Here is a 56,058-nt window from a genome sequence, read left to right as displayed (position 1 = left end):
CCCCGTGGCGACGACGGATTCACCCTCATGGCCGGCCTCGTGACGCCGCACAGCCGCGGCACTCTCCGACTCACCGGCGCAACGCTCGCGGACCTGCCGGCCATCGACCTGGCGGCGCTGGAGGACGACCGTGACGTGGCCTCACTGGCCGCATCCGTGCGGCAGTGCCGTCGGATCGGAGCACGCCCCGCCCTCGGTGAGGAGTGGGGCGCCGTCGAGGTGTACCCGGGCCCCGAGGTCTCCGACTCCGGAGTGGAGGACTGGGTGCGCCGCACCGCGATCACCTACCACCACCAGGTCGGCACCTGCCGCATGGGCACGGATGCGCAGGCCGTGGTCGATCCGCAACTGCGCGTGCGCGGCATCGCAGGGCTGCGAGTGATCGATGCTTCGGTCATGCCGACCGTGCCCACCGGCAACACCAACGCCCCCGCCGCGATGATCGGCGAACGTGGAGCCCGCTTCGTGCTCGAGGGCTGAGGGACGACGGCTGAGGGACGAGCGCTGGCCCCGGACAGATCCGGTGTCGACGCCTCTTTCCTTTCAGTCGCCGTGCACCCGACGTCCGGCGAACCACGTCGAGATGACCTCGGTGCGCACGATGTCCTCGGCGGGGCCGGCGATCGCGTCACGGGCCAGCACGACGAAGTCCGCCGACTTGCCGGGGGTCAGCGAGCCGGTCTCGTCGCCGAGTCCCATCGCGGTCGCGGCGTTGATCGTGAAGACCTCCAACGCCTCCTCGGCGGTGATGGCCTGCTCGGGCCACAGGGTGCCGGGTGCGCGGCCGAGCGGATCGGCTCTCGTCACGAGACCCTGCAGACCTTCGAGGGTGTTCGGAGAATCGCTCACGGGCCAGTCCGAGCCGCCGGCGACGCGGGCTCCCGCGTCGATCAGTGCCCGGTTCGGCTGGGAATGCTCCGCGCGCTCGCCGAGAACCTCGGCCAGCGCCTGCGGGATCACACCCGGATACCAGATGAACGGCGAGATGTCGGCCGAGACGTCCAGAGCCTGCAGTCGCGGGATGTCCGACTCGGCCAGGAACTGCCCGTGCGCGATCTGGATGGGGGTGGTGAAGCCCTCGTCGCGCAGCTGCGCGGCCGCGTCGAGCACGAGACGTGCCGAGCCGTCGCCCGTGCAGTGCACCTTCGCGCCGAGACCTCGCCGCGCCACGGAGCGGAGCCACCCGATGAGCTCGTCCAGGGTCATGGTGGTCTCGCCGTGGAAGTGCGCGCCGTGCGGGGCGTCCGCGAGATACGGCTCGAGGAACGACGCCGTGCGGGCGGGCGGGACACCGTCGAGGAAGATCTTCACAAAGTCCGGGCGGTGGTGCGCGGTGCGGAACTCCTCGCCGCGGTCGAGCAGCGGCTCGCCGATCGGGTCGAAACCGAAGATCTCGTCGTTGATCAGCAACGACGACACGACCCAGGCATCGAGCTCGTCGGCACGGTCGAGCGCAGCCAAGGCTTCGAGGATCTCGACGGACACGCCCGCATCCTGGAACGTCGTGATCCCGAACGAGTTGAGGATCTCGACGCCGCGGCGCGACGCGGCCGCGTGCTGTGCGGCAGTGAGGCCGCCGCTGCGGTCGTATGCCTCCTGCACCGGGATACCCGCAGCCTCCAGCAGCACTCCTGTGGGGGTGCCGTCGTCGGGATCGAGCAGCGTGACGCCCGCCTCGGGGATGCTGTCCGCAGTGATCCCCGCGAGCTCCAGCGCCCGGCTGTTCGCCCACCGGTTGTGTCGTGAGTCCTCCATGAGGACCACCGGACGGCCCCCGGCCGCGTCATCGAGCAGCCGTCGGCTCGCGGTGTTCGCGAGCGACGGCAGCAACGTCGTGGCGACCGCTCCGCCCACGATCCACGCATCCGTCGGCAGGGTGGCCGCTTTCTCGCGCACCCGGTCGAGGATCTCGTCGAGCGTGAGCGAGGGTGCCAGCGACAGCTCGAACAGTTCGGTGCGCCCGGCGAGGGCATGGTGATTGTGCACATCGACGAAACCGGGGTACACCGCGGCGTCGCCGACCTCGAGCAGCTGCGTCCGGCGTCCGCGGAACGACTCGAGGTCAGCGCGTGACCCGACCGCGAGGATCCGGCCGTCGCGGACTGCCAAGGACTCGACGATCGGGTTCGCCCGGTCGGCGGTGCGGATCACCGATCCGGTGACGATGAGGTCGGCGACGTCGCTCATGTCAGCGGTCTCCGAAGGTCGCGGGTTCGAGATCCGGCGTGTGCAGCGTGGTGGAGAGCAGCCGACCGTGTGCACCGAAGGTGAAGTGCGTGGGCACCTCGCCGCTCTCGTCGAGGCCGAACAGCACGCCGTGCGAGCGGATCGCGTTGACGTCGCGATGATCGGCGATCGTCACCGAGGCGCACGGGATCACCTTCTCGCGCCAGGCGAACACGTAGATACCCGGCCGCACCTCCCAGACGCTGTTCTCGTCGGTGTCGGCGAGGCCGCGCTCGGGGCCGGCGAGGCACTGCCACGAGTACCAGCGCGGCGAGAGGTACACGTGCTCGTAGGCGTGCTCGGTGCTGTAGACCCATTCGACGCGGCGCCCGATGAGCGTCGTCGTCGGTGCAGCCTCGGCACCCGAGACCTCGGCGCCCTCGATCACGCCGGGGGCGAAGTGGTGCTGCACCCGGGTGCGCCCCTTCTCGGGCGCGGCGAGGATCTCGGAGATCACCGCGAGGGCACGACCGTGACGGAGGTCGAGGATCAGCGAGACGGCCTCGTTCGGCAGGTACCGGTGGTGGAACTGCACGAAATACAGGTCCGCATCGACTTCGAAGGCCTCGTAGTCGTCGGTGTCGGATGCCGCCTCGGTCGCGTCCTCTGCGCCCGGCTGGTACTCCCAGGTCACGGCGGCGTCGGTGAACCGGTGGACGATACGGGTGCCGCGGGCGTCGACGACCGTGATCTCGCGGCCGCTGAGGGCGGTGCTGTGCGGAGCCTTGTTGGCGTCGAAACCGGGGGCGAGGCCCTCCAGCGGCAGCCAGGTGGAGGTGTCGGCGGGGTTCAGCGTCGTCATGGTCTTCGTGGTTCCTTCTGTCGGTGGGGGCGGGAGGTCAGCGGTCGCTGAACTTCTCGAGGTCGGTGGCGAGGCCCTCGTACACGGCGGGCCTGGAGCGGCGGAGATAGGCGCCGTAGACGATGCCGCCGATGAGGGCGAGCACCAGCAGCAGCGGCATCAGCCGGATCGCGAGCTCTTCGGACCCCGCCACGATGTTGAAGTTCACGATCGCGAGGACCGAGATCGCGGCGATACCGAGGAACCCGATGCCGGGGGCGATGAAAGTGCTCCACCACCGCGGATCCTGGCGGCGGCGGAAGTACACGACGATCGAGATGGCCGCGAGCCCCTGCAGGATCAGCACGCTCAGGGTGCCGAAGCCGAGCATCGCCGGCACGAGGGTGAGGATCGGATCGGCGCCGGCGATCGCGAAGATGATCGCGACGATGCCCGCGAACCCGGCCTGCACGATGCCGGCGAGCTGAGGGGCACCGTTCGCGCGGGTGCGAGCGAGTGCCTGCGGGAGGATCTTCGCGCGCCCCAGCGAGTAGAGGTAGCGGGTCGCCGAGTTGTGGAACGCCAGCATCGCCGCGAAGAGGCTCACCAGGAGCAGGATCATCATCAGGGTCGTCAGCGGACCACCCAGGTACTGCTGCGAGATCGAGAAGATCAGGTCACCGGTCGGCAGATGTTCGAGGGCGGTGGCCTGCGCCTGGGCGACACCCGTCGCGCTGACGACGGCCCACGTGGTGACACCGAGGATCACGCCGATCGCGATGATCGAGGTGTAGGTGGCGCGCGGGATCGTGCGCAGCGGCTGCTTCGCCTCCTCGCTGAACAGCGCGGTCGCCTCGAAGCCGAGGAAGCCGGTCGCCGCCAGCAGCAGGCCGATGGGCAGCGACCCGGAGAACACGGCCTCGGGGCTGAAGGCCGCCAGGTCGTAGCCGGTCTGCACGAGCACGGAGATGTCGAAGACGACCAGCATGAGCACCTCGAGCACCAGGCAGACGCCCAGAACCTTCGAGCTGAAGTCGACGCCGATCCGAGCGAGGACGAAGCACACCACGATCGACAGCAGTCCCCACACCAGCCAGTTCACGTCGAGACCGGTGAGGTCGCGGATGATCGTCTGCATGAAGAAACCGCTCGTGCCGATCGTGCCGACCACAAAGAAGTTGTAGCCCAGCGTGGCGATCAGACCCGCGATCAGGCCACCGGTGCGCCCGAGGCCCTTCACCACGAAGGCGTAGAAGCCGCCGGCATTGACCAGCTGCTTCGACATCTGCGCGTAGCCGATCGCGAAGAGCAGCAGGATCCCTGCCACCAGGAAGAACGACATGGGTGTGCCGCCGCCGTTGCCGAGGGCGATGGCCAGCGAGGCCACGACCACGATGCCGGTCAACGGTGCGACCGCGGCGAGGACGAGGAAGACGATTCCGGCGACGCCGAGGGCGCCAGGACGGAGGGAGGTGTGGTTCTGCGTCGTGGACGCAGATGTCGGGTCTGCCACGTCGGCTCCTTTGCTGGTGACGGCCGTGCGGACACGGCATCGACGACGAGGGGAATCGTCGATAGAGCGAGTCTGCTCGCGCCGCCGCAGCGGCGCTTGACCCTGAGCGAAGGACGGTGGTGTCACCGTGCACAGCCGCTCGGCGAGGGTTCGCGGTGCCGATGAGGGGGTGGAGGATGACCGGGACGACACCGCCGTCCTCAGATCGCACCGCCCGGTGCCAGACGGCGTGCGGAGGACGAGATGGATCTGCAGCTGCAGGGGACGACGGCCCTCATCACGGGAGCGGCCGGCGGCATCGGCCGCGCCACCGCCCACGGGCTCGCTGCGGAGGGCGTCCGTGTCGCTCTGCTCGACAGGGACGGTGCGGCGCTGCACGACGTGGCCCGCGACTGCCCGGATGCGGTGGTCCTGGTGGCCGATGTCACGGACGAGGGCCAGGTGCAGGCCGCCGTGCACGCCGGGGTGGCGGCGCTGGGGAGGCTCGACGCGGTCGTCTGCTGCGCCGGTGTGTCCGGCCCGGTGGGGACGCCGATCGAGGAGACCAGTCTCGACATCTGGAATCGGGTGCTCGCCGTCAACGTGACGGGGTCGTTCCTGGTCCTGAAGCACGCCCTGGCGGCGCTGCGCGAAGCGGAGGCCGCCTCCGTGGTGATGCTCGCCAGTGACTCGGCCCTCGTCGCGTCGCCCGGCATGGTGCCGTACTGCACGTCGAAGGCGGCTCTGGTCCAGTTCGCTCGCGCGCTGTCCGTCGACCTCGCCGACACCCGTATCCGGGTGAACACGGTGGCCCCGTCGATCGTCGACACTCCGATGAGTCGGAGCGACCTCGGCGCTGCGGCCTTCGACGATCCGCCGTTCCCGGTGCAGAGCGCAGCGGAGGTCGCTGCCCACGTCGCGTACCTCGTGTCGCCTCGCACCAGGGCCGTCAACGGCACCAGCATCCTCAGCGACTTCGGGTACACCGCCCGTTCGGGATTCCCCGCCTGACGCGACCGCGTCGGGCAGCAACAGCGCACGCGCGCCAGAACACACAGGAGCACACATGGGAGCTGTGGTCGGATCGACCGTCTCGGGACGCGTCGTCGTCATCACCGGAGGAGGAACGGGCATCGGAGCCGCCATCGCCGAACGATACGCGGCCGAAGGTGCGCATGTCGTGGTCGTCGGGCGTCGCCCGGAGCCCCTGCATGAGGTCGAACGCGCGGTCGGGGCCCTGCCGATCATCGCGGATGCGGCCGATACCGCCTCCGCGAAGGCTGCCGTCGCCGACGTGCTCGCGCGGTTCGGGCGCATCGACGTGCTGGTCGCGAACGCGGGCGGCCACGGATTCTCGCCGGTGGGGGAGACCGACGACGAGAGCTGGGATGCGGCGATCCGCGCGAATCTCACCACGGCTTTCACGATGGCGAGGGAGGCACTGCCCGCGCTGATCGAGGCGAAGGGGCAGATCGTGATCGTGTCGTCGCTCGCGGGGCTCTTCGCCGGACCCTCCGTCGCCGGGTACACGGTCGGCAAGCACGCCCTGGTCGGGCTCACGCGCACTCTCGCGCGGGACTACGGCCGGCACGGTGTGCGCGTGAACGCCATCTGCCCCGGGTGGGTGCAGACGCCGATGGCCGACGAGGAGATGGACGAGTTCGCCACGCACGCCGGTCTCGGCTCCCGCGAGGAGGCCTACGAGAAGGTCACCGCTGACGTGCCGCTGCGCCGTCCCGCCCGACCGGCCGAGATCGCCTCGGTCGTGCGGTTCCTCGGCTCGGGGGAGTCGTCGTACATCACGGGGGCGGTGATCGTCGCCGACGGCGGCTCGCACGTGGTCGACGTGCCGACCATCGCCTTCGATCACGCCGGGATGTGATCCGGCGCGCGGTCCGCGCTCATCCGCCGAGATAGGCGCGGTGCAGGAGGCCGGGGTCGGCTCGCAGGGCATCGGATGCCCCTTGGAACGACACCCGGCCTCCCGCCACGACCACGGCTTCCTGGGCGAGATCGAGGGCGAGCTGCGTGAACTGCTCGACGAGCAGCACGCCCACCCCGGAATCGGCGATCGACTTCACGATCGGCATCAGGCGCAGGAAAACGACGGGGGCGAGGCCCAGCGACATCTCGTCGATGAGCAGGATGCGCGGCTTCGCGGCGAACGCGCGCGCGAGCACCACCATCTGCTGCTCGCCGCCCGACAGCAGGGCAGTCGGCGCATCGATGCGCTTCTCGAGCTCGGGGAACTGCGCGAGGGCGGCGTCCAGCTCTCCGGGGGTGCGTGCGGTGAGGGAGATGTTCTCGCGCACGGTCAGCGAGGGGAAGACGGCGCGTCCCTGCTCGATGTGCACGATCCCGCGGCGGGCTCTCGCGACGCGGGACAGCCGGTCCATCGGCTCGCCGTCGAGGGTCATGCCGCCGGCGGAATGCGGGGTGACGCCGGAGACCGATTCGATCAGGCTCGTCTTGCCCGCGCCGTTCGGGCCCACCAGCGCCAGCACCTCGCCTCCGGTGACCCGCAGCGAGACGTCGGAGATCACGGGACCGGCGCCACGACTGACGGTGACACCGTCCAGGACGAGTTCGCTCACTTCAACAGCTCCGTCTCTCCCATGTACGCCTTGACGACGTCGGGGTTCGCGAGGACCTCGGCCTGTGGCCCGCTGGCCAGCACGCGGCCGAAGTCCAGCACCGTGAGGGTCGGGCACACGGAGCGGACGAGATCGAGGTCGTGCTCGATGATGATGAGGGCGACGCCGTAGCGCGCAGGCAGGTCCCGCAGCCTCGCGGCGAGGGCGAGATGCTCGTCATGCGAGAGCCCCGCGGCGGGTTCGTCGAGGATCAGCAGACGGGGACGGGAGACGACGTTCGCGGCGACCTCCACGAGCCGGCGTGTGCCGACGTCGACGCTCGACAGGCGTGCACGCGCGGGTGGGCAGCCGAAGAACTCGAGCACCTCGTCGATGTCGGATGCGGCGAGCCGGCGCCGGGCCACGAACCGCACGTATGCGCCGACGGTGAGCGACGGCGGCACCCGGTCCTGCTGGAAGGTGCGGCGCAGACCGAGACGCGCGCGCCGCGTGGGGGAGAGGCCGACGAGGTCGCGGCCTCCCAGGAGCACGCGCCCCGTGTGCTTCGGGAGGAACCCGCTGATCGCGTCGACGAACGTCGACTTCCCGGCTCCGTTCGGACCGATGAGTCCCATGATCGACGCGGCGGGAACCTGGAACGAGACGTCGTCGAGGGCCTTCAGGGTGCCGAACTGCACCGTCAGGCCGTCGACGGTGAGCACCGGCGTCCCGGCGAGCGCCGCCCCATCGGCCGTGGCCGTGGTCGTGGTGGTGATCGCCGCGGCATCCGCTCCGGAATCAGGGGGAAGCGCCGTCAGCGCGACGGTGGCGGCCTGGCGATCCGCGCGGCGCCAGATCAGGTTGCGGATGCCCTGGCCGAGGTTCGTGCCGCTGGTGAGCGCCTGCACACCGAGCACGCCGAAGACGACGAAGCCCCAGTCCTGCGGGATGCCCCAGCGCTTGAGGAGCTCGGGGACCAGCACCCACAGCAGGCCCCCGAAGATCGCCATGTCGATCAGGTGCGCGCCCGACATGATCGCGAGCACGTAGAGGGCCAGCGACTGCAGGGGTGTGAAGCTCGAGGCGAACGGGAGTTGCACCTGACCGGCGAGCAGCCCGCCGGAGATGCCGCCGAGGGCGGCCGAGACCGCGAATGCGGTGAGCTTCGCGGTCTGCACGCTCTGTCCGGCGGCGGCCGTGCCGCGCTCGGAGAACGCGACGGCCTTCCAGCTCGATCCCCACCGGCCGCGCTGCAGGAAGAACGCGCCGAGTGCGCAGACGGCGAGCACGACGATGGAGAGGAAGAAGAACTGCCGGTCGTTCGAGAACATCTCGGGACGCTCGATCGCCGTGCCCTGAGCCGAACCGGGGAACTGGATCTGCACGAGCGTCACGTCGGCGGCTGCGGCGAAGCCCAGGGTCACGACGGCGAGGTTCACACCGCGCAGCCGCAGAGCGGGGAGGCCGACGAGAATGCCGACGAGGCCCGCCGCCACCCCGCCGAGGACCAGCCAGACGATGAATCCGCCCGGCGCCTGCATCACGTTCAGCAGGGAGACGATCCAGGCCCCCACGGCGGCGAAGGTGAGTTGGCAGAGCGCGATCATCCCTGCGGAGCCGGTGACGATGCCGAGACCGAGGACGGCGATCGCGGCCGTGACCGCGCTGATCGCGAGGAAGACGAAGTACCCCGGCAGGGAGGCGCTGAGGATCGCACCCGCTCCGATACCGGCGACAGCGACGGCGAACGGCCAGGTGATCCGGAACCAGGGACGGTCAGCGAGCGGCATCCCACACCTCCTTGCGCTGCGTCCAGAGCAACAGGACGACGATGAACAGGAACGGGAGGAAGTTGCGCACCAGCGCCACTTCGTCGATCTGGGCGATGAGACCACCGAGCACACCCAGGACGATCCCGCCGACGACGGCGAGGTCGAGTCGTCGGAAGCCGCCGAGCAGGGCTGCCGCCGCGGCCGGGACGATGAGCATCGCGAGGCTGGTCGCGTCGTTCGACTGCGAGGGGGCCACGATGATGATCGCCATCGCGCTGATCACACCCGTGACGAACCAGACGGCGATCGACAGCGGGCGCGAGCGGATGCCGAGGAGTTCCGCCGTGGTCGGGCGCTCCGAGAGCGCGCGCAGCTGCGTGCCGACCCTGGTGCGGCGCAGCACGAGGCGGACCACGACGGCGGTGATGATCGCCATCGCGACGGTCGCGACCGTGACCTGGCTGATCACCACGCCGCCGAACGAGAACGCCGGTCCGGCGATGATCGGCGTGAACGGCTGCGGCTTGTTGCCGAAGAGGATGAACGACAGGGAGATGAGCAGCAGGAGGGGGCCGACGGTCATCGCCGAACGGGTGGTGGTGGAGGCCTCGGACAGCCAGGTCGCGGCGATGAACCCGATCGCTGCCGAGAGCAGCCCGGCGACCAGGACGCCGAGCACCGAGCCGAGCCAGATCGGCAGGTCGATCTCGCGCACGAGCCACACCGCGGTGAAGGCCCCGAACATCCCGGTCGCGGCCTGGGCGAAGTTCACCACGCGCACGAGTCGGGACATCAGCGTCAGGCACACGCCGAGGACGGCATAGAGGCCGCCGGCGGCGAGACCGGCGATGGCGCCTTGCAGCATGAGGCGTCCTTTCTTTTCCGAGGGGGACCTGCCGCCGGTAATGCGCCCGGCGGCAGGCGAGGGGTGACTACTCGCCGATGCGGAGCCAGTCGTCGGCGACCTTCTCCCAGGCGTTCGTTCCGGACTCGAGGATGATCGGCCAGCCCGCGGTGTTCTGGGTGCCGAACGCGTAGGGCGTTCCGACCATCGGGTTCTCGATCGGCTCCATGCCCTTCAGCGCTTCCGAGACGGTCTCGCGGGTGATGTCGCCGTCCATCCCTTCGAGCACCTCGATGAAGTACGTCGCGGCGAGGTACCCGCCCTGGCTGAACGAGGTGAGCGGGATGTCGTTGGCCTCCATCAGCTCTCGCCAGTCGGCGTTGATCTCGCTGTCGTCGGTGAACGGGTAGAACTCCGCCGGCACGTAGATGCCCGCACCCGCGTCGTCGATCGCCTCGGCGAAGTTCTCGCTGTAGACGCTCGTCAGGTAGAGCCAGGTCACGTCGTCCCAGCCCTGGGCGTTCGCGGCCTTGACCTGTCCGATCGCGTCGGGCTCCACGGGATTGATCGCCAGGGCCTTGCAGCCCTGGTCGCGTGCCTTGACGATGTAGGGGGTGTAGTCGGAGGCGCCGTACGGGACGGTGTCGTCGACGTACTTCGGCTTCTTGCCGGTGATCTCGGTCCACTCGTCGATCGCGGCCTGGTAGGTGGGACGCGTGGAACCGGCGATCTCGAGCAGGATGCAGATGTCGTCGAGGCCGAGCACCTCGGATCCGTACTGCAGCGTGAGCGTCATGTCGTTGAACGGTCCGACGTTCGCGGGGGAGATGTTCTCGCTGTCGAAGCAGCCGGTGTCGACTCCGATGCCCGGCATCGAGAGGATGCCCTCCTGCTCGTAGTACTTGGCGTTGATCTCGCACTCGATGAGGCTGGCGGAGCCGACGAGCGCGACCGCGCCGTCGCTGCCGACAAGCTCGCGTGCGGAGGCGGTGGCCGTGGCCGGGTCGCCCTTGTCGTCCAGCATCTTGTAGTCGATCGTGCGGCCGTCGAGTCCGCCCGCCTCGTTGAAGGCCTCGAACACGGCGGCGGCGGCCTGCGAGGCCTCGGGGAAGGTTGCGGGACCGCTGATCGTGTTGACGGAGCCGACGACGATCGGGTCGCCGCTCCCACCGCCGGTTCCGCCGTCTCCACCGGCGCAGCCGGCGAGGGTGAGGGCTGCCACGGCGAGGAGCGCCGCGGTGCCGGATGCTCGTGTGTTCATGTGCTTCCTGCCTCTCGTGTTCGGGTGGTGCTGTGTTCGGGTGGTGCTGTGTTCGGGTGGTGCTGTGTTCGTCTGGTGCTGTGCGGGGTGTGCGGTGTTCAGGCGCGCATGGCGCGGTTGACGAGCTCCGTGTCGGTGATCTGCTCGAAGGCGACGACCTCGCCGCCGACGACCCGCCACACATGGGCGACGCGGGCGGCGAAGAAGCGCCCGGTCTGCGTGTAGGTGCCCGAGTAGGTGCCGATGGCCACCACGACGTCGCCGCCGTCGACGATCTCGTCGATCGCGACGGTGTAGTCGTCCCATTCCTCCTGGATACGGCGGAACACGTTCCGGGCGACGGCATCCGGGCCGATGTACGTTCCGGCGTACGGGAAGCCGGCAGCCTCGGTCCAGCGGATGTCGGTGGCGAACGGCGCGAGCATCCCGTCGAGGTCGCCGCGGTCGTTGGCGGCGTAGTGCTGGCGGATCAGGTCGGCGTTGCTCATGGGCTCTCCTCGGAGTGGGGGGTGCGGCGAACGGTCAGACGGGCTGGGCGTCGGGGTAGGAGACGGCGCCCAGCGGGTAGATGTGGCCGCCGGCCCGCGAGTGCTCGGCGTCGCCCTCTCCGGTGAGTCCGAGGAAGATCCCCGTGGTCATCAACTGGTAGCCGAGGTCGTGCAGCCAGACGCTGGCCACCGCGATACGGAACTCGCGGAAGCAGAACAGGTACAGGCCGTCGGCGAACTTCCACACGGTCGACAGGTCCATGTCGCCGTGGCCGCGCTGCACGCCCTCGAGGCACTGCCAGGCATAGCGCCGGCTGGAGATGTACACGTGCTCGTAGAGGTGGTGCGGGCTGTACCGGTAGAGGTTGCGTTTGCCGATGAGGTCGCGGCTCGGGCCGGGGGCGTCGCCGCTGACGGGCCCCGCATCGGTCGTCGCCGCCCAGAAGTCCTGGCCGACCTGAGGGGTGCCGTCGACGGCTTCGGGGGCGATGCGCGAACGGATGACGGTCGCCCGGTTCGTCGTCGTGGAGAACACCACGGTGACGGCCTCGCGCGGACGGCTCCGCATCGGGATGTTGACGAACACGACGTCGTCCCGCACTCGCACCGCGTCGTACGGGTCGGTGCCGGAGGCTCCGAGTCCGCTCCAGACGATGGCGTCCTCGGAGAACTCCAGGGTCAGGGTCGAGTCGTCGTCGAGGGTGAGGGTGAGGGCGGTGCCGGCGAGGGGCGTGTTCGGCAGGCGGAAGGTGTCGATGCCCGCGGCGAACTCGTCGTACGTGCGCCATTCGTCCAGCGCCGGGTCGGTGGAGGTGTCGGTCATGAGGGTCCTGACGTCGCACGCGGCGGGGCCGCATCGCCCCGGGCACCGCGTCGTCGCGGTGCGCTTGCCTCATGCTGGTGGGGTGTTCCTCATCCCCTCAAGGGGGCGGCGGTCATCGCGCGCCGAGAGTCAACCGGCGTGCCCTCCCGGGCAAGTAACGTGCCGGTGCGCGGCAGACGGAGCGTCAGTGCGCGGCGCGATACTCACTGGGTGAGACGCCGAAGGTTGACTTGAACGCGCGGCTGAAATGCGCGGCGTCGACGAAGCCCCAGCGTGCCGCGATGGCCGCGACCGGGCGGTCGGCGAGCATCGGGTCGAGCAGGTCGCGACGGCACTTCTCGAGGCGCCGTGTGCGGATCCAGGTCGACACGGTCACGCCCTGCTCCTGGAAGAGCCCGTGCAGGTGCCTGGTCGAGATGAAGTGCGCGGCGGCGATCGACGCGGGTCCGAGATCGGTCGACGCGAGGTTGCGGTCGATGTGCGAGCGGATGCGCTGCACCAGCGCACGGTGCGGGTCGGCGGACACCTGATCGAGTCCGAGCTCGCGTGTGAAGACCGTCGTCACGAGGTCGAGCGCGCTGTGCGCGAGCCGGGCCCCCGTCGTGCCGGCCAGCTGATCGAGATTACCGGCGAGCTGCGTCAGATACGGCACGACCATGCTGCCGAGGCCTTCGTGACCGGAGATGCGCACGGCGGTGAGCTGCCCGACCATCTCGGCCGGGAGGCTGATGAGGTGCTTCGGGAACATCACGACCATCGTGCGGAAGTCGTCGTCGAACACGAGGGAGTACGGGCGGTCGGTGTCGTAGACCGCGAGGTCGCCCGCCTGGAGCACGGCCTCGCGATCGTCCTGGATCAGCAGGCCGGTGCCGGCGATCATCAGGCTGACCTTGAAATACGAACGGTCGCCGCGGGCGATGAGCTCGGGGGTGCGCTCGACGACATGCGACGTGGCGCGCACGTCGTTCACATGCACCTCGTCGACGGAGGCTCCGCGGATGATCCCTCGGAAGTGGTCGGGTCCGGCGGTCGTGACCTGCAGGGGCACGAAGGACTCCGAAACGGCGGCACGGAAGTCGCTGATGTTGCGCGCGACGAGCGTGGAAACCAATTCGGCGGGGGCGGCGGGTGCACCGTTCATGACTGATCACCTCGGGTGGTGGAACGACGACGTTGTATACGATCCGTTCCGTGATGCTATCACCGGGATCGGCCGTGCGGGACGACGTCTCGCAGATCAGTGCTCGCAGGTGCACGCGCCTGCGCCGCAGCAGCCGGTGGACGCGACCGCGTGCGCCTGCGTCGACTCGGGCACATCCATCGCGGGGTTCTGGTCGAGGAAGCCGTAGGGCTTGAACCAGAAGCCGGCGTAGTCGACGGGCATGATGGGCCAGTCCTCCGGGCGCGGGAAATGCGTCAGCCCGAACGTGTGCCACAGCACGATGTCCTCTCCGTCGATCGATCGATCGCCCGCGGTGTACTCCGGCAGGCCGGCGCCGCCCTGGTGGGCGTTGGGATAGCGACCGGCCGGCCAGATCTGCCCCTGTTCGTGCCGGGTGGCCCAGAGGTGCTTCGTGGCGAATGCGGCGCGCGCGGCGACGGAGGATGCGGGATCGGCCATGAGCAGAGCGGTCGGCTCCGGCACCAGGTGGTAGGCGGTCGGGCGCCCGACGCGGTTCGTGCGGGAGGCGCTCTGCACCTCCCAGACGCGGGCGACCGAGCTGTCCGCCTCGCGCTGCGCCTCCGCTTCGGTCGCGAGGGTCGTCTCGGTCCAGCTGAACGCGTTGCCGAAGGGGTTCTCCTGGCCCATCGGCACCCGTTGAGCGTCGACCTCGACCAGGCGGTTGTCCTCGCCGTCGATCGCCACGTCGAGGCGTGCGCAGAAGAGGTGCTGGTGCACCGGGGCGAAGACGCCGGGGGCGAGCTCGGTCGCGTGCTTCTGGCGGACGCCCGGCTCGCCGGCCGCGGCGAACACGATGCCGGTCGCCTTCGCGACCACCTCGATCGATCCGTCCAGGGAGAAGTTCCAGTAGAAGCCGTAGTCGTAGTTGCCGATCGTGGAGAAGTACGACACCACGAAGCGGCGCGAGCGACGCACGTCGGCGCGGCCGGCGAGATCGGTGTGCTTCCAGAGGATGCCGTAGTCCTCCTCATGCATGCAGATCACATTCGGGATGCGCACAGGGTGACCGTGGTCGTCGGCGACGTAGCCGTCGAGGTAGCGGATGACGCCGAGGCAGTCGCAGCCGAGCTCGAGGTGGTTGGCGTTCTTTCCGAGCAGGTACTCACCGGCATCGAAGTAGCTGATCCAGAAGCGGCCGGGGGCGGTGTCGCCGTAGGGCACGACCATCTCCGGAACGCTGGCCCGACGGAGCACCGAGCGACCCTGGAAGCAGACGTCGTGCAGCACGAGTCCTTCGCGGGCGTTGAAGTCGACGCGCATCGACCAGCCTTCCCACTCGACGAGCGAGCCGGAGACCGTGAAGCTCGGACCCTCCGGCTGGCTGATCTCGATGGGCTTGAGCGAGGTGCGGGCGTCGCCCTGCGCCTCGGGGTAGTAGTTTCCATGGCCGGCGGGGACGGGCACGTCGCCATGGTCTTCGACGCGGATGACGCTGTTCGCCGTGAGGTCGATGTGCACGATGAGTCCCTCGACCGGGTGTGCCCACGGCGAGTCGTGTTCGTCGTAGCGGAGGAACGTGAGGGAGCGGATCACGCGACGCCCGACCTCATCGGCGCGTCCGGTGTAACCAGGGGCGAGCGGCCCGCAGAACGCGAGGTCCATGTGCGCGGCGAGTCCGCGGCGCGTCATCGCCGCCTGCCATTCGGGGGAGGCCTTCGCGATCGCTTCGGCGCGCTCGTACTCCTCGAACAGGTACTGCGGCTGGCCGTAGGGCGGGGCGTCGTTCGGCACGCGCGCGGTGCGCAGGACCTCGCCCCGTGTGATCGACACGATGGCCTCGGTCGCGACGCCGGTCGCCGTGTCGAGCAGGGTCACATCGACGCGGCGATCGATCGGGGCACCGGGCTGCCACGCGGCGAGCTCCTCCTTCGTGATCTCGTCGGGAAGCAGCATCGGCACGCGGGTGCTCTCCGTCAGGAGTCCTGCCGCATCGAGGACCGCCCGGGCGGCGGCGATCTCGTCGCCCGTCAGCGGATCATGCGGGTGCGCTGCGGCGATCTTCTCGATCGAGACGGGCTGCGGTGCGTGGTGGGACATCATCGACCTCACTATTTTCGAGCAACTGCTCAATAAACGGGTTGCGATGATGATACGACGGGTCGTCGGCGGTCCACAACCACCGATTCCTGGGGCGTCGAGAGGGGCTGGCGCGGCTCAGGCGCGCCAGGGTGCGAGGATGCTGTCGAGCACCGCGAGGTGCGCGGCCGCAGGCTGGGGCTCGGTGACCTCGACGATCTGCTGCCCGTAGGTGATCGAGCGCAGTAGTGACAGCACGGCCTCGGTGGGGGTGTCGGTGCGCAGCTCGCGGTCGTGGACGGCCTCGGCGAGAGCGAGTCGGATGCTGCTCTGCCAGGTCGCGAGCGTGGGGGCTCCGGCGTCAGGCGTGGGGGCGAGGGCCGCCAGTCGTCCCCAGAAGCCGACGACCACGTGCGCCTCGGTGCGGGTGGTCTCATCGATCGGCAGCACTTCACGCATCAGCGCCTGGAGTCTCGCCAGTCCCCGTAGCCCCTCGGTGGCTGCGGCGATGCGGGCGTCGGTGCGGCGGGTGACCTCGGCGGCCGCGGCGCGCAAGACCTCGTCGAAGCCCTCGAAGTAGTGCCAGAGCGATCCGGTGGCGACGCCGAGCTCCTTGGCGACGGCGCGTGAGGAGACGCTCTCGTGCCCGTCGCGGGCAGCCACGGCGAGCAGCGCCTCGGCGATCTGCCGGCGGCGCTCATCGTGGTCGACGATGCGGGGCACGTGCCCATCCTCTCGCATCATGACGAGGTCTAGCTATATTGAGCGATTGCTCAATATACTTCCCGGGTGGAACACCTCCTTCCCGCAGCACCGTGGCTGATGGCCGCAGCGGCGATCGTCTCGGCTGTCGCCTGCATCGCGGCGTGGCGCGTCGTGCCGTGGCAGGGACGCCAGGCGTCCCTCGTGATGGCCGCGGTGATGCTGTTCCTCGCCGTCACGGACGGCGACACCCTCGCGGGGCTGATCCTCGGCGCCGTCCTCCTGCTTTCGGCGATGCTCGGCACCATGGGGGTGCGGGGCACGCCGTCGGCGGCCACGTGCTGTCACCGCGCCCTCGTGTCGCTCGTGATGGCCGCGTGCGCCTTCGAGAGCGCGTCGACGAACGCCACGGGAGCGACGGGCGCGTCGATGCAGGCGGCGGACGCGGGGCACGGCGGTCATGCACTGGACGGCGTCCTGTCGGTTCTGGTGCTGGTCGGGGTGGTGGGGGTCGTGGTGTGGACCGTCGTCGCCGAGTGGTTCGTGGCGCCGGTGCATCACGGCAGGACCGCACGACTGCTCACGACCGAGTCGTGGGCCATGGCCGTCGGTGTCGCTGCGATGTGCCTCGGGTTCTGATCGGCGAGGCCCGTCTCCGCTGGCCGGTGGCCGACGGGCTGCTACCGAGGCTCTGCGGCGGGGCGCACGAACACCCAGGCCGCGACGGCTGCCACGGCGGCGGCGATCGTCATGGTGACGGCCATGGTGAGGGCGTTCGTGCCGCCGAGGCCCGCGGCGAGGGGCGCGAGCACCGGACCGAACAGGAACGTCGCCATGCCGAGCAGGGCCGAGGCCGTGCCGGCGCGTGCGCCGTGGTGGGCGAGCGCGAGCGTCTGGCCGTTGGGGCCACCCAGCCCGGAGCACAGCATGAATCCGATGAGCGCCCCGATGACTCCGGAGACCCCGGCGTCGGTCGAGGTCAGCACGAGCAGCAGGGCGGTGGCGAGCAGCGTCGCCGTGATACCGCCGAGATACACGCGCAGGGGTCCCCAGCGGCGAACCACGAGCCGGCTGGTCTGGCTGCCGACGATGCTGGCCAGCGCCCCCGCCGCGAACGCGAGGCTGAAGGCCTGCGGGCTGAGGCCGAACTGATCCTGCAGCACGAACGACGACATCGACAGGTAGGTGAAGAACGCGACACCGCCTCCCGCCGCGGCGCACAGCACCGCCACGAAGAGGCGATCGCGCACGACGGCTGCGGCGTGCGACCGGAGCGCCACGGGTCCGGCGCCGTGCCGCCTCGACGGAGGTAGCGTCTCGGGCAGGGCGAACACCACGACGAGGAGCAGGACGACCCCGACCGCGCTGAGCACGCCGAAGATGCCGCGCCAGTCCATGATCCGGGCCAGCTGGCCGCCGACGACCGGCGCGATGATCGGCGCCGTGCCGGACACGAGGAACAGCAGTGACAGCATCCGCGACAGCTCGGCACCCTCGAACTGGTCGCGGGCGATGGCCAGGCAGATCACGATGCCGGCCGAGCCCGCGAGCCCCTGCAGGAAACGGGAGATCAGCAGGAGCTCGATGTTCGGAGCGACGGCGCACACGAGGGAGAGCACCGCGAAAGCCGCTACTCCGACCATCAACGGCAGTCGTCGGCCGAGTCGATCGCTCAGCGGCCCTGCCACGAGCTGGCCGAGTCCGAGGCCGATCATGCACGCCGACATCGTCACCTGCGCGAGAGCCTCCGTCGTGCCGAGCGACGCGGCGAGCTGCGGCAGCTGTGGAAGGTACAGGTCCATCGACAGGGGCCCGAAGGCCTCCAGCATCCCCAGCACCAGCATCGCCCGCAGGGTGCTCATACGCGGGCGGTCGGGCTCCTCAGGGGCGGGGAGGCTCATCCGCCGAGGCGCAGGATGCGGCGCAGCCAGCTCTCGCGGGCGGCGACGGCGGCCTTCGAGACCTCGGCATCGGGGGAGAACCCGGCGAACCCGTGATATCCGCCGGCCCATACGTGCAGTTCGGCTCGTCCCCCGGTCGCCCAGATGCGGAGAGCGTAGTCGACGGCCTCGTCGCGGAACGTCTCCGCGGCGCCCACCTCGATGAACGCGGGGGCGAGTCCTGAGAGGTCAGCGGCGCGCGCGGGCGCGGTGTACGGCGAGACGCGGTCGGTGAAGCGGTCCTCTCCGGCGATGGCGTCCCACGCGGTGTCGTTGTTGTTCCGATCCCACGCGCCGAAACCGTCGTACTGACGGCTGGATGCGGTCTCGTTGCGATCGTCGAGCATCGGACACCCGAGCAGCTGACCGGCCAGGCGTGGCCCGCCCCGATCCCGAGTGATCAGAGCGACCGCGGCCGAGAGGCCGCCACCGGCGGACATCCCCGAGGCGATGATGCGGTCGGGGTCGATGCCGAGTTCCTCGGCGTGCGCGGCCATCCACTCGAGCGCGGCGTAGCAGTCCTCCGCCTGGGCGGGGCCGGGGTGCTCGGGCGCCAGGCGATACTCGACGGCCACCCCGACGACACCGTGCCGCTCGGCGAGGTCGATGAGCTCCGCCGTGCCGAAGAACCGAGTGCCCAGCACCATGCCACCACCGTGGATCGACAGCACGGCGGGGGCGGGGGCGGGCGCCGGCCGGGCGGGCCGTACGATCGTGATCTCGACGGCGGGAGCCCCGATGGGCCCGGGGATGGTCCGGTCCTCCCACGTGATCGCACGGCCATCGGACTGCATGGCCATGGACGGGATGATCGTCGCGAAGTGGTCGCGGTTCGCGTGGATCGTGTCGGCACGCAGCGGGATGATCTCGACCATCTCGACGAACGCATCGAGTCCGGCGACGAGCTCCGGGTCGTAGGGGACAGGCAGCGGCGCGGTCATCGCGCGGCCCGCCAGATGCGACGCAGCCACGACGCGCGGGCCGCGAGAGCGGCGCGCGAGATCTCGGCGTCGGGCATGTACATGTCGAAGCCGTGCGCGCCACCTCCCCACACATGCAGCTCGGCCTGCCCGCCGGTCGCCCAGATGCGCAGCGCGTACTCGGTGTCCTCATCGCGGAACGCCTCGGCCTCGCCGACCTCGATGAAGGCGGGTGGGAGTCCCGCCACATCGACGGCGCGGCTGGGGGCGGCGTAGGCGGGAGCATCCGGATGGAAGGCGAGGTCGTCGCCCAGCACGCACGACCACGCGAGCAGATTCATCTCGCGCTGCCAGGTTCCGATGCCGTCGTACTGAAGACTGGCGACCGTGGTGTTGGTGTTGTCGATCATCGGGCACAGCAACAGCTGTCCGGCCATGACCGGACCCTGCCGGTCGCGGGCCAGGAGAGCCACTGCCGCCGTGAGACCTCCGCCCGCGCTGCCGCCGCCGACGACGATGCGCTCCGGATCGACGCCGAGCCCGGCAGCGTTCGTGTGCACCCAGACGAAGGCGGCATAGCAGTCCTCGACTCCGGCGGGGTAGGGGTTCTCGGGGGCGAGGCGGTACTCGACGTTGACCGCGACCACGCGGTGTTCGTCGACGATGTCGACCACGCGCCCCGTCTCCCACGAGCGGTGACCGACGATCATGCCCCCGCCGTGGATGTTCACGAAGGCGGGAAGCACCTCGTCGCGGGTGTCGGCCGGACGGAACACCGTGATCTCGATCTCGGGCGCTCCGGGAGGACCGGGGATGACGCGGTCCTCCCACTCGATGTCGCGCCCGGCGATGACCGCGTCGTTGTCCGGGAACATCCGGTCGACTCCGTCGCGCGGAAGGGTGTCGCGGGTGAGGGGCGGCTGCGGATTCTTCGCGAGCTCATCGAGCACGGCCTGCACCTCGGGGTCGAAGGGCACGGGGGCGACGGTCGGGTGTCCGGCGGCGGTGGCGGTCATGGTTCTCCTGGAAGCGATGGGGGAGGCGGGTCAGGGGCCTTCGGGGTCGACGACCCCGCGGTCGGCCCAGAACGGCTCGACGAGGCGGCGCAACTCCTCGATGCCGATGCGGTCGACCAAGGCTGCGGCGTCGAGATTCGCGCGCAGCTGGTCGATGCTCGATGCGCCGAACAACGTGGTCGTGAGTGCCGGATGGGTGAGCGTGAACGCGATCCCGAGCTGCGCGGGTGAGACGTCGAGCGACGAGGCCAGGTCGGAGAAGGCGGGTACATCCGCGATGATCCGCTCCCGGATATCGCCGGGGTCGCGGCCGATCTGCCTGTTCCCGTTGATCTTGCCTGCGAGCACACCGCCCTCCAGGCAGTCGGAGGCCTGGAGCGTCAGCCCCTGCTCCCACAGGCGTGCGAAGGGCGCGCCGTCGGGGATCGAGCGCCGGGAGACGCTGTATTTGAGCTGCGCGATCTGCGGCCCGGAGACGCCCTCCGCGGCGGCGATGTCGATCAGGGTCTGGATGCTCGACGCCGACCAGTTGTTCACACCCCAGGCGCGGATGAGTCCGGCCCCCTCGAGACGGGCGAGGTCGAGGACGAGGTCGCGCAGGGCGAGGTCGTCGCGGCGCAGGTCGCCGAGGATCACCAGGTCGGCGTGCTCGACGCCGACCCGCATCAGCGCGTTCTCGAGCTGCGGGCGGAACCCGTCATCGCTGAACGCCTCGAGCCACAGCTTCGACGAGAGCAGCCACTCGTCGCGCCGGAGCCCTGCGGCGCGCACCATCGCCGAGAAGATCACGTCGGTGAAGACGGGCGGCGCTCCCGGTGCGGAGTACACGCCGACGTCGAACAGGTTCACGCCGCGGTCGACGGCCTCCCGGAGCATCGTGACCGCGTCGCCGAAGTCCATCCGGTCGTAGGTGTGCCAGGAGCCGAGGGAGAACAGCGAGGCGTCGATGCCGCTGCGGCCGATCTCGCGGCGGGGCAGGAGGGGAGTGGTCACGGGGTCCTCACCGTCTCGGGTCGATGACGGCCTTGACCTCATCGAGCTGGTGCATGTGGGCGATCTTCGCGGAGGCGTCGGCCAGGCCGACCGGGGCGCTGAACAGGTCGTCCCAGGGGAAGCGGTCGGCGAACGCGGTGAAGAAGTCGATCGCGCGGGAGTAGTCCGAGATGTCGCCGTTGAGCGAGCCGACCACCGTGAGCTCCTTGCCCATGATCGTGCTGAGCGGGAAGCCGTCGCCTGCGGGACCGGTGGACCCGACGATGGCGACCGTGCCGCGCTGTGCCGCCATCGCGATCGCGTCGGGTCCGACGCTCGGCGCGCCGGCGAAATCGAACACGTGATCGGCTCCGCGCCCTCCGGTGAGCGCCATGACCTGTTCGACGACCGGGCCGTCGCGGAAGTCGACGACCGCGTCGGCGCCGAAGCGTCCGGCGAGTTCCAGGCGCGACGCGGGGGCGCCGATCGTGATGACCTGGCCGGCTCCCGAGATCTTCGCGACGGCCGTGGCGAAGATGCCGAGCGCGCCGGCGCCCTGCACGACCACGCGTGAGCCGGGCCGGATGCGCCCGGCCCGTTCGAAGGCCCGCAGCACGGTCTTGGCCGCGCACCCGGCCATCGATGCCCAGGTGTCCTTCACCGACGCCGGGAGCAGCAGTTTCGCCGCTCCCGGGGTCACGTAGGCATACTCCGAGAGTCCAGCGGTGGCGAAGGGATGCACGTCGGCCCGCTGCAGGAACCCGTAGCCGCGGCGGGAGCACGCGACGGGTTCGCGCAGCACCACGCATCCGTGGCACTCGCCGCAGGTCGACTCGGACCAGCCGATGCGGTCGCCGGGGGAGAGCGGGCGTCCCAGGGCGTCCTTCGTGTCGGGCCCCGTAGCGACGATCTCGCCGACCATCTCGTGTCCGAGCACCATCGGGAGCATGCCGGGGAAGCTCATCCGGCCCTCCCAGATCTCGATGTCGGTGCCGCACAGCGTGGTGCACGAGATGCGCACGAGGGCCCCGCCGGGCTCGATCTCGGCGGGGAGGGGAAGGTTCTGCAGGGTGAGCGGTTCGCCGTGCGCGGTGAGCACGGCGGCGCGGGTCGAAGTCGGAAGCCCGGGGGCGGGCGGCAGGTCGAGCGTGGGGAGGGACATGGTTCTCCAGACGGCGGTGTCGGTCAGACCAGGAGCTGTCCGCCGTCGACGGCGACGGAGACTCCGGTGATGTGGCTGGCGGCGTCGCTCGCGAGGAACAGCACGAGCGGCGTGATCTGGGAGACCTCGGCGATGGAGCCGAGGGGGATGCGCGACTCCCAGGCCGCGCGCGCCTGCGGGTTCGACGCGAAGTCGGCGGTCAGGGGCGTGAGCACAGGCCCGGGGGAGACCGCGTTCACACGCACGCCCGCCGCGGCGAGCTCGATCGCGGCCGTGCGGGTGAGGGCGTCGACCGCGGCCTTGGTCGCCTCGTAGTGGCCGAGGCCGGGGGTGGGCTGTCGGGCGCCGATCGACGAGATGTTGACGATCGACCCGCGTCCCGCCTCGGCGAGCAGACCGCCGAAGACGCGGAGCATGAGGAAGGTGCCGCGCACGTTGACCCGCAGGGCCGCATCGACGACGTCGACCGGCACCTCCTGGAGGGTGCCGCCGCCGGCGACGATGCCCGCGTTGTTGACCAGGACGTCGAGTCCGCCGTCGGCGACGACCCGCTCGGCCGCGGCGCGCACGGAGGTCTCGTCGCTGATATCGAGCGTGAGGGCCGTCGCGCCGATCTCAGCAGCGACGGCGGCCGCGGCATCCGCGTTCACATCGCCGATGAAGACCTCGTCTCCGGCGTCGCGGAAGGCGGCGGCGATGCCGCGGCCGAGCCCGGATGCGCCTCCGGTGACCAGGATCCGGCGGGGAGATGCGGTCATGTTCGTCCTCACTGACGGCTGTTCTGACGGGATGTCTCCGTTATATTCTACAAACATAGAAAAACACAACCCCGTGTCTCGAGAAGGCGAAGGAGCCTCCATGCCCGAAACGACATATCCCCGAAGACGTTTGGACTCCACCGGAGCGGTCGTGTCCCCGCTGGCGCTCGGATCCTGGAACACCTGGGATCGGATGGCACCCGACGAGGCGGTCGCCATGATCCGCCGGGCGGTGGAGCTGGACGCCGGGTTCTTCGACGTCGCGTACTACAACATGGGCCCGCACGCCGAGAACTCGAAGACCGACGTCCTGTTCGGGCAGGCGCTGCGAGCCAGTGGCGTCGATCGTGCCGAGATCGTGCTGTGCGGCAAGCTCTGGCTGTGGGACTGGCCGAACCAGGGATTCCGCGCGCAGCTCGAGGAGTCGCTGGAGCGAGCGGGACTCGACCGCTTCGACACCCTCGTGGTGGGCGACTACCTCGACGCCCCCGATATGCCGCGCCTCGTCGCCGACGTGAACGAGCTCATCGCCGAAGGGCTCGTCGACTCCTGGGGCATCAACAACTGGCGGATCGAGCACACGCGGGAGGCGCTCGCCGAGGCCGCGGAGCAGAGCGTGGCAGGTCCGGTGTTCGCGCAGTTGAAGTACGGCATCGCTCGGAGGGCGATGGCGGAGGGCGATGCCTACGGCCCGCTGTTCGCCGACGGCACGCTCGCCCTGCAGGCGTCCGATGTGTTCGAGGGCGGCATCCTGGCCACGGGGCGTGTGCCCGAGCGGAAGATCGGCGCCGACGTCGGAGGCGTCCGTGAGCAGATCGTCGCCGTGTATCCCGAGGTCGCGCGCGTCGCCGCCGGGTTCGGGGTCACACCGGCCGCACTCGGCATCGCCTTCTGCCTGTCGAACCCCGCCACCGCGAATGTGCTGTTCGGCGCCTCTCGTCTCGCGCAGCTGGAGGAGAACCACGCGGCGCTCGCGCTCGCCCGGGATCACGGAGCCGAGGTGCGTGCCGCGCTCGCCGGATGCCGGGTCGACCGCGAGGTGCGGGCCGACGGCGCGTGGTGAAGGGGGGCCTACGCCTCGCGCTCGCGGGCGACGGTCAGAGCGCGCTCGAACGTCGAGACGATGACCTGCCGCCGGTCGACGCGGTCGTCCTCATCGGGTTCGAGCTCATCGATGTACTCGTCCCACACGCGGACGTAGCGATCCCGCCAGGCTTCGAGCGTGCTGCTCGGCGGGAACGTCGCCCCCACGCGGCCACGGCACCCTCTTCCTCTCGGCCGTTGCGATCGGATCCAGTGAACCACGGAGTGGCTGCGGTCTGCGTGCTCGCGTCAGTGCGCGCCGCCGAACTCGATCATCGCCACGCCGGCCGCGATGAGCACGACGCCGATCGCCATCCCGCGATCGAGCGCGACCGACAGCAGCCCCAGTGAGCCGGTGTAGCCGATCACGACGACGATGAGCCAGAGTGGATGCGTGAAGCCCTCGGCCGCACGCAGCGAGAGGGTCGCGCTGACCTCCAGGGCGATCGCGATCAGAAGAGGTGGCCAGGCCGACGGCCGCGGGCGGTCTGTCGTCGAGTGCCTTTCGTGGACCGCACGAGGGAGGGAAGGGGTTTTCGCGCGCAGCGCTCGACCGGGAACGACCGTCAGAATACCGGCATTCATTCGAAGATCTGTTCGAAACTCGCGACCTGCTTCGGTAGAATCGAGTCATGTCGAAGTTGGCCGTACTGCACGAGGCGATGTCCCGCCTCGACGCGGCGTGGGCTGGCGCCGACGAGTCGGGCGAGTTGTCGCGCGAGCAGCTGATCGCGGTGAGTGCATCCCTCGGGGAGCTGCAGAGACGGTTGGATGCGGTGCACGTCGAGGTGGCCGCGTGCATCTCCCGCGAGTCCCGTCCGGAGTTGGGCGCGGAGAGCCTCGCGAAGCAGCAGGGCTTCCGGAACCCGGCCGCGTTGATCGCGGCGACCGTGGGTGTGTCGCGGGGTAACGCGACGCGGCTCGTGAAGGTCGGGGAAGCCGTGGCGCCCCGCGCAGACCTCTTGGGTGCGCCCCTGCCTGCGAAGTATCCGGTGGTTCGCGAGGCGCTCGGTGCGGGGGTGTTGAGTGCCCAGGCGGCGGCGGTGATCATCGCGCTGTTGGATCGGTGCCGACTGCCGGCGGGAGCGGTGCGTGTCGCCGAGGCGGAGCGGGTGCTCGTGGAGAAGGCGGCGGGGCTCGCTCTCGACGACGTGCGCAAGCTGGTGGTTCGCGCAGAAGCGTGGCTCGATCCGGATGGCGTGGAGCCGCGGCTCGAGGAGCAGCGTTCCCGCCGATCGCTCACCATTCATGAGCGCGACGGGATGCTGCATCTGAACGCGATCCTCGACGCCGAGACCGCAGCCCCCGTCGTCACGGCGATCCGCGGGTACGTGACCGCCGCATTCGCCGCTCGGAAGGATGCGACGGACGCCGATGCGCCGGACGCCGACCGCCGCACGGTGCCGATGATTCAGGCTGATGCGCTCGCCGTGTTCGCCGCGCACGTGCTCGGATGTGCGACCAGGGTGACGCTGGCGGGTGCCACGATCGTCGTGAGGGTGGGCCTCGACGACCTCGAGGCCGGCACCGGCTCCGCCGAGATCGACGGGATCGAGCAGCCGGTGAGCATCGGAGCTGCGAGGCGCATGGCCGCCGGCGGGGGAGTGATCCCGTGCGTGCTCGGAGCCGCGAGTGAAGTGCTCGACTGGGGGCGCGAGAAGCGCCTGTTCACACGGGCGCAGCGGTTGGCGTTGGCGGAACGGGATGGCGGCTGCGCCATGTGCGGGCTGCCGCCCGAGATGACGAAGGCGCATCACATCCGTTGGTGGAGACGCGACCACGGACCGACGGATCTCTCGAACGGTGTGCTGCTGTGCGAGACCTGCCACCACCGCATCCATGACAACGGATGGGATGTCCGCATCGATGGTGGCGGCGGGTGCGCGAGGGTGTGGTTCCTCCCGCCGGCCTCGGTCGACCCCGCCCGCACACCTCGTCCGGGTGGCAGAGCGCGCTTCGACATCGCCGCCTGAGCGCTGCGATCCGAGGGCAGGATGCGCCACGCCCGGCCATGCCTGCGCGCACGGACAAGGCCGGTGCGCCCCGAGGCATGAGTCGGCGCTCTCCGCGGAGGAAACGCTCTTGCGCTCTTTTTCCACGCATGTAGACTAACCAGCACGACACATCGAAGTGACGTCGGATCCGGCCTCCGGTCAGCGGCACCTCACCCCTTCTTCACCACCCCTGCACCCGAGAGAAGGAACCATGAAACGAATGCCCCTCGCGCTCGTCGCGGCCGTCGCCGCGGCTCTCGCGCTCACCAGCTGCAGCGGCTCGACACCCTCGCCGTCCGGCGGCAGCGATGTCGATAGTCCCGATGCTCTCAACATCGGGAACTTCCTCGACATCACGTCCTGGGATCCCTCGCTCGCCGACATCGGCTTCGACGGCCCGTACCTCTCCGCGGTCTACGACGCCCTGATCGCCCTCGACGCCGACGGCAACCCGATCCCGTCGCTCGCCACCGAGTGGAAGGTCGCCGACGACGACCTCAGCATCGACCTCGACATCCGCACCGACGCCGTGTTCAGCGACGGCACCCCGGTCGATGCCGACGCCGTGATCACGAGCCTCGAATACCTCAAGGCCGGTGCTCGTTCGGGGGAGGCCTACGTCAATGCCGCCTCCTTCGAGAAGGTCGACGACGACACCGTCCGTATCGCCCTCACCCAGCGCGACGACACGATCCTGTACCTCATGGGACTCGGCCGCAGCTACATCGCCTCCCCGGCGTCGATCGAAGCGGGCACCCTCGGCGGTGAGCCGATCGGCTCCGGGCCCTACGTCCTCGACAGCGCGACGAGCGTGGCCGGCGCCGAATATCACTTCACCAAGACCGCCGATCACTGGGATGCCGAGACCTATCCGTTCTCCGAGCTGGCGATCTTCCCGATCACCGACGCCACCGCACGCCACAACGCCATGCTCAGCGGTCAGATCAACGTGCAGTACGGCGACGTCGCCAACCTCGAGCAGGCGAAGCAGCAGGGCTGGAACACTGCCGAGCGCGTCTCCGGCTGGGCGGGGCTCGTGATCACCGACCACACCGGCGCCAAGAGCGAGCCTCTCGGCAAGCTCGAGGTGCGGCAGGCGCTCAACTACGCCTTCGACGGAGCCGCCGTCCTCGCTGCCGTCGGCAGCGGAGCCGGGGTCGCCACGAACCAGGTGTTCCCCGACGGCGGGCCGATCAACGACCCGTCGCTGAACGAGACGTACGCCTACGACATGACCAAGGCCAAGGAGCTGCTGGCCGACGCCGGCTACCCGGACGGGTTCGCGATCTCGATGCCGATGTCGCCCATCTTCGAGATGTGGAAGCCGTCGGCCGAGCAGGCGCTCAACGAGCTCGGCGTGAAGGTCACGTGGGACAACATGCAGATGCCGGACTACCAGTTGAACGCGCCGAACTACCCGATGTTCATCTCGTTCCTCGCGATGGACGGCAACGACGTGGCCACCGTCTCCCGTCAGGTGACCAGCGTGCAGTGGTTCAACCCCGAGCCCGACTACGCGCAGAACGAGGTCATCGCTCCGCTCGTCGAGAAGGTGCAGACGGAGCGCGGCGACGCGCAGACCGACGCCGTCAAGGAGCTCAACAAGGCCCTCGTCGACCAGGCGTGGTGGTCGGTCTGGTACCAGGCGAACAACATCTACTACACGGCGCCCGGCATCCAGCTGCAGCCGGTGGTGGGGATGATGTTCCCGACGCTGCGCTACATCACTCAGGGCTGACGCCCGTCGGGGCGGCCGCGACGCCGGCCGCCCCGACACCCTTCCCCCTCCGACCCCCACCTTCCGAGAGGTCCCCATGCTCCTGTTCACGGCGAAGCGGTTGCTGTCCGGCATCCTTCTGCTCGTCGCGGTCTCGATCGGCACCTTCTTCCTGGCGCACCTCGCCATCAGCGACCCGACCGCTTCGCTCCTGGGGACCACGGCGAGCCCCGCCCAGCAAGCGGCCCTCGCCGAGAAGATCGGTCTGGACCGTCCGCTCCTGGTGCAGTTCTGGGACTGGCTCTCGCATGCCGCGCTGCTCGACTTCGGCGTCTCCTGGCGCAACTTCCAGCCTGTCAGCGCACAGCTCGCGATCAAGGTGCCCGTGACGCTGTCGGTCGTGACGTTCGCGACGCTGATCACCGCTGTCATCGGCATCGCCTTCGGGATGATCACGGGGTTGCGGCCGGGAACCTGGTTCGACCGGATCATCAAGGGCATCTCCGTCGTCCTGTTCGCGCTCCCCGGCTTCTGGGTGAGCCTCGTGCTCGTCATGTGGCTCGCGGTGCAGCTGAAGTGGTTCCCCGCCGTCGGCTACGTGCCGCCCACGCAGTCGGTGGACGGATGGCTGCGTTCCATCACCCTCCCGGCGATCTCGCTCGCCCTCGGCGGCATCGTCGCCGTCTCCGAGCAGTTGCGCAATGCCGTGATCACCCAGAGCCGCCAGGACTGGGTGCGCACTCTCCGCAGCCGCGGTCTCTCGGCGACCAGGGTCAACCTGCACATCCTCCGCAACGCCTCACCGGCCGCCCTCACCGTCATCGCCCTGATGTTCGTGGGGTTGCTCTCCGGAGCCATCGTGGTCGAGCAGATCTTCAGCCTCCCCGGCCTCGGACAGCTCACCAACCAGTCCTCGCAGAACGGCGACATCCCGATGCTCCTCGGCATCACGGTCGTCTCCATCGTCTTCGTCGTCCTCATCAACCTCCTGCTCGATCTCGTGCTCGGCTGGATCAACCCGAAGGTGCGCGTCGCATGACCACCACAGACATCCGGGTCGCCTTCGACCGGGCGGCGCAGAAGCGACGTTCCAGCCTGTTCCGTCGCTTCCTCCGGCACCCCGGCGGGTACATCCCGCTGGCGATCTTCGTCCTCATCGTGCTCGTGGGGGTTTTCGCGCCGCTGCTCGCGCCGATGGACCCCAACTTCGTCGACCTCGCCGCAGCCAAGGCGCCTCCGGGGCCCGAACACCTTCTCGGCGGCGACTCGACCGGCCGTGACATCCTGAGTCGTCTCATCTACGGCACCCGCACGACCCTGTGGGGCGCGCTCATCACGATCGTCACCGCGCTCGTGATCGGCGTGCCGTCCGGCGTCGCGGCCGGCTACTTCGGGGGCACGTTCGACCGGGTCGCCACCTGGATCAGCGACGCACTCCAGTCGATCCCCGGCATGATCATCCTGCTCGTGGTGGCCGCGGGCAGCCGCAACAACTTCGAGCTGCTGATGGCGACGGTCGGCGTGTTCATGGTGCCCGGCTACTTCCGCATCGCGCGGTCGCAGACGCTCGCCGTCCGCAACGAGCCCTACATCGACGCGGCCCGTGTCTCCGGGCTGTCGGACGGGCGCATCATCTTCCGGCACGTCATCAGGGCCGTCTCCCCGCCGGTCATCATCCAGACGGCGCTCACTGCGGGCATCGCGATGGGCATGCAGGCCGGACTCCAGTTCCTCGGCATCGGCGACTCCAACGTTCCCAGCTGGGGGGCGATGATGCTCGAGGGCTTCCGTCTCATGCTCACCTATCCGCTCATGCTGCTGTGGCCTTCGGCGGCCCTCGGGCTCACGATCGCGGTGCTCGCGATCATGGGATCCACGCTCGCCGAACTCGTGCAGGTGCGCACGCCGCGGGTCTCCCGACGGCGTGCCGACGCCGAGGCCACCCCGCGGCACGCCGCCACCGGTCACGCACAGCACGCGCCAGAGGATTCGGCGCTGCGGGTCGAGAACCTCAGGGTCGTGCACGCCACGCCGACCGGTGAGACCGAGGTCGTGCACGGCGTCACCCTCGACGTGGCCCCCGGCGAGGTCGTCGGCATCGTGGGAGAGTCGGGCTCCGGCAAATCGCAGACCGTGTTCTCGGTGCTCGACCTGCTGCCCGCCACCGGGCGGGCGGTCGCCGATGCCATCTGGGTGCGCGGAACCGACGTGACGAAGGCGACGCCGAAGCAGCGACAGGCGCTGCTCGGCCGCGAGATCGGCTACGTGCCGCAGGAGCCGATGAGCAATCTCGACCCCTCGTACACGATCGGCAGCCAGCTCGTCGAGCCGCTGCGGCGCACCCACGGTCTCCGCAGGTCGGAGGCCGAGGCGCAGGCACGGGCGATGCTCGTGCGTGTCGGCCTCGCCGACCCCGATCGGGTGATGCGCAGCTACCCGCACCAGGTGTCGGGCGGCATGGCGCAGCGGGTGCTCATCGCCGGCGCGATCGCGGGCAAGCCGTCGCTGCTCGTGGCCGACGAGCCCACCACGGCGCTCGACGTGACCGTGCAGGCCGAGGTGCTCGAGCTCCTGCGCGAACTCCAGGCCGAGTACGGCATGGCGCTGCTCATCGTCACCCACAACTTCGGCGTCGTCGCCGACATCTGCGACCGCGTGATAGTGATGCGCGGCGGCGACATCGTGGAATCGGGACCGGTCGATTCGCTGTTCGCCGCGCCGACCGAGGAGTACACGCGCCAACTGATCGCCGCCTCGCTCGACGACGCCGAAGGTCGCGCCGCGCTCGACCGCACCAGGATCGAGGCGAACGCATGAGTGCGTTGCTCGAAGTGAGCGATCTGGTCGTGGAATACGGCCGAGGGCGGACCTCCTTCCGCGCCCTGCACGGTGTCTCCCTCGACATCGCGCCGGGCGAATGTCTCGGCCTGGTCGGCGAATCCGGCTCGGGCAAGTCGACGCTCGGCAAGGCGATCCTCGGCCTCGCGCCCGTGACCGACGGGAGCATCCGCTTCGACGGGAAGGAGATCAGCAGACTCGGCGGCCGTGCCCGACGCGCTCTCGCGGATGACGTCCAGGTCGTCTTCCAGGACCCGTACGGCTCGCTGAACCCGGCCATGACGATCGGCGACATCCTCGCCGAACCGCTGCTCACCAGCGGCATCGGGACGAGGTCTGCCGAGACGAAGGTGCGCGAGATGCTCGACCGCGTCCGTCTGCCCGAATCGGCCATGGACCGCTACCCGAGCGAGTTCTCCGGAGGGCAGCGTCAGCGCATCGCGATCGCCCGTGCCCTCGTGCGCGGACCGCGGCTCATCGTGTGCGACGAGCCCGTCAGCGCCCTCGACCTGACCACGCAGGCGACGATCCTCGATCTGTTCATCGAGCTGCAGCGAGACACCGGGGTGGCGTACCTCTTCGTCTCGCACGACCTGGGCGTCGTCCGCCGCGTCTGCCACCGCGTCGCCGTCATGTACCGCGGCGAACTCGTCGAGGTCGGCGAGGGTGAGCAGGTCACCCGAGCCCCGGAGCATCCGTACTCCGAGCGGCTGCGCCTGGCCTCGCCCGTCGCCGACCCCGTCGCGCAGCGGGAGCGGCGTGCACAGTGGCTCGCTCTGCGGGAGGTGCGCGATGCGGCGGTACGGTAGCTCCAGGCCCGATCACTCCACGCACCGGAATCGGCCGGAAGGACCTCATGCCGAAGATCATCGATCACGACCAGCGTCGACGGGACATCGTCGAGGTGGCCAAGAGCATCATCCTGAAGGGGGGCTTCGAGGCGGCGACGATGCGCAGCATCGCGGCGGAGGCCGGCTTCGCGAACGGCGCACTGAAGCACTACTTCCCCGGCAAGGAGAGCATCGTCGCGGCGACGTTCGAGACGATCCTGCAGCAGATGTCCGAAGGGGTGCAGGCCGCGGGCGAGGAGCCGGCGTCGGCGGACGCCGCGTTGCGGGGGTTCCTGCGGGCGACGATTCCTCGCGACCAGGAGCAGATCGCGGCGGGGCGGGTGCTGCTCGCGCTGTGGGAGTACGCGATGGCCAACGAGGCCCTCGCCGAGCTGTATCGCGGGCACCTGGCGTCCTGGCGCACCTCGCTCATCGAGCGGATGGAGGCGGCGCGCGACGAGGGGTCGATCCGCGACCAGGACTACGGGCCCCTCGCGAACGAGTACATCTCGGCGGCGGTCGGCGCGACGGTGATCAACCTCATGTATCCCGATGGCGAGCGGATCGCCGACTACGAGACCTATATCGACCAGTTCCTGGCGCGGCTCCGCTGACCGCGACGCGCCTGATCCGAGAGGACGGCGCGTCATGACCTCACCCCTTTTCGTCGAGCGGCACCCGGGTACCGGGCGTCCGGTGGTGTTCCTGCACGGCCTCGCCTCGCAGGGCGCGCAGGACTGGCCGGAAGCCGAGTGGGGCGGATCCTTCGGCGACCGTCCCCGCGTCGTGGTCGATCTCCCGGCACACGGAGCGAGTCCGACGCTCGGCACGGCCCCGACCTCGGCGGTGCTCGACGCGCTCGCGGACGCCGTCGGTGCGGATGAGATCGACCTGGTGGGGTACTCGCTGGGGGCCCGGCTCGCCTGGGACCTGGTGCGGCATCCCGCGGTCGCGGTGCGCCGGGCAGTGCTCGGCGGACTCAGCGCGGGGGAGCCCTTCACCCTGGTCGACCTCCCGGCCGCGCGCGCGGCCGTCTCCGGCGGCGCCGCCCCGGCGGATCCACTCACGGGAATGATCGTGCACATGGCCTCACTGCCCGGCAACAGACCGGGCGACGTGATCGACCTCATCGAGGGCCTGGCCGCGGAGCCGTTCGCCCCGCGGCCCGATGGGCTCACGCTGCCCGTACTGCTGATCGGCGGCACGGACGATGCGATGGCTGCCGGGATCGACGAGCTCGCACAGCTGCTCCCGGCGGCGCGCGCCCACCGCGTCCCCGGTGATCACCTCTCCGCGCTGCACACGGCGGAGTTCCGCACCGCTGTGCAGGACTTCCTGGCGGACTGACCCGGTTGGCCGTCCATCGGTCTCCTCATGCCCTTTAATTCCAACATTCGTAGATAAACATCGAAAGGCCACTCATGACCGACACTCCCACCGCGGACGCGGCCCGGATCCTCGACATCGCCACCGGATACATGGCATCGAAGCAGCTCTTCCACGCCCGTCGCATCGGCCTCTTCGCTGCCGTCGACGGCGGAGCCGACACGGTGCCGGCGATCGCCGAGAGATGCGGGGTGAGCGAGCGCATCGCGCACCTGCTCGCCGACGCGATGGCGGCCCAGGGGCTGCTGGTCCGCACGGACGGCCACTACGTCGTGGCCCCGGATGCGGCCGCCTACCTCACCGGTGCCGATGCGGCGATCGACCTCGGCCCGTTCCTCACGTTCCTCGACGAGATCAGCTACCCGCACTGGCTGCAGTTCGCCCATACGGTCGACACCACCGAACCGGGTGACCTGCAGATGGACGACGCCCGCTGGGCGACCTTCATGGCCGGCGTCATGACGTACAACCGCCTGCACGCCCAGGAGTTCGGCCGACACATCGACCTCGCCGGTGCCACGAAAGCCCTCGATTTCGGCGGGCTCTCGGCGGACTTCGCGCTGTCGGTCATGGCGAAGAACCCGGCGTTGCACACCACGTTCGTATACGCTCCCGGCTTCGAGGACGGCATCGCCGAAGCCGTGGCGGCGGCTGGCGTCGCCGACCGTGTCGTCGTCGAGATCGCCGACACCGCGACTGCCGCACCCGAGGGGGCATACGACGCCGTCTTCGCCAATCACGTCATCCATCGCTTCACCGCCGAGGAGAACGCCCGGATCTTCCGAAACCTGCGGGCGGCAGCGACTCCGGGAGCGACCCTGACCGTGCTCGACTTCTTCCTCGACGACGACGCGGAGCAGCGCGGGATCGACGCCCGGCACGCCGGGGAGTACCTCGTCATCGACGGGACCGTCGTGTATCCGGAATCTCAGGTGCGCGGCTGGCTGAACGATGCGGGCTGGGAGGTGCGGGATAAGGTCGCCCTGCCCGGAAGCCCGCGGGTGCTGGTCGCGACGGCGGTGTGAGACTTCCCCGGCGTCGGGTGCCCGACGCCGGGGGCGCGGACTGGTCCGAGGGGGATCAGAGGCGGGCGGCATGCGGGAACATGCCGCCCGCCGGTTTCGTGCGCGGGNNCGCCCCGCCGTTTTCGTGCGCGGGCGGGCTCAGCCCCGGGCGAAGACCGTACGGCCGTCGACGATCGTGCGCACCACCTCGAGCGAGGAGAACGGGCGGACGGGTGTCAGCGGGTCCTCGTCGAGGATCGTCAGGTCGGCGACGCGCCCGACCTCGAGCGACCCCTTCCAGTCCGATGCGCCGTCCTGTCGCGCGGCATCCACGGTCATCGATCGCAGGAGCAGGTGGCGGGTCGCTGCGTCGTCGATGAAGCCCGCGTCGGTGAGCAGGGCGAGCGCGGCGTCGAGCCCGAGCCGCCAATCCGGACTCGCGATCGGCGCGTCGCTGGTCACGGTCGTGAGGGCGCCGGAGGCGAGCATCGCGGCCAGCGGCCAGGCCGTGGCGATGCGCGCCTCGCCGAGCTGCGCCGCCGCCCAGGAATGGGTGTGCGCAGCGATCAGGGGCTGCACGGCGAATCCGGCATCGACCCGTCGCATGCGCGCGATCTGCTCGGGCGTGGCCAGGTCTCCGTGGACGACGTAGTGCGGAGCGGCCGGTGCGGGCGCATCGGAGAGGCGCTCCAGGACCGCGAGGAACTCGGCGATCGACCGGTCGCCGGTCGCATGCACGGCGATCTGCATCCCGCGGGATGCGGCCAGTTCGACCATCTGCTGGAATGCGGAGAGCGGGTCGCTCCCTCCTCGGGTGAGCAGTGCTCCGGTGGTGCCGTCCGCATACGGCTCCTCGACCCAGGCGGTCGCCATCGGGGGGATGCCGTCGGCGAAGATCTTCACTCCGGGGATCGCAAGCCATCGCGGGTCATGGGTGGGTGGCGGGGTGCGGATGCCGTGCGCGAAGTCCTCGAGCGTGCTCTCGCCGTCGATCGTGCCGAAGAGCCGCAGCAGGGTCACCCGCGATGTCTGGGCGCCTTCGCGGTGCAGTTCGCCGTAGGTGTCGAGCATGTCGGCGCCGAAGCATCCGGTCTCCCCGGCGTCCTCTCCCGGACCGATGCCCGGTTCGGTGTAGCTCGTGATGCCGTGTTCGGCGAGGAGGCGCCACGCGCGGCGCAGGGCGGATCGCCGCTCGCTCGCGGTCGACACGAGTCTTCCGGGCGGCTGCTCCTCCGGGGGAGTGTCCGAGAAGAACAGGTGCGGCCAGCGCGCACCGAGCCATGCGGCATGCAGGTGTGCATCGTTGATGCCGGGGACCGCGGTGCGTCCGTCGAGTTCGAGGACGTTCCGTGCGTGGAGTCGGGTGGCGGCGGCATCGGTGGCGACGATCACGCCGTCGCGAACGGCGAGGGCGTGAGCGATATCGCCCGTCCCGTCGAAGGTGTGGATGCGGCCGCCGCGGATGATCAGGTCGGCGTCGTCGCCGGGAGATGTCTGGCTCATTATTCCACCAGTGTAGACGTAAAATCCGGCCGAATGCGGGGCGGCGACGTACCGATTCGGCGCGCGGTTCTGCGGCTTGTACGCTGGAGACATCCCCCGATTCACCCGGCAACTCGCGCGCCGGCGATCTCGGCGCGCGCTCACACATGCAAGGACGCAGATGAACGATTCCGCGGCACACCGCGACGACTGGACTGAGAGCGAAGAGCTGGCGGAGCGGATGATCCCGCTCATCGGGGCGCTCCGACGCGAACACGACGTCGTCACCTCGCTCCATGGGCACCGCCTGCTCGGTCTGTCGGCGACCGGCCTCGTCGAGGTGCACGAGCGCGTCGCGCAGCTCGGGCACGAGAGGCTCCCCATCGAGGACAGCCTGGCCGTGCTGGAGGCGATCCATGCGCTCGCCCCCGGTGCATCCTCCCTCGATGTCGCCCGCCTCGTCGCCGGCCATGCCGAGAGCGGTCAGCCGCTGGAGACCTACCTCGCAGACGTGCTGGCCCCTGCGATGGGAGCCGTCGCCGCCGAACCCACCGACGTCGTGCTCTACGGCTTCGGGCGCATCGGCCGCCTGCTCGCCCGCATCCTCATCGCCCACACCGGGGGAGGAAGCGGACTGCGCCTGCGCGCCATCGTCGTCCGCCGCGGCGCCGAGAACGACCTCGTCAAGCGCGCATCCCTGCTCCTGCGCGACTCCGTGCACGGCCGCTTCGCCGGCTCGGTCACCGTCGACGAAGACGCCGAGCAGATCATCGCCAACGGCACCCGCATCCAGGTGATCTACTCGGACGACCCGGCGACCATCGACTACACCGCCTACGGCATCCACGACGCGATCGTCGTCGACAACACCGGGCGCTGGCGCGACGAGGCCGGTCTGTCGCAGCACCTGCGCTCGACCGGCGTCGCCCGGGTGCTGCTGACCGCGCCGGGGAAGAGTCCGCTCAAGAACATCGTCCACGGCATCAACGACGACACGATCGTCGAGACCGACCGCATCCTCTCGGCCGCCTCCTGCACGACCAATGCCATCACGCCCGTGCTCGCGGCGATCGACGAGGCCTACGGCGTCGTCAAGGGACACGTCGAGACCGTGCACTCGTTCACGAACGACCAGAACCTGATCGACAACTTCCACAAGGGCGATCGGCGCGGACGCTCGGCGGTACTCAACATGGTCATCACCGAGACCGGTGCCGCCAAGGCCGTCGCCAAGGCGCTGCCGCAGTTGGAGGGCAAGCTCACGGGCAGCTCGATCCGCGTGCCCACCCCCGACGTCTCGCTCGCGGTGCTGCACCTGACGATCGAGCGGCCCGCGACGAAGGATCAGGTCAACGACTACCTGCGCCGGGTCTCGCTGCACTCGAAGCTGCGCCAGCAGATCGACTACGTGGAGAGCCCGGACGTCGTCTCCACCGACTTCGTCGGGTCGCACCGTGCCGGCATCGTCGACGGTCTCGCCACGATCGCCGATGAGGACACCCTCATCCTGTACGTCTGGTACGACAACGAGTTCGGCTACTCGTGCCAGGTGATCCGCGTGCTCGAGGTCATGGCGGGCTCGCACCCGATCGTGCTCCCCGAGCGCCGAGAGGTGACGCTGCAGAGCTGAGGTTCCTCGTGCGCCGCGTCGGCGGCACCCGGCATGATGAGGTCATGAAGACCGCGACCCTGCGTGCCGAGCGCCTCCGATCGCACCGCCTCCAATCGCACCGCCTCATCTCGCCGGCTCCCACGGTGACGGATGCGGCGCGCCACATGCTCGCGGTGCAGAGCCAGGACTTCACCGCGGGTCGCTGGGCTCTGGCCGTCCGCACCAGAGGGGAGACCACGGTGCGCGACGTCGACCGCGCCTTCGACCGCGGTGACATCGTGCGCGGGTGGACCATGCGCGGCACCCTGCACACCGTCCCGGCGCGCGACCTCGGCTGGATGCTGCAGGTCACCGCGGGGCGGCAGCGACAGCAGGCGGCCTCCCGCCACCGCGATCTCGGCATCGATGACGACATGGTCGCCGCGAGCGTCCGGGCGCTGACGCCGGCGCTCCGCGACGGAGGGTGCACCCGCGCCGAGGTGTTCGACATCCTCCAGGGCGTCGGCATCGACCCCTCGGGCCAGCGCGGCATCCATCTGCTGTTCACCCTCACGATCGACGGTCTGATCTGCCAGGGGCCGGTCGTCGCCAGGGCGGGCTTCGCCCGCGAGCAGCGCTTCGTGCTCGTCGAAGATCACATCCGCGAGCACGTCACGCCCGATGACCCGCTCGCCGAGCTGTTCGTCCGCTACATCGACGGACACGGCCCCGCCGGTATCGCCGATTTCGCCTGGTGGGCGGGCCTCACCCTCGGTCAGGCGCGCGAGGCGGCCGAGCGGGCGGGAGCGGGAACGGACGGTGGCAGGCTCGACGAGATCGACGAGGGTCTCTTCGCCGCGCGCCGACGTCCGCGAAGAGCATCGGGTGCGGCCTCCGTCCACGCCCTCGGCGCGTTCGACGAGTACTACATCTCCTACGCCGATCGCACGACCGTCTGCGCCCCGGAGCATCTCGCGGCCGTCGGCCCCGGAAAGAACGGCATGGTGCGTCCGACCCTCGTCGAGCAGGGGCGCGTGATCGGGACCTGGTCCCACGCGACCGCGACCAGGGGTACGCCGCCTGAGCTGTTCGAGGAGCCGGAGGATCCCGCCGCCGTGGCTGCGGCCCTCGCCCGGTTCGCCCGGTTCGCCGACGACTGAGCCGCAGGGATCACCGACCCCGCCGCGACTACTCGCTCGCGTGACGCGCGAGGAAGTTGTAGACCTCGTTGTCGTCGACGCCGGGGAACGCGCCGCGGGGGAGCGGCGAGAACATGTGCGTGTGCACGCGGGCGCTCGGCCACGCCCGTCCGCTCCAGCGATCGCTCAGCTCGGCGGAGGGGCGACGGCAGCACGACTCGTCGGGGCAGGTCGACACCGCTCTGTCGTTGGTCTCGCGTCCGCGCCACCAGCGGGCATCGTCGAACGGCACGCCGACCGTCACCGAGAACTCGCCGTCGCTCGACGATCCGGTCTGGGTCGAGCACCAGAACGTGCCAGAGGGGGTGTCGGTGTACTGGTGGTGCTCCACCGTGCGGTTCTGCTGCGTGAACGCCGCGCGTGCCTGGAACTTGCGGCACACCCGCTGTCCCTCGACCGCGCCGGTCACGTCCATCGGCAGCGGCAGGTCGTCGTTCTCGTACACGCGGGTGATCGCGCCGGTGGAATCCACGCGCAGGAAGTGCAGCGCCATGCCGAGGTGCTGCGTCAACAGGTTCGTCATGCGCATGCCGGCGGCTTCGTGCGTCACGCCGAAGCCGTCGCGGAAGTCCTCGACCGCGAGGTTGCGGTCCTTCTTCGCCTGCTGCAGGAACGCGACCGATGCGGTCTCCGGCATCAGGCAGCACGCGGCGAAGTAGTTGATCTCCAGGCGCTGCTGCAGGAAGTCGGCGTAATCGGTCGGCGGTGTGTGCCCGAGCAGTCGGTGCGCCATCGCCTGCAGCGCCATCGAGCGCAGACCGTGGCCACCCGGGATCGATGCCGGCGGCAGATAGATGCGTCCGTTCTCGAGGTCGGTGACCGAGCGGGTCGAGTGGGGAAGGTCGTTGACGTAGATCAGCTCGAAGCCGAGCTTCTCCGCCATGATGCTCACCGTGCGGTGGGTGAGCGCCCCCTGTACGTGCCCCGCGGCCTTGAGGTGCTTCTCGGCGAGCTTCTCGATCTCGGGGAGGTAGTTGTTCTGCGCGCGCATCCGCAGCCGCAGCTCGGTGTTCGCGCGCCGCGCCTCCTCCGGCGTCGCGATGGCTTCGCGTTCACGACGCTCGAGCTCGCGGTGCAGCCCCAGGACCGATTCGATCGTCTCGTCGCTCATGCCCTTGGTCACGCGCACGGGCGCGACGCCGAGCTGCCGGAAGACCGGGCTCTCCTGCGCGCGCTCCAGGGCGATCTCGAGGGCGGCCCGACGGTTCGGCGGTTCACCGGAGATCAGGTCGGTCACCTCGGTCTTGGTCGCCTGTGCGATCGCCTGCAGCAGCGAGAGCTTGGGCTCGCGCTTGCCGTTCTCGATCAGGCTCAGCTGAGAGCCGGCGACGCCGACCAGAGCACCGAGCTCATCGAGCGTGAACCCGTTCTCCAATCGGTGGTGACGGATGCGGTGGCCGAGAGTCGTGAGGTGGATGCCGGAGGACGCCATTCCTTGAGTCTAGCGAAAGAATTGAAGTTCTTATCGCTCGAATTGTCCGAAAGTCGCGCTCGAACCGGAAGAAGATAGGTGCAACGCCCCACACTTCAAAGGAGCACACGTCATGGCTATCGCCGAAGTCTTCACCCCCCGCACGTCTCCCGTCGCACCGACGCGTACGTTCGGCGCGGCTCCGACGTATGACACCCCCGCCATGGCGGAGCTGGCCGCGTGGGTCGAGGAGATCCGCGCTCTCACCCAGCCCGACGCCGTGCACTGGGTCGACGGCTCGCGCGCCGAGAACGACTGGCTGCTGCGCGGACTCGTCGATGAGGGCAAGCTCATCAAGCTCAACCCCGAATGGCGTCCCGGTTCGTACCTCGCACGCTCGCACCCCAGCGACGTCGCCCGCACCGAGGGGCGCACGTTCATCGCCTCCGAGCGCGAGGAGGACGCCGGCCCCACGAACAACTGGGCGGCACCTGCCGACATGCACGCCAAGATGGACGAGATCTTCGAGGGCTCGATGCGCGGCCGCACGATGTACGTCGTGCCGTTCTCGATGGGCCGCGTCGGCGGCCCGCTCTCGCACATCGGCGTGCAGATCACCGACAGCGCCTACGCGGTCGCTTCGATCGGCATCATGACCCGTGTCGGCGATGCCGTCACGCGGCAGATCGCCGAGGGTGCGCCGTGGGTCAAGACCGTGCACACGGTCGGCGCCCCGCTCGCCCCGGGGGAGCAGGACGTCGAGTGGCCCTGCAACGACGACAAGTACATCGTGCACTTCCCCGAGACGCTCGAGGTCTACTCGTACGGTTCGGGCTACGGCGGCAACGCGATCCTCGCCAAGAAGTGCTTCGCGCTGCGCATCGCCTCGGTGATCGCCCGCGATGAGGGGTGGCTTGCCGAGCACATGCTGCTCATCCGCGTGATCGACCCGCAGGGCAAGGCGTACCACGTGGCCGCGGCGTTCCCCTCTGCCTGCGGCAAGACGAACCTCGCGATGCTGCGTCCGACCATCCCCGGATGGCGGGTGGAGACCCTCGGCGACGACATCGCCTGGATCCGTCCCGGCGAAGACGGCCGCATGTGGGCGATCAACCCGGAGGCGGGCTTCTTCGGCGTCGCACCCGGAACCGGCGAATCGACCAACGTCACGGCGGTCGAGACGCTGTGGGGCAACACCATCTTCACGAACGTCGCTCTCCGTCCGGACGGCGACGTGTGGTGGGAGGGGCTGACCGATGAGGCGCCCGCGAACCTGATCGACTGGGAGGGCAACGACTGGACTCCCGAGTCGGGACGGCCGGCAGCGCACCCCAACTCCCGCTTCACGGTGTCGGCGGCGCAGTGCCCGCAGATCTCCGAGGACTGGGAAGAGGCCGTTCCGCTCGACGTCATCCTGTTCGGTGGACGCCGCGCCAGCAACGTCCCGCTCGTGGTCGAGGCCACCGACTGGACGCACGGCGTCTTCCTGGGCTCGAACATCTCGTCAGAGCGCACGGCTGCCGCCGAGGGCACGGTCGGGGAGCTGCGCCGCGACCCGTTCGCGATGCTGCCGTTCTGCGGCTACAACATGGNNTGTGGCCGGGCTTCGGCGACAACTCGCGTGTGGTCGACTGGATCATCCGCCGCATCGCGGGTGACGTTCCTGCGGTCGACAGCCCGATCGGTCGCCTGCCGCGCGTGGAGGACCTGAACCTCGACGGGCTCGACATCCCCGCTGCCGACCTCGACGAGCTGTTCTCGGTCGATGCCGAGGCATGGAAGACCGAGGCCGACCTGACCGAGGAGTTCTACGACACCTTCGGCGACAAGGTCCCCGCAGCGCTGCGCGCCGAGCTGGCGTCGCTGCGCTACCGCCTCGACAAGGCGTAGTTCCCCCAGACCGGTGCCGGTTCGGGGGAGCCGGCACCCTCGGGGCTTCGTGCCCCGCAAACCCGCGAAGGCGGGACATCAGAGACGAACCCATGGCTGAGTGGTCTCCGACGTCCCGCCTTCGTGTTGTCGTGCGTCAGGTGAGCAGCTGGTGTCGCGCGAGGTCGCGGTACAGCGGCGTCGACTCCACGAGCTCGGCGTGCGTGCCCTGGCCGACGACGACGCCGTCCTGCAGCACCACGATGAGATCGCTGTCGACGACCGTCGAGAGGCGGTGCGCGATCACGATGAGCGTGCGGTCGGTCGACACGGCATCGATGGCTTCCCGCATGCGCTGCTCGTTCACGCCGTCGAGCGATGACGTCGACTCGTCGAGCAGCAGGATNNTGAGCAGGGCGCGCGCGATCGCGAGACGCTGACGCTCACCGCCCGACAGCATCACGCCGTCTTCGCCGACGGGGGCATCGATGCCGAGCGGATCGCGCTCGAGCACGTCGCCGAGGTTCACGGCGCGCAGCACCCGTTCGCAGTCGGTGTCCGTCGCTTCGGGAGAGGCGAGCCGCAGGTTCTCGGCGAGCGTGCCGGCCAGCGTCGGCGCATCCTGCTCGACGTAACCGAAGTGGGCGCGCAGCTCGTCGCGCGGGTAGGTGCGCGCGTCGTGGCCGTGCAGGCGGATCGAGCCGCCGGTCGGGTCGTAGAAGCGCTCGATCAGCGAGAGGATCGTGCTCTTCCCCGCGCCGCTGGGGCCGACCAGGGCGACGCGGGAGCCCTGCGGTACGGCGAACGACACGCCGCGGAGCACCTCGTGGTCCTGCACGGCGGGGGCGGCGTCCTCCGCGGATTCCAGGTGCGCATCGGCGAGCAGTGTGCGCGCCTCCTTGGCCGCGGCCTGACGGGCGGCGACGACGTTCGCAGGGTAGTGGAAGCGCACGTCGCGGAACTCGATGGCCGGTGCGTCCGCCGCAGCGGTCTCGCGCGGCAGCGAGGCCGCGATCTTCTCGTCGTCCTGCGACTCGGTGGGCAGGTCGAGAACCTCCTGGATGCGGCCGAGCGCACCGAGAGCCTGGTTGACCGAGGTGATCGCGCCGAACGTCGTGGCCAGCGGCATCACGAGCAGGAACAGGAACATGATGAACGAGATCAGCGAGGCGATCGTGATCGCTCCCGCGGCCACCCGGAATCCGCCCACCCCGAGCACCACGAGCAGCGACAGCTGCAGGGCGATGCCGGAGACGGGAACCACCATCGAGGAGATCTTGGCGATGCGCACGCCGATGCCGTAGGCGTCGGAGGCGAGGCCCGACACGGCGGTGGTCTCCCGTTCGGTGGCTCCCGAGGCGCGGATGGTGCGGATCGAGCCGACCGCGCGCTCCACGCCGGAAGCCAGCTCGCCGACCTTCTCCTGCTGCGCGGTCGACGCGGTGCGGATGCGTCCGCTCAGCAGCACGACGACGGCGACCGAGATGCCGATCACCACGACGATGAGCAGCAGCAGGATGGGGTCGATCACGAGCATCGCGATGAGCGCGCCGAGGAAGAGCACGGCGCTGCCGACAGCATCGGCGAGGCCCTGGGTGAGCACGGCGTAGAGCAGCGTCGTGTCGGTGCCGACGCGGGAGACGAGGTCGCCGGTGCGGCGGGCATCGAACTCCGAGGTCGGCAGGTGCAGGATGCGGGCGATCAGCTTGCGGCGGCTCGAGTACACGACCGCGGTGCCGGTGCGCTGGAGCAGGTAGTGCTGGAAGCCGGAGATGACCGACGACACGATCACGAAGCCGACGAGCAGCCACACCAGGATCCCGATACCGGTGTCGGACTGCACGGCCTCGATGACCTGGCCCACGAGCAACGGCTGCACGAGCGAGGTCGCGGCGCCGACGACGCTGAGCACCGCGACCACGATGAGGGTGCGCTTGTGTTCGAAGAGGAAGGGGAGGAGCTGGCGGAAGGTGGCGCGGGGGCCTTCAGGCTGTGCGCCACGTCCGCGGCGGCGTGCTGTCGCCGAACCGGACATGCGGGACCTCTATCTGGAAATGGTACTTCGACCGTACTTCGTTCGCGGTCGAATCCTATGGAGCGGCTGTATGCGGCACATCGCGGGCTCAGGACCGGCCGAATCGCCGATGAGCCGCCTGCTTGCTCACGCCGAGGGCGCTGGCTATCGCCTGCCAGGAGTACCCGAGGTTCCGCGCGCGACGCACGTTCGCCTCCTCGGCACGGGCCACCTCCTTGCGCACCTCGGCGAGGCGGTGCAGCGCGGCCAGGGGCTCGCTGCCGTCGTCCTGTGCGATCGCGGTCGGCATTGTCATGATGGACCTCCTGCGTCAATCATCGTTGACGTGCCCGCGAGTGTCAATATATGTTGACGTGGCAGTGTGGGGGGATGCCGACGAAGAAGTGGATCCTGTTCGACATCGGGGGAGTGCTGGAGGTCGTCGACGACGACGCCTGGCAGCAGCAGTGGTGGGAGCGCTGGCGTGCCGTGGTCGGTCTCGAGCCGTCCGCCTTCGAGGCGCGCATCGCAGAGGCCGACCTTCCGTCGATCGATGTCACCGTCGGCACCGAACCCGCTTTCTGGGCGGCGGTGGGCACGGCACTCGGTCTCGACGAGGTCCAGCGCCGCGCGATGCGCGCGGACTTCTGGGATGCCTACTGCGGCACCGGCAACCACGACCTGATCGCGTACGCGCGCACGCTCTCGGCGCGGGCGGGAACAGCGATCCTCTCCAACTCCGCCGATGGCGCGCGCGAGGAGGAGGAGCGCCGCTTCGGCTTCTCCGAGGTGTTCGACCCGATCTGCTACAGCCACGAGCAGGGCGTGAACAAGCCGGATCACGAAGCCTACCGACGAGCACTGCAGCGCATGGGCGCCGACCCGGGCGACGTGCTGTTCATCGACGACCATCAGGTATCGGTCGACGGTGCCGAGGCGGCGGGGATCCGCGCCGTGCGACACCTCGACAACGCGACCACCATCGCCGCGATCGAGGAGTTCCTGCGGCCGTGACGTGAATCGTCACGGCCGCAGCATCACAGCTCGACGGCCGCCGCGACGCCGAGGTCGTCGTCGTAGTCGTGGTCCTTGGTCTCGGGGGAGAGGACCAGCGCGATGAACGTGAGCACACCCATCGCGGACAGGTACAGACCCACCAGCCACGGAGCGCCGCCGGCCACCTCCCACAGCTTCAGCGCGATGAGCGGGGCCACCGCGGCGCCGAGGATCGACGAGACGTTGTAGGCGATCGCCGACCCCGTGTAGCGCACGTTGGTCGGGAACAGCTCGGGAAGCAGAGCGCCCATCGGGCCGAACGTCGCTCCCATCAGCATGAAACCGAACACGAGGAACGCCTGGGTGAGCGCACCCGTGAACTTCGGGTCGACCGCGGGCAGGAGGAAGGCGTTGAACGTGAGACCGAACACGATGATGGTCCCGGTGACCCACAGCAGCAGCTTCCGTCGGCCGACCGCATCGGCGATGGGCCCGGAGAGCAGCGTGAAGATGCCGAAGAACACCACGCCGATGATCTGCATCAGCACGAAGTCGGTGTAGCCGAAGCCGAGACCGGGATAGAACTGGGCCGCGAACTTGATCGGGTCGAACGGGGCGCCGGTCGCCTCGGCAGCGGCCTTCGCGGCGGCGGTGGCGGTCTCGAGCGAGGCGGCCTTGGTTCCGTAGGCGAGGGTGAAGTTCGTCATCAGGTAGAACAGCACGTACGTCGCCAGCATGATGAACGTGCCGAGGATGAGCTGCTTCCAGTGGTGACGGAACACGGTCGCGAGCGGGAGCTTGCGGATCACGCCCTTCGTCTCCGCCTTCTTGAAGGTGTCGGACTCGACGAGCTTGAGCCGCACCCACAGGCCGATGATGACCATCACTGCGGAGAACAGGAACGGGATGCGCCAGCCCCAGGAGAGGAACGCCTCGGACTTCAGGACCGGGTTCTCGGCGTGCGGCAGCAGCCAGTTGATCGCGAGGAAGAGGAAGTTGGCGATGATGAAGCCCAGCGGCGCGCCCAGCTGCGGGAAGGTGCCGTACCAGGCGCGCTTGCCCTTCGGCGCATTCTCGGTGGCGACCAGCGCCGCGCCCGACCACTCGCCGCCGAGCGCGAAGCCCTGAGCGAGTCGCAGGATCAGCAGCAGCAGGGCGGCCCACCACCCGATGTCCTGGTAGGTCGGCAACAGGCCGATCACGAAGGTCGCGATGCCCATCGTCAGCAGTGATGCCACGAGCGTGGCCTTGCGGCCGAACTTGTCGCCGAAGTGGCCGAAGACCACCGCGCCGATCGGACGGGCGACCATCGCCGCACCGAACACCGCGAACGAGGAGAGGAGCGAGGTGGTGTCGTCGCCGGTGGGGAAGAACAGCACCGGGAACACGAGCACGGCCGCCGTCGCGTACGCGTAGAAGTCGTAGAACTCGATCGTGGTGCCGACCAGGCTCGCGGTGATGACGCGCGAGCGAGGATTCGCGGGCGCAGTGGCAGTACTCATGAAGCTCCTCCGATCGAGTCCCCGGTATACCGGGGGACCCGGGCGAGTTTACGCCTTCCTGAGTGTTTGCTGTGCGCGTGTTTCGCGTGTCATCTCGCAGCGAGACCCGGTGCGTAGAGTCGGAGGGGCGGAACCCGGGAGGACACGATGCCGACGAGGATGCTGCTGCTGGCCGACACGCACGTGCCGAAAAGGGCGAAGCGATTGCCGGATGCCGTGCTGCGGGCCGTCGACGACGCGGACATCGTGGTGCATGCGGGGGATTGGGTCGACACGGCCACCCTGGATCTGCTGGAGTCGCGGGCTCGCGTGCTGCACGGCGTGTTCGGAAACAACGACGGAGACGAGCTGCGGACGCGGCTGCCGGAGGTCGCCCGATTCGCGGTCGAGGGCGTCGAGGTCGCCGTCGTGCATGAGACCGGGCCATCCCGCCAACGTGAGGCCCGGATGGATGCCGCGTTCCCCGGCACCGACCTGCTGGTGTTCGGCCACTCGCACATCCCCTGGGACACGGTGTCGCCGGCGGGCATGCGGCTGCTCAACCCCGGGTCTCCCACGGATCGGCGACGGCTGCCCGTCTGCACGATGATGCGGGTCGGGATCGAGGGGACGATGGTGGACGCGACACTGGTGCCGCTGACGTGAGCGGTCCGCCCGCCTCCCGCGCGGGGACTATTCCTCCGTGTCGCCGAGCGCGGGGGCTCCGACGAAGACGGCGCGCGGCTGCAGCACGTCTTCGAGCTCCAGCACGACGAGGTGATTGGCGCCCGCTCGGGTGACGGGTGCGGGCACGGCGAGCGTGCGCTGCGGGCCGTTGCGCCAATATCGACCGAGGAAGAATCCGTTCACGAACGCGTAGCCCTTGCTCCACGATGCGGTGTCGACGAAGAGATCCGCAGGGGCATCCAGGGAGAACTCGGCCGTCCACGCGGTGGGACCGACCTCCCGGCCGCGCTTGCGGCCGCCGTCCGCATCGATCTCCGCGGCGATCTCGGCGACATCCAGGGTCGTCGCTCGCCAGCCCGTCACGGGCGCACCGTCGAGGGTGATCTCGCCGATCAGCCCCTTCTCCTCGCCCAGACGACGGTCGTAGTTCACGCGCCCCTGATCCTCGACGAGGATGCGGAGGCTGCGGCCATCCGGGATCCGGATCGCGCGGTCGTGCCGAGTGCGGGCGAGTGTGCCGACGGGGTGACCGTCGACGCTCACCCAAGCCAGGTCGCGCACGTCGTCGACGACGAGGAGCCCTCCCGCTCCCGCCGGCAGCTCGGTGTCGTAACGTACGAGGGCGCTCAGATGTCCGAGCTCGTCGAAGGTCTGCGGCAGGGCGGTGGTCGGCGCGGCCCCTGCGACATCGGTCCACGGTCCCGCCGCTCGAAGCGGAACCTCGAACGCGGGGGAGGCCTCGGCCGCCGCGGGCACCTCGTCGGGCACCGGCGCGTAGCGGGCGATCACCTCGCGGAAGGCGAAGAACTTCTCTGTCGGGTTCCCCGTCTCATCGAGCGGGGCGTCGTAGTCGTAGGAGGTCACCAGGGGCAGGTAGCGCCCCTTGTCGTTCGCGCCGTTGGTCAGCCCGAAGTTGGTGCCGCCGTGGAACATGTAGATGTTGACCGAGGCGCCGGCCGCCAGCAGCTCGTCGAGGTCGGCGGCGGCCGCGGCGACATCGGTCGTGTGATGCACGCCGCCCCACCAGTCGAACCATCCGTCCCAGAACTCCGCGCACATCAGCGGACCCGTGGGCTGGTGGCGGCGCAGGGTGGCGAGCCGTTCGGTGCTCCGGGAGCCGAAGGATCCGGTCTTGTGCAGCCCGGGGAGGCTTCCGTCGCTCAGCATCCGATCGACGGGCTGATCGACGGTCGTCAGCGGAACGGTGATCCCGGCATCGCGAGTCGTGGTCACCAGCGACTCGAGATAGGCGCGGTCGGCGCCGTAGGCGCCGTACTCGTTCTCGATCTGCACCAGGATCACCGGCCCACCGTGGTCGATCTGCCGCGGTGCGACGATGTCGTACACGCGGCGCAGGTAGGCGGTCACCTCGGCGAGGAAGGCCGGAGCGGAGGAGCGCAGTCCTTCGACGCTGCCCGTGAGCCACACCGGCAGCCCTCCGTTGTGCCACTCGGCGCAGATGTAGGGGCCGGGGCGCACGATCGCATCCATGCCCTCCGCCTGCACCAGGTCGAGGAATCGTCCGAGGTCGTTCCCTCCGCTCGCGTCCCACTCTCCCCGCCGAGGTTCGTGCGCGTTCCAGGCGACGTAGGTCTCGATCGTGTTCAGTCCCATCAGTCGGGCTTTGCGGATGCGGTCGCGCCACTGGTCGGGGTGCACGCGGAAGTAGTGGATGGCGCCGGAGATCACCTGGTGCGGCTGTCCGTCGCGGAGGAAGTCGGTGTCGCCGAGGGAGAAGGAGGTCACGTGTCGTGGTGCTTTCGATGAGGCGGGCGGAGCCGGCCCGGCGGGGACCGGGCCGGCTCAGCCGCGGGGTCACTTGTTGACGCTGAAGCCCTGGGAGTTGCCGTATTCGACCAGCGCGTCCTGCCAGGCGGTGAGGCCCTCGTTCAGGTCGGTGCCGTTCTGGTACGACTGGCCGACGGTGTCGCCGAAGATGCTGTTCCCGTACACCTGGTAGGGCAGGTAGCTCCAGCCCTCGACCACGTCATCGGCCGCGGCCGCGAGGACCTCGTTGATCTTCTGGCCGCCGAAGTACTCCGGCGCCTCGGCGAGGAACTCCGTGCTGGACAGCTCCGCGGTCGTCGACGGGAATCCGCCGGACTCGAGGGCGATCGAGATGCTCTCCTCGGAGTTGTTCAGCCACCACAGGAAGCCCGCCGCCAGCTCCGGGTTCTTGCTCTGCTTCGTGACGGCCTGCCCGCCCCCGCCGTTCTCCGCGCTCGCCGGGGAACCGTCGTACGTCGGCATCGGCGCGACGCGCCAGTCTCCGGCGCCGTCGGGGGCACCGGAGATGAGGTTCGCGGGCATCCACGCGCCGATCACGAGGCTCGCCAGGCTGCCGTCGCCGAGGGCGCGGAACCATTCGTCGCTCCAGCTGCCGTACGGGGCCAGCAGGTCCTCCTCGACGAGGCGGTTCCAGTTCTCGGTCCACTTCTTCGAGCCGGTGTCCTGCAGGTCGATCGTGACGTCGGTGCCGGAGGTCTCGAACGGCTTTCCCCCGGCCTGCCAGATCATCGAGGTCGCGAAGCCCGCATCTCCCGTGTCGTTGGTGATGTACGCGTCGGGGTTCGTCGCGTGGATCGCCTTGGCGGCCTCGTAGTACTCGTCCCAGGTGGTGGGGACGGCGACACCGGCCGCATCGAACACGGTCTTGTTGTAGAACAGGGCCATGGGGCCGGAGTCCTGCGGCAGACCGTAGATCGCGTCGCCGTCGGTGACGGAGTTCCAGGTGGAGGCGGTGTAGTCGTCCTCGAAGTCGGCGAACCCGTACTGCGACAAGTCGGTGAAGGCATCCGTCAGCGCGAACTGCGGGAACGCGTAGTACTCGATCTGCACGACGTCCGGAGCGCCGGAGCCCGCCTTGATCGCGTTCTGCAGCTTGGTGTACTCCTCGTTGTTGGTGCCGGCGTTCACCAGCTTGACCTTGACGTCCGGGTACTCCTTCTGGAAGGCCTCGACCTGGGCCTCGGCCGACGGTGTCCACGACCAGTACGTGATCTCGCCGCCCTTCTCGAGCGCCGCCTCGACGGAGTCGAACGAGCCGGAACCCGTGTTGCCGGCGCCGGCGTCGCTGCCGGTGCTGCATCCGGCCAGCGCCAGCGCTGCCACGGTTCCTGCGGCGAGCACCGCGAGGGTGCGCCGCGTCGGGGAGGGAAGGTGCTTCATTGCTGTGTCCTTTCGGGGGGTGCGGTCCAGCGTCGGATCGCAGAGGTGATGCAGGAGGTACGGGGAGCTACTGCTTGACGCTTCCCGCGGTGAGACCTGACTGCCAGAAGCGCTGCAGCAGCAGGAAGGCGATGACGATCGGGATGATCGTGAGCAGCGAGCCCATGATCACGAGGTTGTAGATCGGCTGGGACCCCGCGCCGATGGCCTGGGCGCTCCACTGGTTCAAGCCGACCGTGAGCGGATACCAGGCGGGGTCCGAGAGCATGATCAAGGGCAGGAAGTAGTTGTTCCAGGTGGCGACCACCGTGAACAGCGCGACCGTCACGATGCCGGGCGCGAGCAGCCGCATCGAGATCGTGAAGAACGTGCGGAACTCACCTGCGCCGTCGATGCGGGCCGCCTCGAGCAGCTCGGTCGGCACCGACTCCGACGCGAACACCCAGATCAGGTACAGACCGAAGGGACTGATGAGGGACGGGATGATCACCGCCCACGGCGTGTTCGTCAGTCCGAGTTCGCTGAACAGCAGGAAGGTCGGGACCGCGAGGGCGGTGCCGGGCACCGCCACGGCGCCCAGGACCACGGCGAACACCGCACGGCGTCCGGGGAAGCGGAACTTCGCGAGTCCGTAGCCGGCCATGGTGGCGAGCAGCGTCGCGCCCCCGGCGCCGACCACGACGTACAGGAGGGTGTTCCCGAGCCAGCGCAGGAAGATGCCGTCGCGATACGAGAACGTGGCGACCAGGTTGTCGAAGAATGCGAAGTCGTCGGTGAACCAGAGTCCGAACGAGCTGAAGAGTCCCGCCTGCGTCTTGGTCGAACTGAACAGCAGCCACACCAGGGGCACGAGCGTATACAGCGCGTAGAGGATCATGACGATCAGCAGGGTGTTCGACGTGCGCGGCTTCAGCGGATCGTGGCGCCGGTGCGCGGGGCGGGCGAGGGGGAGTGCCATGTCAGCGCACCTCCGACTTCGAGCCGCGCAGCTGCACGACGTAGGCGATGACCGCGGTGATGACGCCCATGATGATGGCGATCGTCGCGGCGTAGTTGAACTGCTGCCCCGCGAACGACAGGTTGTACGCGTACATGTTCGGCGTGAAGAACGTCGTGATCACGTTCGGGGCCAGGGGGCGCAGGATGTTGGGCTCGTTGAAGAGCTGGAAGCTGCCGATGATCGAGAAGATCGTCGCGATCACGAGCGCTCCGCGCACCGACGGGATCTTGATCGAGAAGATCGTGCGCCACGCCCCGGCGCCGTCGAGGGAGGCCGCCTCGTACATGTCGGTCGGGATGGTCTTGAGCGAGGAGTAGAAGATCAGCATGTTGTAGCCGACGAACTCCCAGGTGACGATGTTGCCGATCGAGAGCAGCATCCACTCCTTGGCGAACGGCGTGATCGCATCGACGCCGAGGAGGTCGTTGATGTTGCTCGTGAGGCCGAACTGGTCGCCGTAGATGTAGCCCCACATCAGCACCGCCACCACGGCCGGCACCGCGTAGGGCAGGAAGATCAGGATGCGGAAGAACGATGCTCCGCGCAGACGGGCGCTGTCGAGGGCGAGGGCGGCGCCGAGGGCCAGGATCAGCATGATCGGCACCTGCACGACGAGGAAGACCAGCACGCGGCCGAACGCCTCCCAGAATTGCGGGTCGCTCAGGGCGCGGACGTAGTTGTCGAGCCCCACGAACGCGGTGCCGCCGATGAGCTTCTCCTGGAAGAAGCTCAGATACAGCGCATAGGCGAGCGGCGTAAGGAACACCAGGGCGAACACGACCATGAACGGGCCGACGAAGGCCCATCCCCTCCAGTCGCGCTTGTCGCGGCGCCGGATGCCGGGGGCACCCAGGGCTGCGGGGATTTCAGTCGTCATCGACGAGTCCTTCTTACGTTTCGGGCGCACCATGCGCCGTGTGTCAACGTCAACATATTGGATCGACTGGTAGTGTGTCAACGTCAACATATGAGGGGATGGGTGATCGTGACCCCGGAGCATCCGACAGAGACGTCGACGCGTCGACGTGAGCCCTCGATGGAAGACGTGGCCCGCGAGGCCGGCGTCTCCGGCCAGACCGTGTCGCGTGTCGTCAATGCCAGGGGCTACGTCGGCGCCGCCACGCGCGAGCGCGTCGAGGCTGCCATGCACAGTCTGGGGTACCGGCCGAACAGCGCCGCCCGCGCACTCCGGTCAGGGCGATTCCGCACGATCGGCGTCGTGATGTTCTCGTTCAGCTCTTACGGGAACCAGCGCACGCTCGATGCGATCGCCGTGCGCGCCGCCCAGCTCGGCTACGCGCTCACCCTCATCCCCGTCGAGTCGAGCGCGGGCGAGACCGTGGCCGGTGCGTTCCGTCGGCTGGAGGAGCATGCGGTCGACGGCATCATCATCGTGATCGAGGCGCATCAGCTCGACGAGGCCGACATCGAGATCCCCGAGGCGCTTCCCGTCGTGTTCGTCGACTCGAACCGCACGGCGACGCATCCGTTCGTCGACACCGATCAGGCGCAGGGCGCTCGGCTCGCGACCGAGCACCTGCTCGAACTCGGTCACGACACCGTGTGGCACGTCACCGGTCCCGCGCGCTCCTACTCCGCCGAGCGCCGCCGTGAAGCGTGGCGGGAGACGCTCGAGACGCACGGGCGCACGGTCCCGGAGCCGCTGGCGGGGGACTGGACCGCGTCGTCCGGCTACGCAGCCGGTCTCGAACTGCGTGCGATCGGCGGTGTCACCGCGGTGTTCGTGGCGAACGACCAGATGGCGATCGGCGTGCTGCGTGCGTTCCGAGAGATCGGGCTCGACGTGCCGCGAGACGTGAGCATCGTCGGGTTCGACGGACTGCCCGATGCGGCACAGCTCTGGCCGCCGCTGACGACCGTGCAGCAGCACCCGGAGCGCGTGGGCGCGCTCGCGGTGGACGCGCTGCTCGCCGAGCTCGACGGTGTCGAGCGTCAGCAGACCCCGCTCGTCGGTACCGAACTCATCGTGCGGGCGAGCACGGCGTCGCCGCGGACGCGCTGACGGCTCAGCGCCAGATCGCGGCGATCGCGGCGTTGACGGCGGTGAGGATGCCGACCAGCCAGAACACCGCCGGCGGGATGGCCGCACCGCGGCGCTGACGACCCAGGCCGATTCCGAGCAGGGCGCCGATGATGAGCAGGATCACGAGCTTGACGCCGATCTTGACGTAGTTGAGCTCGTAGGAGATGCCCCACGGCGCTGCGAGCGCGAGGCCCGCGACCGCGGCGATCGCCATGCCGATGTTCATCAGGCGCGTGAACTCACGCTTTCCGCCGAACGCCTGCGCGGCCCAGGAGCCGAAGAGCACGGCGAATCCGATGAGGTGGACGAACAGCACGATATGACGGAGAGTCTCCATGCCCTCACCGTACGAGTGCAGAGCCCTTCCACGCTAGCAAGGGCAGGCTGACCTCAGCCGCGCAGCTCCCGTGTCACGAGCGCCGTGCGCAGGGCAGCATCCGCTGCTTCGGCGCCCTTGTCCTCCTTGGAGCCCTCCAGGCCCGCACGGTCGAGACCCTGCTGCTCGTCGTCGAGGGTGAGCACGCCGAAGCCGACGGGCTTGCCGGCGTCGAGGGCGACGCGGGTGAGGCCATCGGTGGTCGCCGCCGACACGTACTCGAAGTGCGGTGTGCCCCCGCGGATGATCACGCCGAGTGCGACGACGGCATCCGCCCCGCCGGCGAAGGCCGCCTGGGCGGCGATCGCGAGTTCGAACGAGCCGGGCACGCGCACCAGTCGGTGCGTGGCCCGGGCCGCGTCCAGCACGCGCTCCGCACCGGCGATCAAGCCGTTCGAGATCGTCTCGTGCCAGGTTCCGGCCACGATGACGACGTTCAGACCGCGTCCGTCGATGGTGCCGATCTCGGGTGCTCCTGCGCCGCTCATTTGTCGTCCTCTCCGTGGGCGAGCGCCTCTGCGAGTTCCGCTTCGCCGATGATGTGACCCATCCGGTCACGCTTGGTCTCCAGGTACTGATGGTTGTTGGGTCCCACACCGACGATCAGCGGCACCTGCTCGACGACGTCGAGGCCGAGCTCGCGCAGCTGCGCGACCTTGTCGGTGTTGTTCGTCAGCAGGCGCACCTTCGACACGCCCAGGTCGGAGAGGATGCCGGCCGCCGCTGCGTAGTCGCGGGCATCGGCCGGCAGCCCCAGCGCGAGGTTGGCGTCGACCGTGTCGAGCCCCTCCTCCTGCAGGCTGTAGGCGCGCAGCTTGTTGATGAGGCCGATCCCTCGACCCTCGTGACCGCGCATGTAGATGACGATCCCGCCCTCCTTCTCGATCGCGTCGAGGGCGGAGTCGAGCTGCGGGCCGCACTCGCATTTGAGCGAGCCGAACGCCTCGCCGGTCAGGCACTCCGAGTGCACCCGCACGAGCGCGGTCTCGCCGAGTTCGCCCGAGACGACCGCGATGTGGTCGGTGCCGGTGATGCGGTCCTTGTAGGCGAGGAAGCGGAAGGTGCCGTGCGTGGTGGGCACGGTGGCGTCGGCGCGCAGGCTCACGCGACGGCCGCGATGCGCACTCGGGGTGGCGCCCTCGGGATCGATCTCGTTGAGGTGGGCGATCAGCTGCTCGATCGTGATGACCGGTACGCCGTCGCGCGCACCGAGCTCGATCAGGCCGGGAAGGCGCATCATGCTGCCGTCCTCCGCCACGACCTCCGCGATCGCGCCGACGGGGCGGAGACCGGCGAGCTTCATGAGTTCGACCGCGGCCTCGGTGTGGCCACTGCGCTCGCGCACTCCGCCGTCGACCGCCCGCAGCGGCAACACATGGCCGGGCCGGATGATGCTGGTCGACGTGGACTCCGGGTTCGACAGCACGTTCAGCGTGTGGGCGCGATCGTGGGCGCTGATGCCGGTCGTGACCCCCTGCGCGGCGTCGACACTCACCGTGTATGCGGTCGAGCGGGCGTCTTCGCTGGCGGCGACCATCGGCGGCAGGTTCAGGTGATCGGCGAGATCGGCGGGCATCGGGGCGCAGATGAAGCCCGACGACCAGCGCACGGTCCATGCCACCCACTCGGGCGTCGCGAGCTCTGCCGACAGGATGACGTCGCCCTCGTTCTCGCGGTTCTCGTCGTCGGCGACGAGGACGGGACGCCCGGCGCGCAGCGCCTCCAGGGCCTCGGCGATGGTGGAAAGGCTCATCGCGAGCCTCCTTCCGGTGCGGCGCGGAACGCGAGCAGGCGCTCGACGTGCCGGGCGAGGATGTCGGTCTCCAGATTCACGCGATCTCCGACGACGCGGATTCCGAGAGTCGTTGCGGCGAGCGTCTCCGGAATCAGAGAGATCTCGAACCACGGGGAGGGGTCCGCAGGGGCGCTGACGGCGCTCACGGTCAGCGAGGTGCCGTCGACCGAGATCGAGCCCTTGTCGACGACGAGCGGGGCGAGGTCGGCGGGCAGGCTGATGCGCAGCACGCTCCACTGGGCGCCGGGCCGCACCTCGAGCACATCGCCGACTCCGTCGACGTGGCCCTGCACGATGTGCCCGCCGAGTCGCGCGCCGACCGGCATGGCCTTCTCGATGTTCACGCGGGTGCCGACCGTCGCCGATCCGATCGCGGCGACGTCGAGCGTCTGCTTCATCACGTCGGTGTCGAAGGTGTCGGCGGTCGAGCCGACCACGGTCAGACACACACCCGACACGGCGATCGACTCGCCGTGCACGGCATCCGCTGCGGCCCGGGGCGCGCGGACGGTCAGGCGCCAGCCGTCACCCGCGGGGGCGATCGCGGTGATCTCGCCCATCTCCTCGATGATTCCGGTGAACATCAGGCGGCTCCTTCGTTCTGCGGGTCTTCCGCGGGATCGGTGGCGTGCGCGGGGTGCGCGATCGCGAGCAGGTCGTCTCCGAGGGGAAGCCACGCGTCGACGGTCAGGCGTCGGGCCTCGTCGATGGAGCCGACACCGATGTCGGTCAGGGCGAGTCGGCTGCCGCCGAGCAGCACCGGGGCGATGTAGGCGAGCACGCGATCGGCGAGCCCCGCCTCGATGAAGGCGCTGGCGAGCGTCGGGCCGCCCTCCACGAACAGGCTCTGCACGCCGCGGGTGTGCAGGTCGGCCACCACCGCACGCAGATCGCGGGTGTCGAAGAACAGCGGGGTGTGGGGATGCCGGTGCACAGCGGCGTCGGACGGGGGGGGCCGGGAGCCGATGACGACCGGGATCGGCTGGTGCGGCAGCAGGGCGTCGCCGTCGCGAGCCGTCAGAGCGGGGTCGTCGGCCAGCACCGTTCCGGTACCGACCGCGATCGCGTCGGCCTCCGCACGTCGGCGGTGCACGTCGGCGCGTGCGGCGGGCCCCGTGATCCACTGGCTCGATCCGTCGGCGGCGGCCGCGCGGCCGTCCAGGC

Annotated in this window: 53 protein-coding genes and 1 pseudogene (1 of these 54 only partly in view); 20 read left to right on the top strand and 34 right to left on the bottom strand. The window is 69.5% G+C overall.

What is annotated here, in order from left to right:
- A protein-coding gene (locus B2869_RS02395) for a GMC family oxidoreductase (protein ID WP_292762263.1) crosses the window boundary here: on the top strand, positions 1-480 show its final stretch. The gene continues 984 nt to the left of window position 1, outside the view; 480 of the gene's 1,464 nt are visible here — the last part of the coding sequence; its start codon lies beyond the left edge, outside the window; it ends in the stop codon at positions 478-480.
- 63 nt (positions 481-543) lie between these two features.
- Here the strand turns inward: B2869_RS02395 and B2869_RS02390 are convergent, their stop codons facing one another.
- The 3 genes from B2869_RS02390 to B2869_RS02380 are packed head-to-tail and all read right to left on the bottom strand — an operon-like array spanning position 544 to position 4,520.
- A complete protein-coding gene (locus B2869_RS02390) occupies positions 544-2,187 on the bottom strand; it encodes an amidohydrolase (RefSeq protein WP_292762261.1) in 1,644 nt (547 codons plus the stop codon).
- 1 nt (position 2,188) lies between these two features.
- A complete protein-coding gene (locus B2869_RS02385; RefSeq protein ID WP_029266536.1) occupies positions 2,189-3,028 on the bottom strand; it encodes a molybdenum cofactor biosynthesis F family protein in 840 nt (279 codons plus the stop codon).
- 37 nt (positions 3,029-3,065) lie between these two features.
- The gene (locus B2869_RS02380; RefSeq protein WP_021200035.1) at positions 3,066-4,520 is read right to left on the bottom strand and encodes an APC family permease; all 1,455 of its coding nucleotides are present in this window, start codon (positions 4,518-4,520) and stop codon (positions 3,066-3,068) included.
- Between the two features lie 243 nt (positions 4,521-4,763).
- On the opposite strand from B2869_RS02380, the gene B2869_RS02375 reads away from it, so the two are divergent.
- Both B2869_RS02375 and B2869_RS02370 read left to right on the top strand, forming a co-directional pair.
- A complete protein-coding gene (locus tag B2869_RS02375) occupies positions 4,764-5,510 on the top strand; it encodes an SDR family NAD(P)-dependent oxidoreductase (RefSeq protein ID WP_029266541.1) in 747 nt (248 codons plus the stop codon).
- Between the two features lie 55 nt (positions 5,511-5,565).
- On the top strand, positions 5,566-6,381 hold the full coding sequence (locus tag B2869_RS02370; RefSeq protein WP_029260460.1) for an SDR family NAD(P)-dependent oxidoreductase: 816 nt from the start codon (positions 5,566-5,568) through the stop codon (positions 6,379-6,381).
- Between the two features lie 19 nt (positions 6,382-6,400).
- Here the strand turns inward: B2869_RS02370 and B2869_RS02365 are convergent, their stop codons facing one another.
- The 9 genes from B2869_RS02365 to B2869_RS02325 form a co-directional block, all read right to left on the bottom strand.
- Entirely contained in the window at positions 6,401-7,093 is a 693-nt protein-coding gene (locus B2869_RS02365; RefSeq protein ID WP_292762253.1) for an ABC transporter ATP-binding protein, read from the bottom strand.
- Complete coding sequence (locus tag B2869_RS02360; protein ID WP_292762250.1) at positions 7,090-8,862, bottom strand: ABC transporter permease subunit; 1,773 nt, start codon at positions 8,860-8,862, stop codon at positions 7,090-7,092. Before B2869_RS02360 ends, B2869_RS02365 begins: the two co-directional genes overlap by 4 nt.
- Complete coding sequence (locus B2869_RS02355; protein WP_292762247.1) at positions 8,849-9,709, bottom strand: branched-chain amino acid ABC transporter permease; 861 nt, start codon at positions 9,707-9,709, stop codon at positions 8,849-8,851. Before B2869_RS02355 ends, B2869_RS02360 begins: the two co-directional genes overlap by 14 nt.
- Positions 9,710-9,776: 67 nt before the next feature.
- Positions 9,777-10,949 (bottom strand): ABC transporter substrate-binding protein, encoded by a 1,173-nt coding sequence (locus tag B2869_RS02350; RefSeq protein WP_029260456.1) that lies wholly within the window; start codon positions 10,947-10,949, stop codon positions 9,777-9,779.
- 98 nt (positions 10,950-11,047) lie between these two features.
- Positions 11,048-11,437: a nuclear transport factor 2 family protein gene (locus tag B2869_RS02345; protein ID WP_029260455.1), complete on the bottom strand. Its 390-nt coding sequence runs from the start codon at positions 11,435-11,437 to the stop codon at positions 11,048-11,050.
- 34 nt (positions 11,438-11,471) lie between these two features.
- Positions 11,472-12,260, bottom strand: coding sequence for a MoaF C-terminal domain-containing protein (locus B2869_RS02340; protein WP_021200997.1), 789 nt, complete (start codon positions 12,258-12,260; stop codon positions 11,472-11,474).
- A 184-nt stretch (positions 12,261-12,444) separates the two neighbouring features.
- Positions 12,445-13,401: a helix-turn-helix domain-containing protein gene (locus B2869_RS02335; RefSeq protein ID WP_021200998.1), complete on the bottom strand. Its 957-nt coding sequence runs from the start codon at positions 13,399-13,401 to the stop codon at positions 12,445-12,447.
- A 96-nt stretch (positions 13,402-13,497) separates the two neighbouring features.
- Positions 13,498-15,483, bottom strand: a complete 1,986-nt coding sequence (locus tag B2869_RS02330; protein WP_029266547.1) for a primary-amine oxidase — start codon at positions 15,481-15,483, stop codon at positions 13,498-13,500.
- Between the two features lie 114 nt (positions 15,484-15,597).
- Positions 15,598-16,182: a TetR/AcrR family transcriptional regulator gene (locus tag B2869_RS02325; RefSeq protein WP_292762236.1), complete on the bottom strand. Its 585-nt coding sequence runs from the start codon at positions 16,180-16,182 to the stop codon at positions 15,598-15,600.
- A 66-nt stretch (positions 16,183-16,248) separates the two neighbouring features.
- Here B2869_RS02325 and B2869_RS02320 point away from each other — a divergent pair, with 66 nt between their 5' ends.
- Complete coding sequence (locus B2869_RS02320; RefSeq protein ID WP_136025080.1) at positions 16,249-16,800, top strand: hypothetical protein; 552 nt, start codon at positions 16,249-16,251, stop codon at positions 16,798-16,800.
- A 41-nt stretch (positions 16,801-16,841) separates the two neighbouring features.
- On the opposite strand, the gene B2869_RS02315 is transcribed toward B2869_RS02320, so the two are convergent.
- The 6 genes from B2869_RS02315 to B2869_RS02290 are packed head-to-tail and all read right to left on the bottom strand — an operon-like array spanning position 16,842 to position 22,929.
- A complete protein-coding gene (locus tag B2869_RS02315; protein WP_292762231.1) occupies positions 16,842-18,062 on the bottom strand; it encodes a multidrug effflux MFS transporter in 1,221 nt (406 codons plus the stop codon).
- Positions 18,059-19,042, bottom strand: a complete 984-nt coding sequence (locus tag B2869_RS02310; RefSeq protein WP_292762229.1) for an alpha/beta hydrolase — start codon at positions 19,040-19,042, stop codon at positions 18,059-18,061. The genes B2869_RS02315 and B2869_RS02310 overlap by 4 nt, the downstream gene beginning before the upstream one ends.
- Complete coding sequence (locus B2869_RS02305) at positions 19,039-20,037, bottom strand: alpha/beta hydrolase (protein WP_292762227.1); 999 nt, start codon at positions 20,035-20,037, stop codon at positions 19,039-19,041. Before B2869_RS02305 ends, B2869_RS02310 begins: the two co-directional genes overlap by 4 nt.
- Positions 20,038-20,067: 30 nt before the next feature.
- A complete protein-coding gene (locus tag B2869_RS02300) occupies positions 20,068-21,030 on the bottom strand; it encodes an aldo/keto reductase (protein ID WP_292762226.1) in 963 nt (320 codons plus the stop codon).
- 7 nt (positions 21,031-21,037) lie between these two features.
- A complete protein-coding gene (locus tag B2869_RS02295) occupies positions 21,038-22,171 on the bottom strand; it encodes a zinc-binding dehydrogenase (RefSeq protein WP_292762223.1) in 1,134 nt (377 codons plus the stop codon).
- A 23-nt stretch (positions 22,172-22,194) separates the two neighbouring features.
- A complete protein-coding gene (locus tag B2869_RS02290) occupies positions 22,195-22,929 on the bottom strand; it encodes an SDR family NAD(P)-dependent oxidoreductase (protein WP_292762220.1) in 735 nt (244 codons plus the stop codon).
- A 100-nt stretch (positions 22,930-23,029) separates the two neighbouring features.
- On the opposite strand from B2869_RS02290, the gene B2869_RS02285 reads away from it, so the two are divergent.
- A complete protein-coding gene (locus B2869_RS02285; protein ID WP_292762217.1) occupies positions 23,030-23,992 on the top strand; it encodes an aldo/keto reductase in 963 nt (320 codons plus the stop codon).
- A gap of 8 nt (positions 23,993-24,000) precedes the next feature.
- Here B2869_RS02285 and B2869_RS02280 read toward each other — a convergent pair whose 3' ends face one another.
- Entirely contained in the window at positions 24,001-24,180 is a 180-nt protein-coding gene (locus B2869_RS02280) for a hypothetical protein (protein WP_292762214.1), read from the bottom strand.
- Positions 24,181-24,261: 81 nt separating this feature from the next.
- Positions 24,262-24,597 carry a DMT family transporter gene (locus tag B2869_RS02275; RefSeq protein WP_292762211.1) on the bottom strand — a complete coding sequence of 112 codons (336 nt, stop codon included), beginning with the start codon at positions 24,595-24,597 and terminating at the stop codon, positions 24,262-24,264.
- Between the two features lie 47 nt (positions 24,598-24,644).
- On the opposite strand from B2869_RS02275, the gene B2869_RS02270 reads away from it, so the two are divergent.
- The 8 genes from B2869_RS02270 to B2869_RS02235 all read left to right on the top strand — a co-directional run bounded on the left by B2869_RS02270 (position 24,645) and on the right by B2869_RS02235 (position 33,802).
- The gene (locus B2869_RS02270) at positions 24,645-25,985 is read left to right on the top strand and encodes an HNH endonuclease signature motif containing protein (RefSeq protein WP_292762208.1); all 1,341 of its coding nucleotides are present in this window, start codon (positions 24,645-24,647) and stop codon (positions 25,983-25,985) included.
- A gap of 232 nt (positions 25,986-26,217) precedes the next feature.
- Positions 26,218-27,744, top strand: coding sequence for an ABC transporter substrate-binding protein (locus B2869_RS02265; protein ID WP_292762205.1), 1,527 nt, complete (start codon positions 26,218-26,220; stop codon positions 27,742-27,744).
- Positions 27,745-27,820: 76 nt separating this feature from the next.
- Positions 27,821-28,762, top strand: a complete 942-nt coding sequence (locus B2869_RS02260; protein ID WP_021201014.1) for an ABC transporter permease — start codon at positions 27,821-27,823, stop codon at positions 28,760-28,762.
- Positions 28,759-30,540: a dipeptide/oligopeptide/nickel ABC transporter permease/ATP-binding protein gene (locus B2869_RS02255; protein ID WP_292762200.1), complete on the top strand. Its 1,782-nt coding sequence runs from the start codon at positions 28,759-28,761 to the stop codon at positions 30,538-30,540. The genes B2869_RS02260 and B2869_RS02255 overlap by 4 nt, the downstream gene beginning before the upstream one ends.
- Positions 30,537-31,370: an ATP-binding cassette domain-containing protein gene (locus B2869_RS02250; protein ID WP_029260438.1), complete on the top strand. Its 834-nt coding sequence runs from the start codon at positions 30,537-30,539 to the stop codon at positions 31,368-31,370. Before B2869_RS02255 ends, B2869_RS02250 begins: the two co-directional genes overlap by 4 nt.
- Before the next feature lie 47 nt (positions 31,371-31,417).
- The gene (locus tag B2869_RS02245; protein ID WP_021201017.1) at positions 31,418-32,005 is read left to right on the top strand and encodes a TetR/AcrR family transcriptional regulator; all 588 of its coding nucleotides are present in this window, start codon (positions 31,418-31,420) and stop codon (positions 32,003-32,005) included.
- A 34-nt stretch (positions 32,006-32,039) separates the two neighbouring features.
- Positions 32,040-32,738, top strand: a complete 699-nt coding sequence (locus B2869_RS02240) for an alpha/beta fold hydrolase (protein ID WP_292762195.1) — start codon at positions 32,040-32,042, stop codon at positions 32,736-32,738.
- 74 nt (positions 32,739-32,812) lie between these two features.
- On the top strand, positions 32,813-33,802 hold the full coding sequence (locus B2869_RS02235; RefSeq protein WP_292762192.1) for a methyltransferase family protein: 990 nt from the start codon (positions 32,813-32,815) through the stop codon (positions 33,800-33,802).
- 138 nt (positions 33,803-33,940) lie between these two features.
- Here B2869_RS02235 and B2869_RS02230 read toward each other — a convergent pair whose 3' ends face one another.
- Positions 33,941-35,284, bottom strand: coding sequence for an amidohydrolase (locus B2869_RS02230; protein ID WP_292762190.1), 1,344 nt, complete (start codon positions 35,282-35,284; stop codon positions 33,941-33,943).
- Between the two features lie 160 nt (positions 35,285-35,444).
- On the opposite strand from B2869_RS02230, the gene B2869_RS02225 reads away from it, so the two are divergent.
- A complete protein-coding gene (locus B2869_RS02225; protein ID WP_021201029.1) occupies positions 35,445-36,893 on the top strand; it encodes a glyceraldehyde-3-phosphate dehydrogenase in 1,449 nt (482 codons plus the stop codon).
- Positions 36,894-36,937: 44 nt separating this feature from the next.
- Entirely contained in the window at positions 36,938-38,014 is a 1,077-nt protein-coding gene (locus B2869_RS02220) for a winged helix DNA-binding domain-containing protein (protein WP_292762186.1), read from the top strand.
- Between the two features lie 28 nt (positions 38,015-38,042).
- On the opposite strand, the gene B2869_RS02215 is transcribed toward B2869_RS02220, so the two are convergent.
- Positions 38,043-39,485, bottom strand: a complete 1,443-nt coding sequence (locus B2869_RS02215) for a helix-turn-helix transcriptional regulator (RefSeq protein ID WP_021201031.1) — start codon at positions 39,483-39,485, stop codon at positions 38,043-38,045.
- Positions 39,486-39,597: 112 nt separating this feature from the next.
- Between B2869_RS02215 and B2869_RS02210 the strand changes: the two genes are divergently transcribed.
- Together B2869_RS02210 and B2869_RS18725 are read left to right on the top strand one after the other, a co-directional pair.
- Positions 39,598-41,175 (top strand): phosphoenolpyruvate carboxykinase (GTP), encoded by a 1,578-nt coding sequence (locus tag B2869_RS02210; RefSeq protein ID WP_414683265.1) that lies wholly within the window; start codon positions 39,598-39,600, stop codon positions 41,173-41,175.
- Positions 41,061-41,354, top strand: a pseudogene (locus B2869_RS18725) (phosphoenolpyruvate carboxykinase domain-containing protein); the annotation flags it as partial. The gene B2869_RS02210 and the pseudogene B2869_RS18725, both read left to right, overlap by 115 nt.
- A gap of 136 nt (positions 41,355-41,490) precedes the next feature.
- Here the strand turns inward: B2869_RS18725 and B2869_RS02205 are convergent.
- Positions 41,491-43,368 (bottom strand): ABC transporter ATP-binding protein, encoded by a 1,878-nt coding sequence (locus B2869_RS02205; RefSeq protein ID WP_292762182.1) that lies wholly within the window; start codon positions 43,366-43,368, stop codon positions 41,491-41,493.
- A gap of 88 nt (positions 43,369-43,456) precedes the next feature.
- Positions 43,457-43,663 carry a hypothetical protein gene (locus B2869_RS02200; RefSeq protein WP_046399014.1) on the bottom strand — a complete coding sequence of 69 codons (207 nt, stop codon included), beginning with the start codon at positions 43,661-43,663 and terminating at the stop codon, positions 43,457-43,459.
- A gap of 74 nt (positions 43,664-43,737) precedes the next feature.
- On the opposite strand from B2869_RS02200, the gene B2869_RS02195 reads away from it, so the two are divergent.
- On the top strand, positions 43,738-44,361 hold the full coding sequence (locus tag B2869_RS02195; RefSeq protein ID WP_292762179.1) for an HAD family hydrolase: 624 nt from the start codon (positions 43,738-43,740) through the stop codon (positions 44,359-44,361).
- A 23-nt stretch (positions 44,362-44,384) separates the two neighbouring features.
- Here the strand turns inward: B2869_RS02195 and B2869_RS02190 are convergent, their stop codons facing one another.
- Positions 44,385-45,845, bottom strand: a complete 1,461-nt coding sequence (locus B2869_RS02190; RefSeq protein WP_292762176.1) for an MFS transporter — start codon at positions 45,843-45,845, stop codon at positions 44,385-44,387.
- 147 nt (positions 45,846-45,992) lie between these two features.
- Here B2869_RS02190 and B2869_RS02185 point away from each other — a divergent pair, with 147 nt between their 5' ends.
- Positions 45,993-46,490 carry a metallophosphoesterase family protein gene (locus tag B2869_RS02185; RefSeq protein WP_292762174.1) on the top strand — a complete coding sequence of 166 codons (498 nt, stop codon included), beginning with the start codon at positions 45,993-45,995 and terminating at the stop codon, positions 46,488-46,490.
- A 27-nt stretch (positions 46,491-46,517) separates the two neighbouring features.
- On the opposite strand, the gene B2869_RS02180 is transcribed toward B2869_RS02185, so the two are convergent.
- The 4 genes from B2869_RS02180 to B2869_RS02165 all read right to left on the bottom strand — a co-directional run bounded on the left by B2869_RS02180 (position 46,518) and on the right by B2869_RS02165 (position 51,556).
- Entirely contained in the window at positions 46,518-48,257 is a 1,740-nt protein-coding gene (locus B2869_RS02180; RefSeq protein ID WP_292762171.1) for a glycoside hydrolase family 35 protein, read from the bottom strand.
- A gap of 69 nt (positions 48,258-48,326) precedes the next feature.
- Positions 48,327-49,679 (bottom strand): ABC transporter substrate-binding protein, encoded by a 1,353-nt coding sequence (locus tag B2869_RS02175; protein WP_292762169.1) that lies wholly within the window; start codon positions 49,677-49,679, stop codon positions 48,327-48,329.
- Between the two features lie 67 nt (positions 49,680-49,746).
- The gene (locus B2869_RS02170; protein WP_373695393.1) at positions 49,747-50,637 is read right to left on the bottom strand and encodes a carbohydrate ABC transporter permease; all 891 of its coding nucleotides are present in this window, start codon (positions 50,635-50,637) and stop codon (positions 49,747-49,749) included.
- A 1-nt stretch (position 50,638) separates the two neighbouring features.
- Positions 50,639-51,556, bottom strand: coding sequence for a carbohydrate ABC transporter permease (locus B2869_RS02165; protein ID WP_292762167.1), 918 nt, complete (start codon positions 51,554-51,556; stop codon positions 50,639-50,641).
- 159 nt (positions 51,557-51,715) lie between these two features.
- Here B2869_RS02165 and B2869_RS02160 point away from each other — a divergent pair, with 159 nt between their 5' ends.
- On the top strand, positions 51,716-52,702 hold the full coding sequence (locus tag B2869_RS02160) for a LacI family DNA-binding transcriptional regulator (RefSeq protein ID WP_292762282.1): 987 nt from the start codon (positions 51,716-51,718) through the stop codon (positions 52,700-52,702).
- A 4-nt stretch (positions 52,703-52,706) separates the two neighbouring features.
- Here B2869_RS02160 and B2869_RS02155 read toward each other — a convergent pair whose 3' ends face one another.
- The 5 genes from B2869_RS02155 to B2869_RS02135 all read right to left on the bottom strand — a co-directional run.
- Positions 52,707-53,060, bottom strand: a complete 354-nt coding sequence (locus tag B2869_RS02155; RefSeq protein ID WP_029260425.1) for a hypothetical protein — start codon at positions 53,058-53,060, stop codon at positions 52,707-52,709.
- Between the two features lie 53 nt (positions 53,061-53,113).
- Positions 53,114-53,587: a 6,7-dimethyl-8-ribityllumazine synthase gene (gene ribH, locus B2869_RS02150; protein WP_021201043.1), complete on the bottom strand. Its 474-nt coding sequence runs from the start codon at positions 53,585-53,587 to the stop codon at positions 53,114-53,116.
- The gene (locus B2869_RS02145; RefSeq protein ID WP_029260423.1) at positions 53,584-54,852 is read right to left on the bottom strand and encodes a bifunctional 3,4-dihydroxy-2-butanone-4-phosphate synthase/GTP cyclohydrolase II; all 1,269 of its coding nucleotides are present in this window, start codon (positions 54,850-54,852) and stop codon (positions 53,584-53,586) included. The genes ribH and B2869_RS02145 overlap by 4 nt, the downstream gene beginning before the upstream one ends.
- Complete coding sequence (locus tag B2869_RS02140; RefSeq protein ID WP_292762158.1) at positions 54,849-55,478, bottom strand: riboflavin synthase; 630 nt, start codon at positions 55,476-55,478, stop codon at positions 54,849-54,851. Before B2869_RS02140 ends, B2869_RS02145 begins: the two co-directional genes overlap by 4 nt.
- Positions 55,478-56,058 (bottom strand): RibD family protein (locus B2869_RS02135; protein WP_292762155.1); only part of this gene is annotated, 581 nt, incomplete at its 5' end. The genes B2869_RS02135 and B2869_RS02140, both read right to left, overlap by 1 nt.

This window comes from Microbacterium sp. UBA3486 (genome assembly GCF_002377845.1).
Classification (GTDB): Bacteria; Actinomycetota; Actinomycetes; order Actinomycetales; family Microbacteriaceae; genus Microbacterium; species Microbacterium maritypicum_A.
The sequence above is the reverse complement of the archived record's forward strand: the minus strand, read 5'-3'. Positions and strand labels throughout refer to the sequence as shown.

Excerpts from the sequence above, each read along its gene's own strand:
- B2869_RS02245 (WP_021201017.1), top strand. The coding sequence starts at position 31,418 with ATGCCGAAGATCATCGATCACGACCAGCGTCGACGGGACATCGTCGAG.
- B2869_RS02230 (WP_292762190.1), bottom strand. The coding sequence starts at position 35,284 with ATGAGCCAGACATCTCCCGGCGACGACGCCGACCTGATCATCCGCGGC.
- B2869_RS02345 (WP_029260455.1), bottom strand. The coding sequence starts at position 11,437 with ATGAGCAACGCCGACCTGATCCGCCAGCACTACGCCGCCAACGACCGC.
- B2869_RS02390 (WP_292762261.1), bottom strand. The coding sequence starts at position 2,187 with ATGAGCGACGTCGCCGACCTCATCGTCACCGGATCGGTGATCCGCACC.
- B2869_RS02370 (WP_029260460.1), top strand. The coding sequence starts at position 5,566 with ATGGGAGCTGTGGTCGGATCGACCGTCTCGGGACGCGTCGTCGTCATC.
- B2869_RS02310 (WP_292762229.1), bottom strand. The coding sequence starts at position 19,042 with ATGACCGCGCCGCTGCCTGTCCCCTACGACCCGGAGCTCGTCGCCGGA.
- B2869_RS02190 (WP_292762176.1), bottom strand. The coding sequence starts at position 45,845 with ATGAGTACTGCCACTGCGCCCGCGAATCCTCGCTCGCGCGTCATCACC.
- B2869_RS02340 (WP_021200997.1), bottom strand. The coding sequence starts at position 12,260 with ATGACCGACACCTCCACCGACCCGGCGCTGGACGAATGGCGCACGTAC.
- B2869_RS02270 (WP_292762208.1), top strand. The coding sequence starts at position 24,645 with ATGTCGAAGTTGGCCGTACTGCACGAGGCGATGTCCCGCCTCGACGCG.
- B2869_RS02185 (WP_292762174.1), top strand. The coding sequence starts at position 45,993 with ATGCCGACGAGGATGCTGCTGCTGGCCGACACGCACGTGCCGAAAAGG.
- B2869_RS02295 (WP_292762223.1), bottom strand. The coding sequence starts at position 22,171 with ATGTCCCTCCCCACGCTCGACCTGCCGCCCGCCCCCGGGCTTCCGACT.
- B2869_RS02145 (WP_029260423.1), bottom strand. The coding sequence starts at position 54,852 with ATGAGCCTTTCCACCATCGCCGAGGCCCTGGAGGCGCTGCGCGCCGGG.
- B2869_RS02225 (WP_021201029.1), top strand. The coding sequence starts at position 35,445 with ATGAACGATTCCGCGGCACACCGCGACGACTGGACTGAGAGCGAAGAG.
- B2869_RS02375 (WP_029266541.1), top strand. The coding sequence starts at position 4,764 with ATGGATCTGCAGCTGCAGGGGACGACGGCCCTCATCACGGGAGCGGCC.
- B2869_RS02170 (WP_373695393.1), bottom strand. The coding sequence starts at position 50,637 with ATGGCACTCCCCCTCGCCCGCCCCGCGCACCGGCGCCACGATCCGCTG.
- B2869_RS02165 (WP_292762167.1), bottom strand. The coding sequence starts at position 51,556 with ATGACGACTGAAATCCCCGCAGCCCTGGGTGCCCCCGGCATCCGGCGC.
- B2869_RS02350 (WP_029260456.1), bottom strand. The coding sequence starts at position 10,949 with ATGAACACACGAGCATCCGGCACCGCGGCGCTCCTCGCCGTGGCAGCC.
- B2869_RS02355 (WP_292762247.1), bottom strand. The coding sequence starts at position 9,709 with ATGCTGCAAGGCGCCATCGCCGGTCTCGCCGCCGGCGGCCTCTATGCC.
- B2869_RS02200 (WP_046399014.1), bottom strand. The coding sequence starts at position 43,663 with ATGACAATGCCGACCGCGATCGCACAGGACGACGGCAGCGAGCCCCTG.
- B2869_RS02265 (WP_292762205.1), top strand. The coding sequence starts at position 26,218 with ATGAAACGAATGCCCCTCGCGCTCGTCGCGGCCGTCGCCGCGGCTCTC.
- B2869_RS02305 (WP_292762227.1), bottom strand. The coding sequence starts at position 20,037 with ATGACCGCCACCGCCGCCGGACACCCGACCGTCGCCCCCGTGCCCTTC.
- B2869_RS02330 (WP_029266547.1), bottom strand. The coding sequence starts at position 15,483 with ATGATGTCCCACCACGCACCGCAGCCCGTCTCGATCGAGAAGATCGCC.
- B2869_RS02215 (WP_021201031.1), bottom strand. The coding sequence starts at position 39,485 with ATGGCGTCCTCCGGCATCCACCTCACGACTCTCGGCCACCGCATCCGT.
- B2869_RS02290 (WP_292762220.1), bottom strand. The coding sequence starts at position 22,929 with ATGACCGCATCTCCCCGCCGGATCCTGGTCACCGGAGGCGCATCCGGG.
- B2869_RS02250 (WP_029260438.1), top strand. The coding sequence starts at position 30,537 with ATGAGTGCGTTGCTCGAAGTGAGCGATCTGGTCGTGGAATACGGCCGA.
- B2869_RS02385 (WP_029266536.1), bottom strand. The coding sequence starts at position 3,028 with ATGACGACGCTGAACCCCGCCGACACCTCCACCTGGCTGCCGCTGGAG.
- B2869_RS02155 (WP_029260425.1), bottom strand. The coding sequence starts at position 53,060 with ATGGAGACTCTCCGTCATATCGTGCTGTTCGTCCACCTCATCGGATTC.
- B2869_RS02255 (WP_292762200.1), top strand. The coding sequence starts at position 28,759 with ATGACCACCACAGACATCCGGGTCGCCTTCGACCGGGCGGCGCAGAAG.
- B2869_RS02140 (WP_292762158.1), bottom strand. The coding sequence starts at position 55,478 with ATGTTCACCGGAATCATCGAGGAGATGGGCGAGATCACCGCGATCGCC.
- B2869_RS02315 (WP_292762231.1), bottom strand. The coding sequence starts at position 18,062 with ATGAGCCTCCCCGCCCCTGAGGAGCCCGACCGCCCGCGTATGAGCACC.
- B2869_RS02240 (WP_292762195.1), top strand. The coding sequence starts at position 32,040 with ATGACCTCACCCCTTTTCGTCGAGCGGCACCCGGGTACCGGGCGTCCG.
- B2869_RS02195 (WP_292762179.1), top strand. The coding sequence starts at position 43,738 with ATGCCGACGAAGAAGTGGATCCTGTTCGACATCGGGGGAGTGCTGGAG.
- B2869_RS02260 (WP_021201014.1), top strand. The coding sequence starts at position 27,821 with ATGCTCCTGTTCACGGCGAAGCGGTTGCTGTCCGGCATCCTTCTGCTC.
- ribH (WP_021201043.1), bottom strand. The coding sequence starts at position 53,587 with ATGAGCGGCGCAGGAGCACCCGAGATCGGCACCATCGACGGACGCGGT.
- B2869_RS02285 (WP_292762217.1), top strand. The coding sequence starts at position 23,030 with ATGCCCGAAACGACATATCCCCGAAGACGTTTGGACTCCACCGGAGCG.
- B2869_RS02360 (WP_292762250.1), bottom strand. The coding sequence starts at position 8,862 with ATGCCGCTCGCTGACCGTCCCTGGTTCCGGATCACCTGGCCGTTCGCC.
- B2869_RS02175 (WP_292762169.1), bottom strand. The coding sequence starts at position 49,679 with ATGAAGCACCTTCCCTCCCCGACGCGGCGCACCCTCGCGGTGCTCGCC.
- B2869_RS02235 (WP_292762192.1), top strand. The coding sequence starts at position 32,813 with ATGACCGACACTCCCACCGCGGACGCGGCCCGGATCCTCGACATCGCC.
- B2869_RS02275 (WP_292762211.1), bottom strand. The coding sequence starts at position 24,597 with ATGAATGCCGGTATTCTGACGGTCGTTCCCGGTCGAGCGCTGCGCGCG.
- B2869_RS02160 (WP_292762282.1), top strand. The coding sequence starts at position 51,716 with ATGGAAGACGTGGCCCGCGAGGCCGGCGTCTCCGGCCAGACCGTGTCG.
- B2869_RS02220 (WP_292762186.1), top strand. The coding sequence starts at position 36,938 with ATGAAGACCGCGACCCTGCGTGCCGAGCGCCTCCGATCGCACCGCCTC.
- B2869_RS02335 (WP_021200998.1), bottom strand. The coding sequence starts at position 13,401 with ATGAACGGTGCACCCGCCGCCCCCGCCGAATTGGTTTCCACGCTCGTC.